Source organism: Bradyrhizobium zhengyangense (assembly GCF_022012555.1).
Classification (GTDB): Bacteria; Pseudomonadota; Alphaproteobacteria; order Rhizobiales; family Xanthobacteraceae; genus Bradyrhizobium; species Bradyrhizobium zhengyangense.
Genome location: NZ_JAKLTZ010000013.1, coordinates 1 through 57,671 on the forward strand (window position 1 = coordinate 1; position 57,671 = coordinate 57,671).

A 57,671-nucleotide genomic window follows, 5' to 3' on the forward strand; every position below is an offset into this window, starting at 1 on the left:
ATGACCAAGACCTCCTGCGAGCGTTGCTGTTGTCCTGGTCCGATGCGCTGGCTAAATGCTGGCGGCGATCTCGCTCAACCCAGCGGCATCCATCAGTGCGCACATCGCGCATTGGTGCGCTCCGAACGCCCGCCCAAAAGCCTAATGCACTCTCCTGAACTGCCCTACGTCCGGACACGCAGGTCAAATCCTGTCGCCGTCACGTCTATCATCGAGCCCGACGCCGGCATTAAATCCCCATAGCGCTCGCTGCTTGGCCGGTGCTCAACTTCCCGCGACTTCGTGCCTTGGCGCTTTTTGGACGCCGGTCAGTTCGGCGTGCGGAGCCTCTTTGTCGCCGGCGTCCAAAAACCTGCACAGAAGGCGACATTCGAAATCGAACTGCTATCGTCGCTCGCGTCTGGATTGATGTCTGGATGTTAGTAGGTTAGTTAGGCGCTCAACCGAAATCTATTCTAGGTTGAATATGAAGGCAGGAATTCGATATTTTCTTTTCGCGATGCTCACAAGCATACCTTTTGCGGCAAGCGGCGGCGAAAGACCACTCGAGTCAACCACGGCCAGCACCTTGAGCGGACCGGAGGCGCTGCAGTTCCTGATAGGCAAGACGCTTCGGTCGACTGGAAACAGCCAGTCTGGTCCTACCTACCGCTATTTCATGAACGATCATCTGGAATATCGCTGTTTGGGGGTAAGCCCCACTGGTCTAAGCCGACGCGATCTGAGGTTTCGTAACGAAGCGAACGGTTGCGCCCTGCTGGTCATTTCGATGAAGGGGCAGCGGCTTTGCGAAGCGGTCGGGTACGAGAACTGCGGACAGCACGATTTCGCGCTTACCATCAGAAAGGCAGCAAAATCGACACTGAGTTCAGGCAATCATCAGCTACTTGGAAAAGTGAAGCTATCGTATGCCGATCCAACCCCGGTGGGCACCAACTTCAATAATCCAGCCGAGTATGATCTTTTTCAAGGGAACGCCAGCCTATTTCCCGACTTTGATCCGAGTCCGCGACCGAATCTTCTGGAATCGATTGGGCGCGAAGAGATGGATCAGGAAGAGCGACGTTGTGTTGAGTCGGGGGAAACTGCATCGGATACTAGAATTGTAGGGAATACCCTCGTATGGCGGAATCGCGATGGAAAATTCGACGGTCGGAACGCTGAATATTTCGACCCGGATGGACGCATCATATCAATTGCGATTCCAGAGAGCCCGCCTGCCGACGCCAGTCCTTCTCACCCATCGCAGGATAGCGAAGGCGACATAGGCATTAACCACTGGAAAATCGAAAAAGGTTGGCTACTGCGAACCGAAAACGACGAACCAACAAAGTTCTGCTGTGGGTTGTCCGTGCGATTGCAAAAGCCAAAGAATGCGAGCGCTGCCTCGCAGGCGAGGAGCTGTGTTACCGCCTCGCAAACGCCAACAAAATACATTGTTGAAGGCAACCCATACCAGATCGGCGTGAAACTGCCCGCAACAAAATGAACATCTAGGCTCTTCGAGCTTGAGGTCTCCTTCGGGTCAAAGGCTGCCCTTGTAAGCCGGCATGACAGGTCGGCTCACTTTCCGGAAGCTGACGTCGCAACGTTCTGAGCTCAGGTCAGCCACGGGCTATTTTCGGACCCTGCAGGCGACCCGCTGCATGCACGCAGGCAATTGGCGCTGATCAGTCGGAACTGCTATGCTGCGTGAACTCGTGTGGGGAGCACATCATGACTGTGTTGAGTTTTGCGCGCGCGGCATTCCTCGCGTCAGTCTTTGTCACATTTCTGAGCGAGAAGGGTCAGGCAGCCGAGCTGCGCGTTCTGGCGGGCGGCGCGATGACCGCGGTGTGGGCCGAGGTGAAACCAAAGTTCGAACAGGTCTCTGGACACAAGCTCGACATTTTCTTCGGCACCACCCCAAATTTGATCAAGGAGGCGACGTCGGGAAAGGCGTTTGACGTCGGCGTCGTGCCGGTCGAGGTGATGCAGGACGCAGGAGCACGTGCAAAATTCGCCGCCGGCACTACATCCGATGTTGCGCGCGTCGGGCTCGGTGTTGCGGTGCGAGCTGGCGCTCCGAAGCCCAACATCGGCACACCTGACGCGTTTAAGGCTGCGCTGCTCGATGCACGGTCGATTGCGACACTGCCGGCAAGCGCCGCAGGTGCGCAAGTGATGAAAGCATTCGAGCGACTTGGTGTCGCCGTGGCAATCAAGGGCAAGCTTCAGGCAAAAGCGGCACCAGCCGAAATCGTTGCGGCAGTTGAAAAGGGCGAAGCTGAGCTAGGCGTGTTCTTGCTAAATGTGCTCACCGCCCCTGGACTAGACGTCGTCGGCCCATTCCCTGCGGACCTGCAGCAGGAAGTTGTCTTTACGGGTGCTGCTGCCGCGGACACAAAGCAAGGAGATGCCGCAAAAGCGCTGCTCGGGTATCTCAAGTCGCCAGAAGCAAGCGCCATCATTAAAGCGAAGGGAATGACGCCGGGCTGAAAGCATTGAACCCTCCGAGATTGAGGTTGGAAAACGCAAAGCGAAAATGGTGAGGAACCATGGCAGCCGGCCCGAGAAGGTCCGGTGTGGGTCAAAACCGGCAATACTCTGATTGAGCAGAAAAGTTCTGCTTAGACCCCAGAGCCGGCGTCTGCGCCTTTGCGAGTGTGCGCCGCGTCTGCTCATTCTCAGAAGCTTATGCGCGCAGTTTGAAAGCCTCGGCAGATAGCCAGGGCCTAATTTTTATCTCGGATCGCGCGAAGCATAGTCGTAGCTTTTCGCTCCGGTCGTCGATGCAAGATGCGACTGGCCGATGCAAATTTCGCATAACATTTTGCGGATGGCGCCGCGTTCGGCGCTGTCGTTGAAAGTCCTCGTCAAGCTTTCGATTGCAAGCTTCGGCATTCATTGCAACGACAAGGGATTTCGCATGAAGAAGGTCAAGATCGCGTGGCGGTTGGGCATGCTCACGCTCGGCAGCGTACTCGCGATGATGGTTCTCGTTGGCGTGTCCCTGGTCCAGCTGCGCGATCAGATGGAGGCCGAGAGGACGCGGGCGCTGCGCGGCGCCGTGGACGTGGTCGCATCGCAGATCGCGGCCTATCAGCAGGACGTCCTGTCCGGCCGGATGAGCCGCGACGATGTGATTGGCAGGGTCCGGGAGATCGTCGCGAAGTCGCGATATGACGGCAACAACTACTTCTTCGTCTATGACTGGGACGGGCTCAATCTCGCCGATGGCGGCACGCCTGAAAACGTCGGCAAGAACCTGATCGACAAGGGCGACGTCAATGGACATCTATTCCGGCGCGAGATCGTCGATCTCGCGCACGCCGCCGGCGCCGGGACCGTGACTTATCATTTCCCCCGCAACGGCCAGCCGCAGCCCCTGCGTAAACAGGCCTTCGTCAGGGCGCTCCCGGACCTGAAGATGATGGTCATAAGCGGCATGTATGTCGACGATCTCGACGATTCGTTCAGGGGCGCGGCGCTGCGGCTCGGGGGGCTCGCGCTGCTGGTCGTGCTCATCAGCGTGGCGTTTGCGGTGTTGATCGCAGGAACGATCTCCCGGCCATTGCGGCGTCTGGAGGAGCGGCTGCGCAAGATCGTGTCGGGCGAGATCGAGGGCGACATTCCGGGGCTGGACCGGGGGGACGAGATCGGCGCCATGGCCGCGGCGGTCGCCGTCTTGCGTGACCATTCGGCCGATCGATTGGAGCTCCAGGCGTCCCAGGCGAAGCTCAAGATGCAGGCTGAGAGCGAGCTGAAAGGCGTTCTGGCGCGCGCCGCCTCGTCCTTCGAGGAGTCGGTCGTTGGATCCGTGGATGAGGTCGTGGAGGCCGCCGGCCACATCGCCGATGCGATTCAGGAGTTGGAACGGTTCAACGCCGACAACATGCTGTGCAGCCGCACGGCTTCTGAATCCGCAGGCGGCATTGCCGGCAGCGTGCAGGCCATGGCTGCCGGGGTCGAGCAGCTCGATGCCTCCACCCGCAACATCAATGGACGGGCCCAGGAAGCAAGCCAGGTGGCTGACGTTGCCAGCGGCCGCGCGACCCAGGCCGGATTGATGGTGGAGAGCATGGTGCAGGCCGCGACAAAGATCGGAAGCGTCGTGGAATTGATCAGCGATATCGCCGGCCAGACCAATTTGCTGGCGCTCAACGCGACCATCGAGGCGGCGCGCGCGGGCGAAGCGGGCCGCGGCTTTGCCGTCGTGGCGGCGGAGGTCAAGACCCTCGCGACGCAAACGGCGCGCGCGACGGAAGACATCTCTTCCCAGGTGCTCGGCATCCAGTCGGCGACGCAGGCAGCGGCCAGCGAAATCGCTGCGATCGTCGCCGTGATCAGCGATATCAGGGAGCAGAGCGCGACGATCGCCAGAGCGGTCCAGGAACAGAGCGGCGCCACCAGCGACATCAACCGCGCGGCCCGCAGCGCCGCGGAAGGCGCCGAGCATCTCCAGAGGTCGGTCGAGGATGTCTGCTCGAAGGCCGCCACGGGGCAGTCGATCGCGCAGGGCGCGGGCTCGCGCGCGGAGGCGCTGCGAAGCCGGTTCGGCGATTTGAACGAAGCGGCGCTGGGATTCGTCCGGCGGCTCCAGGCTCTGCAGTCGGCGGCGTAGGACTCTCGCCAGCCGCTCATGAGCCAATGATGACATTATGGCGGTGTTGCACGCGTATGCGGGCCCGTGCCTGCTGGCGATTGCAGCCGCCATCATCCTGCCGCGCGGGATCCGGACGCCGGCGGGTCAGAACGCCTGACCGGAAGACGATAGCTGTCGAAATTCTCGCGCGATCTCGTTCGCAGCGGGAATCTGACGCGTGAGCGGCGATGAGACGTCTGTCGTTGGGTGCTTCACGATGGCCCGCCTGTCTTTCACATAGGCGATGGGAACGCCCATCCTTTCCACGCGGCCGATGATCGCGCCATCCAGGTCGCGATCGCAGTTCATGTGCGTCGGGGCGATGAAGAATTCCGATTCGTCCCATTCGGACCGGAAGTCCCAACGCAATTGCGGAAGCGTGACGGTGTGATCGAACGCTGGACGTTCTCCACACACAGCGACCGAATAGATCGTCGGCGATTTGATGTCGCCGGGCGGTGTCGTTTCGCGGACGAAGGTCTCGAGCATACGGATCGCTTCCGGCATGCTGTTGAACCAGTAGTCAAGGTCATAGCGACGGAATGCGCCCGGAAGGCCTCCGACCATCGCGTTGTAGGATAGATTCTCGTAGGGATGAAGCCTTGCCAGCAGGACCCCTTCCGAGAGGAAAGACGCGCACATCGCTGCAAGGGCCGCCCAGGCCAGTCGTCGGCTTCGCACGGCAATTGCATCGAGGAAATCGCTCAGGCCCACGCCGGCCAGCACGGCCAAGGGAGGAAGCACAAAGAGAAAATGACGCATGCCGCTGAACGCAGGGCCATGAACGAGGGCTTGGCATCCCAGGGGAAGCAGAATCATAGTCGATAGCAATGCAAGTTCGCGCCAGCGGTGCGAGCCTTTCTTGAGGGGAAGCCAAAGAAGCGAAGTCATCCCCAGCGCGGCACCCGCCTGGGTGATCAGCGGCACGCGGATGAAGAGATAGAAGGGAACATAGGCGCGCGGCACCTTGGCCATCTCGTACACGTGCCCGGCAAAGAGCGTGCGGATCGCATACTGAAATTCCGAGAAGGCAAACAGGCCGCGAATGGGATTGAGCGGCGACAGCGCAGCCCATGGCCAGGCCAGGATCATCAGCAGGTAGGCGCCTGCCATGGCGGGGCATGTCTTCAACACGGAGTTAGCCACGAAGGTCAGGCGCGCCCCGCAGCTTTCCGTCCAGGGCAGATAGATCAGGATTGCAATTCCGAGGTAGACGAACACCAGCAATCCGTAGCTACGCAGCCCGAGAGCTGCTCCGGCAAGACAGCCGAAGACCACAAGGTCAACGGCGCGCGGCGCCGGCAGTTGGCGCGCCAGGCGGAGAAGGACGAGCGTCGCTCCGGACATGGCCGCTGCAAATGGAATGTCCTTGGTATGGTTGAACATGGCGCCGTACCAGGCGCCGCAGAGCGCAAGCGCAATCGTCGCAATAAAGCCCGCGCGCGGTCCGGCGATCAATCGCGCGGCGGCGCCACTGAGGGCGATGCCGGCGATGCCCGTAGCGGCGCAGAGGATGTGCCGCAATTCGTAGATATCGATGGGGATAACCTGGCCGAGCGCGATTGCCGTGACGTCGAACAGACCTCCATAGAGATACAGGTTATCGAAGCTGAAGAGATCGCGTACCCGCAATCCACTCCGATAGTAAGCAATGATCAATTCACCGTAGTGATGCTGGACGCCCTCGTCATTGGAGATCGCGTAATCCTTCGCCGTGAAGCACACGAGGACAGCCAGAGCCGTGAGAAACGCCAGGGCCAAGAAATCGAAGGTGTTCGAAGGGATGCTGCTGCGCGCAGGGCGCTCGCCAAGCCCCTTCAGTGCGTCATCGACGAAAGCACGGTCGTCCGCTGCTTTTGATCCAACTCTCGACAACACATGATCGGATCTCATGTGCGCCCCGCTCGCCTGCAAGGCGAGCCGCAAGGCCGTTTCCCGGCGGCGGCCTCTTGTTCGCTGCGTGCTGAGTTATCCGTCACGACCGATTCCTAGAGTTTGTGGCCTTTGTCCCGCAGCAACCGGGTCATCTGCGCCTTGATCTCGTCGGTCGCTTCGCGCGAGATTTCATCGCCGATCTGTCGGCCGATCTCCGAGAGCTCGTGCGATTTCCCGGTGTACTTCTGGCCGACCGCGCTGCCATAGAACGCCTCGATCGCGTGCAGTTCATCCGCGGAGAAATTCGCCGCATAGGCCGCCGCAGCACGCTCGATCATCGAATTGCTGTATTTCGACTGGTCGGCTTCCAGGATCGCCGGCACTGCGGCGTCGAAGTCGCGCTCGATCTCGGGACGGTCCTGAGACAAAACCGGTCGAATGCTGAACAGAATACCCGGAAGCAAAAGCTTGTATTGATCGGTCACCCGCAGCGTCGTGACGAGGCGCCGAGCCGCGTCCATTGCGGCGGGTGATGGGTCGTCTGCCCGCGCTAAACCCATTGTGAACAGGATGGCGCAAACAATGATCGTCAGTACCTTGTACATGCCTGTCTCCTCCTCGAATCTACTCACGCGGCACTCGGCTGAGTGCGAGCCACGGGCGCGACCTCCTGTTGGAGTTTAGTGGCCAAGCGCTCATCGCCGCCGGCGTCCACAAAGAGATTCCGGACCCGCTGCGCACGATCCAGAAGCCAGGCGACAGCGGTCATGATGACCATTCCGCCGATGCTGAGCAGAATTTGCTCGACCACCTGGTGCTTCCACTGAACCAGCATCCAATGCACCCCGAACGACAGGAAGACGCCGAGGCAGAACAGCGGCAGCGAATGCTGCCCGCACAACACCAGCGGTCGCAGCCATTTCGACTTCAGTCCTTCCCAATCCGGGTTGAGATAGCGCGAGACGATGACTGCCAGCGCAAGGAAGTGCGTGAACCGGAGCATGTCGAGGTCGGTCTTGTCGATCGGATAGATCAGCTTGATCATCCATTTCGGGATCAACGACTCCAGAAATGCGCTGTGCCAGGTCATCACGATCACCAGCGCAAAAGCGATCCAGCCGATCGCGACTGCGAAGACGATGCGCGACTGAATGAATTTGCTGATTTGAGCGACCGCGCCGCACCCGCACCAGGCGCCGAAAAAAAACATCAATTGCCAGGCGAACGGATTGAAATACCAGGTCGCCCCTTTCGGATAGGACGGCAGGTTCCAGTCGAAATAGCGAGCGAGCAGGTACAGCACGATCGAACCTGCCAAGGTCAGATTCGGGCGTCGCACGAGGCACCACACCACGAACGGCGAAACGAGCACCAGGGAGATGTAAAGCGGCAGGACGTCCAGATCGACAGGCTTGTATTGCAACGTGAGCGCCTTGCCTATCAGCTCGTCGGGATGCGCGAGGAAGTTGGCGACGTTGAACTCATCCTTGTACATGGGATTGTCCCACTTCCTTGCCGCACGGGCGATCTGTGCCGTGAAGGCGAGGAACAGCAGGATGTGAGCAACGTACATTTGCCAGGCGCGCAGCCACAGCCGCTTCAACGCCGGAAGAAACTGGCCCGCGGCCACGATCGGGACGTAAATGAACCCGAGGAGATAACCGGAGATGAATACGAAGAACTCGGCTGCGTCGCTGAAGCCGTAATTGCGCAGCGTGAGCCAGGCCACCACGTCGTCCGGAATGTGGTCGAGAAAGATCATCCAGAGGCCGAGACCGCGCAGAAGATCGAGCCTCAAGTCCCGTTCTACGACGAAAAGATCCGTGCTCTCTTTTGCCATGTCAGCCTGTCCGATTCGTTGAGTGGGCCATCATTAAGAACTTTGCGCGATCAGCTTGGGAATATCCGCCTTGGCGCGTTCGTGCGCCGACATCGCCCATTTGTACCAGGTGAATACCCTTGCTACGCCGTACAGGATCAAGATGCCGCCGGCGCCGACCGCCGCGTGCAGCACAAAACCCGCATCAAGCTCGATGAGCAGGGCGTAGCCCGCGAATGACAGCGCAACGCCGAGCGCAAAAATTTGAAGAGAATACTGTCCGCAAAGGATGAGAGGGCGCGCCCAGGCCGATCGTAGCCCCGTCCAATCGCCCGGCACGAAGCGTAGTGCGACGACGGCCAGCGCCAGGAAATGGGCAAACCTCAGAACGTCGAAATCGGTCTTGTTTATCGGATAGATTAGTCGCGCGACCCAGCCGGGGATCAGGCGCTCCAGGGGCGGAAAATACCACGTCATAGTCACAAAGAAAGCAGCGCAAAGATAGGCGACGGCCAGCCACAACACCGATCGGGAATTGAGGATCGGCGATAGTCGCTTGCCTCCTCCAAGCGCGCACCAGGCGCCGAACACGAACAGCAGCTGCCATCCATACGGATTGAACGACCAGAAGCCGTCTGGATAGGTCGACAAATGCAAGTCGTATCGAAGCATGAGCACATACAGTCCGGCCGACAGGGCGAGCGGCAGATCCCTGTGCAATCTAGCGAGCAGCAGCACCAAGGGTAGAACAGCCATCAGAACGACATAGAGCGGCAGGACATCCATGTTCAGCGGGCGGAATCGCAACAGCAGCGCCTGGATCATTTCGGAGCCAGGTTGCTTGAAGAATTCTCCGACCTCCATCTCCTGGATGTAGAACGCCGGCTTCTCGGAAACCGCAGTAGCGAAAGCGATTTCAGCCATCAGAACCAGGAAGAGCAGAAGATGCGCGGTGTAGATTTGCCAGACCCGCCGCAGCACACGTGCTGTCCCGATCACGAAGCCAGCCTCGAAGGTCGCGCGACCGTAGACCAAAGCTGCGGTGAAGCCGGAGATGAAGATGAACACTTCGGCCGCATCGCTGAACCCGTAGTTGCGTATCGTGACCCAGGCCAGGAGGTCGGGTGAAACGTGATCGACATAAATGAGCCAGAGGGCCAGGCCGCGGAAGAAGTCGAGTCGTAATTCTCGCTCGCCTTTGGCGACGGCAAAGCTCGGTGTTGGGAGGGACTGCGACGAAGCCGGCGCAACGCCATGCCGCTTTGATTTGGGGTAACCTCTGGCGAACCAGGCGGCGAGCCAGATCAATCGGCGGTACTGGGGGCGACTCGTCACCCCAATTTCGGCCCGCGCGCCAAGGATACCAAGAATCGGCAAGCGCCTCATTGGTCCCCCTCCCTTTTCCGACGGAAGTCTAACCTCCGCTCCGGAACAAGAACATCGAAGATGCGATGCCTCCATTGAGAAGTCGACACTACCGAATACCTCTCACAACGAACGCTGCGCGTGGGGGCTGGATAATCGGTACCGAGAGACCTCTCCAATACCTTGGTTCTATGGGTTCGTTAGCCGATCGGCATTGGAGCTGACCGAGAAGGGCTGCCAAGCTAACGATCGAGGGATGCACGCGTTTGGCCGTTCATGGCACCCTGCTTCGCTGGGCTCCAAGGTCGGGGAATGTGCCGGCATCCCGCGCCATGCCATTCCTGCATTCCGCCGGTGTTTTGCCCGACGAAGCAAAGTCATTCTCGGCAAAGCAAAATTTTATCCGGATTCTTCCAAGCCAATCGTTGTAGTGGATGGGTTGTTTTCGCTCTTTTGTCTCCGCCACTCACCCCGCCGCGGAACCCGCCTCGCTCTCCGAGGGTTTTAACCTTGTCGCCCCGGCACTTCGCCGGCGCAGCAAACGGGGGAAGACGCCTGCATGCAGTGGAGCCTGCTCCGACCGGTCGGCCTTGTCCCCGCGACGCTTGTCCTCACCAGCATGGCCGCCAGCGCCGAGGGCGGCAAATCGGCAAGTCCCTCCGAATTCCTGCTGGTGACGCAGATCGTGCTGCTGATCGCGGTGGGGCGAGGCCTCGGCGAGATCATGCAGCGGATCGGCCAGCCCTCGGTGATCGGCGAGTTGCTCGCGGGCATTCTGCTCGGGCCATCGCTGTTCGGCTGGATCTGGCCGGACGCGCAAACCGCGATCTTCCCGAAAATGCCCGAGCAGAAGGCGATGCTCGACGGCATCGCGCAGTTCGGCATTTTGCTGCTGCTCCTGCTCACGGGCATGGAGACCGATCTCAAGCTGGTGAAGAAGGTGGGCAAGGCAGCGATCGCGATCTCGATCGCCGGCATCCTCGTGCCCTTCGCCTGCGGCTTCGCGCTCGGCGAATTCCTGCCCGATGCGCTGCTGCCGAAGCCCGAGCAGCGCCTTGTGGCCTCGCTGTTTATGGGCACGGCGCTGTCGATCTCCTCCGTGAAGATCGTCGCGGTGGTGGTGCGCGAGATGAACTTCATGCGCCGCAATGTCGGACAGATCATTGTCGCGACCGCCGTGATCGACGACACCATCGGCTGGATCATCATTGCCGTCATCTTCAGCCTGGCCTCGCAAGGCACGCTGGATCTCGCCTCGGTGGCGAAAGCGGTGCTGGGCACGCTCGTCTTCCTCGCGGTCAGCTTCACGATCGGCCGTCGCCTGGTGTTCCAGCTCATTCGTTGGGCCAATGACAACCTCGTCAGCGTCGCTGCCGTCATCACCGTGATCCTGCTGCTGATGGGCGTGATGGCACTGATCACGCATGCGATCGGCGTCCACACCGTGCTCGGGGCCTTCGTCGCTGGCATCCTGGTCGGGGAGTCGCCAATCCTGACCCGACAGATCGACGAGCGCCTGCGCGGGTTGATCTCGAGCTTCTTCATGCCGGTGTTTTTTGGTCTCGCCGGCCTCAGCGCCGATCTCTCGGTGCTGCGCGATCCCAATCTCTTGCTGCTCACCGGCCTCCTCGTCGTGATCGCCAGCGTCGGCAAGTTCGGCGGTGCCTTTGTCGGCGGCACTCTGGGCGGGCTGAGCACGCGGGAATCGCTGGCGCTCGCGAGCGGAATGAATGCGCGCGGCTCGACCGAGGTCATCATCGCCACCATCGGCCTGTCCATCGGCGTGCTCAGCCAGAACCTATTCACGATGATCGTCACCATGGCGATCGTGACCACGATGGCGATGCCGCCGATGCTGCGCGCGGCGCTGGCCAAGCTTCCGATGAACAAGGAGGAAAAGGAGCGGTTGGAGCGGGAAGAGTTCGAGAAGCGCGGCTTCGTCGCCAATCTCGAACGTCCGCTGCTTGCCGTGGACGAAAGCGTCAATGCCACCTTTGCCTCGCACATCGTCGGATTGATCGCCGGCATGCGCGGCCTGCCGATCACCGTGCTGCATATCGGCAAGCGGGCCGGGGAGCAGGAGAGGGGCCGCGACGAGGAAGCGAGCCATGAAGCCGTGGTGAAGAAAGCCGCCGAGACCGTCTCCGCCAATGGTGACGGTGAGGTGGGCAGCATCGATGTCGTCACCCGCGCCAGGCGCGCCGAACTCGGCGAGACCATCACCGAGGAGGCGCGCAAGGGTTTTGATCTTCTCGTCGTCGGCGTCGACAAGGTCACTGCTGCCAAAGACCGCTTTGATCGCAAGATCGAGGACATCGCAGCTAAATTCGAAGGCCCGCTCGCGATCGTCGCGGCCAGGGGCAAGCACCTGAAGCAGCCGATGCCTGATAGCCTCAACATCCTCGTCCCGGTCTCCGGCAGCGGCGTCTCCAAGCGTGGCGCGGAGGTCGCGGTCGCGCTGACGCAGGCCGGATCAGGCTCGCTCCGGGTGATCTATGTCGCGACGACCCGCGACAAGGGCGCGCAGCGCGGTGCTTCGCGTGGTCTCGGCCAGGAGGCGGGTATCCTCAAGGATGCCAGCGATCTCGCCGCCCGCTATGAGGTCGACATCACTACGACGCTGCGCGTCAACCGGGCGCCGGAGGCGGCGATCCTGCGCGAGATCGACACCACCGATGTCGACCTCGTCGTCATGGGCGTCGATCGCATCCAGGCCGATCACCTCTCCTTCGGCGGCGTTGCGGACGCCGTGCTTAGGCAATCGAAGGTCTCGGTGCTGCTGGTTTCCAGCGGCGATGCGCGGCAGGCGCCGAGCGAGAAGGGGTAGCTCTGTCGTCATTGCGAGGAGCTCGCGACAAAATTGCGTAGCAATTTTGCGCTGATGCGACGAAGCAATCCAGACTGCTTCCACGGAGAGACTCTGGATTGCTTCGCTGCGCTCGCAATGACGGGGTGAGTGGGTAGGGACACCTCACGCACGCCCCCATGATGCCATTATGCCGGTGTTTTGCCCGACGGCGCAAGCAATTTTTCGGCAAAATCGAATATCTCGCGCTTTTTCAACCCCATGTCTACTGTGCATGGGGTTGTTCTTAGGACTTCACCTCCGTCGCGGCCACCGCCTTCGGTGCCTTCTTCGAGGCGCGCCAGTTCTCGAACCGCTGCACCACCACGAAGAAGGCCGGCACGAACAGCACGGCCAGGCAGGTCGAGGCCAGCATGCCCGAGAACACGGTGATGCCGATCGACTTGCGCGCGCTGGCGCCGGCGCCGGTCGCGATCACCAGCGGCACCACGCCGAGGATGAAGGCGAACGATGTCATCAGGATCGGGCGGAAGCGGGCGCGCGCCGCCTCGATCGCGGATTCGATGACCGGCTTGCCGTCGCGGCCGTGCAGCTCGAGCCCGACCTCGACGATCAGGATCGCGTTCTTGGCCGACAGCGCGATCAAGAGGATCAGGCCGATCTGGCAATAGAGGTTGTTGTCGATCTTGAGGCCCGAGAGGATCAGCATCGGCCCGAGCAGCGACAGCGGCACGGCGAGGATCACCGAGATCGGCGCGTACCAGCTCTCATACTGGCCGGCGAGCACGAGATAGACCAGCAGCATGGCAAGGCCGAACACCCAGTAGATCTGGTTGGAGACCGCCTTCTCCTGGTAGGACATCGCGGTCCATTCGAAACCGGTGCCCGGCGGCAGCGTCTTGTCGCCAATCTCCTCCATCAGCTCCAGCGCCTGGCCAGACGAATAGCCCTGCGCCGGCAGGCCGACGATGGTCGAGGACGGATAGAGATTGTAGAGGCTGATCAGCGAGGGCCCCGTCACAGGCGTGATGGTGGCGACGGTGCCGATCGGGATCATGTCGCCGTTCTGGTTGCGCACCTGCATGTTGGCGATGTCGCGCTCGGTGACGCGGAAGGCCGGATCGGCCTGGGTGTAGACCTGGAACACGCGGCCGAACTTGTTGAACTGGTTGACGAAGGACGAGCCGAGATAGGTCGACAGCGCCGAGAACACGGCATCCGTCGTGACGTGCAGCGTCTGGGTCTTGACGCGGTCGATCTCGACATTGAATTGCGGCACCGCCGAGCGGAACGAGGACGAGACGCGCTGCAGCGCGCTCTGGCTCTGGGCGTTGGAGACCATCGCGCCGGTGATGGCCTGCAGCTTGGCGAAATCGCTGTTGCCGTCACGGAGTTCGACCTGCATCGAGAAGCCGGCCGCATTGCCGATGCCCTGGATCGGCGGCGGCGGCAGCACCAGCGTGCGCGCTTCCATGATGTTGGCGACCTTGTCATTGAGGCCATAGACCAGCGAGCGCAGATCCTCGCCTTTGCCGCGTGCCGACCAGTCCTTCAGGATGATGTAGGCGACGCCCGCATTGGCAAGGCTCGCGCTGTTGTCGAGGGCGGAGATGCCGGCGATGGTGATGACCTGCTGGACGCCGGGCGTGTCCTTGATGAGGTCGGCTGCCTTGTCGAGCACCTTCTGGGTTCGCTCCAGCGAGGCGCCATCGGGCAGCTGCACGGCTGCGATCAAATAGCCCTGGTCCTCGATCGGCAGGAAGCCGGTCGGCACCCGCGACAGGCCGTAGCCGCTGAGCCCGATCACAAGGAGTGCGAACGCGACAGAGATCGTTGCGTGCTTCACCAAAAACGTGATCAGCCGCGTGTAGCCCCGCTCGACCCTGTCATAGACGGCGTTGAAGCCGCGGTAGAAGAAGTTGCGTTGCTCCGGCGGCACCGTCGGTCGCAGCCACAGCGCGCATTGCGTCGGCTTCAAGGTGGCCGCGTTGATGGCGGACAACAGCGCGGTTGCCGCAATCACCAGCGCGAACTGCGAATAGATCCGCCCGGTGAGGCCGGCGAGGAACGAAGCGGGCAGGAACACCGAGATCAGCACCAGGGTGATGCCGACGATCGGCGCGAACAGCTGGTCCATCGCCCTGATCGCGGCGTCGTGCCCGTTCATGCCCTGCTCGATATTGTGGGCGGCGCCTTCCACCACGACGATAGCATCGTCGACGACGATGCCGATCGCGAGCACGATCGCAAACAGCGTCGACATGTTGATGGTGAAGCCGAGAGCCGCCATCGCGGCAAAGGCGCCGATGATGGTGACAGGCACCGTGGTCGCCGGCACCAGCATCGCGCGCCAGTCCTGCAGGAACACGAGGATCACGACCAGCACGAGGAGGCCGGCCTCGATCAGGGTCATGTAGACCTCATGCACCGAGGCATTGACGAATTTGGTGGTGTCGAATGGCGTGTCGTACTTGATGCCTTCCGGAAAGCGCTTGGCGAGCTCGACCATCTTCTTCTCGACGGCCTGTTCGACTTGAAGCGCGTTGGCGCCGGGCGACTGGAACACGCCGATGCCGGTGGCGGGCTGCCTGTTGAGGGAGAAGATCTGGCTGTAGGTCTGCGCGCCGAGCTCGACCCAGCCGACGTCGCGCACGCGCGTGACGTCGCCGCTTGTGCCCGTCTTGACGATGATGTTCTCGAACTGGCCGGTGTCGTCGAGCCGGCCGTTGACGTTGAGCGTGTACTGGAACGCCTGTCCCGGCGGCGTCGGCGGCGCGCCGACCTGTCCGGCCGAGACCTGCTGGCTCTGCTGCTGGATCGCCTGGATGACATCCTGCGGCACGAGCCCGCGCGCCTGCAGCTTGTTCGGATCGAGCCAGATCCGCATCGAATACTGGCCGGCGCCGAACACCGTGACGTTGCCGACGCCGGGCAGGCGGGACAGCTCGTCGCGGATGTTGATGGTGGCGTAGTTGCTGAGGTAAAGGCTGTCGAACCGAGAATCCGGCGAGGTCAGCGTCACGAACAGCAGGATCGACGTCGATTTTTTCTGGACGGTAACGCCCTGGTTCTGCACCGACTGCGGCAGCTGCGACAGCGCGCTGGAGACGCGGTTCTGCACCAGCACCTGCGCGAAGTTCAGATCCGTTCCGATCTTGAAGGTCACGGTCAGCGTGTAGGTGCCGTCGGAGCCGCTGTAGGACTGCATGTAGAGCATGTCCTCGACGCCGTTGACCTGCTGCTCGATCGGCAGCGCGACGGTGTCGATCACGGTCTTGGCGCTGGCGCCGGGATAGCGGGTCGTCACCTGCACTGTCGGCGGAACCACATCAGGATATTGCGCGATCGCGAGGTTGAACAGCGCCACGCCGCCGATCAGGATCATCAGGAGCGCGATGACGTTCGAGAGGACCGGCCGCTCGATGAAGAATTTGGAGATCATGGGCCGGCGCTCCTACTTGGCAGACGCCTGCGGCTGCTCGATCTTGGTCTGTTGCGGGTCGATCTTCTGGCCCGGGATCACGCGCAGCAGCCCCGAAATGACCACGCGGTCCTCGGGCTGCAGGCCGCTCTCGATGACGCGCAGGCCATTGTCGGTCGGGCCGATCTGCACCTTGCGCTGTTCGACGACGTTGTCCTTGTTGGCCACCAGCAGATAGCGGCCGCCCTGGTCGCTGCCGAGCGCGGTGTCGGGGACGAGCAGGGCGTTCTTGTCCTGGTCGAAGGGGACGCGGACCCGGACGAAATAGCCGGGGAGCAGCACCCGCTTGTCGTTGGGGACGACGCCGCGCACGGCGAGCGTGCCGGTCGATGTGTTGAGGGTCGGCGCGACATAGTCGAGCTTGCCCTCATGCGGATAGCCGGTCTCGGTCTGGAGGCCGACCTCGATCGGAAATTGCTTGAGGTCGGCGGGGGTCAGTCCGCGGCGTTGCGCCTCGGCGCGAATGCGCAGCACGTCTTGCTCGTTGACGGTGAAGTTGACCCAGATCGGGTCCATGGCAACAATGGTCGCAAGCTGCGTCGGGGAGGAGGCGCCGACGAGCTCCCCGATCGAGACCAGATGCGCGCTGACGATGCCGTCGAAAGGCGCGCTCACTTTAGTGTAGCTGTAGTTGAGCTCCGCGATCCTGGTGTTGGCCTGGGCCTGCTGGAGGTTGGCCTGGGCGTTGTCGCGAGTCGATGTCGAGGTGTCGAGCGTCGCCTGCGAGACTGCCTGGCGCTGCACGAGGTCGACCTGCCGCTTGTAGTCGGCCTCAGCCTGCTTGAGCGAGGCCTGCGCGCCGGCCTCGGCTGCCTGTGCCTGCTCCAGCTTCAGCTTGTAGGTCTCGGGCTCGATCGTGAACAGCTGGGTGCCTTGCTTGACGAAGGTGCCATCGGTGTAGTCGATCGTTTGCAGAAAACCCTGCACGCGCGCGACGAGATCGACGCTCTTGATCGGCGCGGTGTTGCCGGTGGCCTCGACATAGCGCGTGACGGGGCGCTGTATGGGCGTGGCGACGTCCACCTTCGGCGGCGGCGGCGCCACGTAGGCGTTCTTGTCCTCGCAGCCGGCCAACGCAATCACGGCCGCCGAGGCGGCCAGGGCCCGCCCGATATGTCTCCACGCGCGATGAAATCTTGCGGGAAGAGCGGGATTCGCTGAGGTCATTCGGTGGTCCCCGATGATTGTCTGTCGGTGCGGCAGGCTACCAACAAATGCCCAGCCGTGGAACACCATAGCCATGGTAGTCACAGCCCTTGCACTGCAAACAGCGGCGAGGCCTTTGACAGTTCTGCCATGACAAATCGCTTTTCACCGAGCGCATGATCGACCAGAATTATGTCAAAGGCCGCACGCTTAGGCGCGAGGACCGACTTCAGGCAATCGGGCGACACAAGAGGAAACGCAAGGAGACAATGACATGCCAACGCCATTCTGGTCGGCCTGCGCGGTCCTTGCTCTTGCCGCTGTGGTCGCTGTGCCCGCGCTAGCCGATGGCCTGAAAGACGAGATCGCGCCGACCGGCAAGCTGCGGGTCGCGATCGCGATCAGCCCGGCGGGTGGAGCGTTCTGGTCGACCAAGACCGAAGCCGGCTATGCCGGCGTGCCCGTCGATCTCGGCAAGGAGATGGCCGCGCAGCTCGGTGTGCCCGTCGACTACGTCGCATACCAGAATTCCGGACAGATCACCGATGCGGCTGGCAAGGGTGCCTGGGACGTCACCTGGTTGCCGAAAGATCCCGAGCGCGAGATCCGGATGATGTTCGGTCCGATCTACGAGGTCGCGGACGCCACATACATCGTCAAGGCGGGTTCGGCGGTCACCAATTTCGCCACGCTCGACCAACCCGGCATCAAGGTAGCAGCGGTCAACGCGACGACGACGATGCGCGGCGCTGTTGCGCATCTGAAGAATGCGAAGGTCACGGGTTATCAGACCTACGACGAAATCTTCGGCCTTCTGAAGAGCGGCGTGATCGATGCCTTCGCGCTATCGCGCGACCAGCTCAACAAGATGGCGCAAAAGCTCCCGGGGACAAAGGTGCTGGACGAGACGTTCAAGAAGACGGTCACCGCCGTTGCCGTCCCGCTCGGCCATAGCCAGGCTCTGGCGTTCGCCACCAAATTCATGAACGAGGCGGTGACGAACGGCACCCTGCGCAAGGCCTACGATAATAACGGGCTGAAGGACACGCCGATCCGCACCGAATAGGCCCGGCCACATTGGATTTCGACCCGGCGCCTCGTTGTTGGACCTTGGATTACAACTGCCAAATCTTTCCTGGTCCCGTCCGCTTTTTTGTCCCAGTTCCTACCCGACGCGTCTCTTGCGTCAAACTGACACAGCTCTGTCACTCGTGATCGTTAGGGTCGCCCGTCACTCCTTCGGGGCACAAAAATGAAAACCAGATTTTTGACGACGGCTGCGATTTTCGCGGCCGCGACGACACTTGCGTGCAGCATTCCGGTGTTCGCCGACGACTTCGACCGGGATCACGATGGCGATCATCGCCATCCGCATCACATCCATACGGAAACGCCGATCAAGCATCTCGTGATCATCTTCAACGAGAACCGCTCCTTCGACCATTATTTCGCGACTTATCCGAATGCGGCCAATCCGTCGGGCTCGATTCCCTTTGTGCCAAAGCCGCATACGCCGAAGGTCAACAACCTCGTCAACGCCAATCTCCTGGTGAACAATCCGAACACCAATCCGGCCAACGGCACCGGCGCAACCGATCCGTTCCGGCTCGATCGCACCCAGGCCAATACGCGCTCGCAGAATCACGCCTATACGCCCGAGCAGCAGGCCGTCGACAACGGCAAGGAAGACCTGTTCCCGAAATTCACCGGCCGCGGCACCGCCGGCGGCGCCGGCGCATTCGGCACCAACGGGCAGGTGATGGGATATTTCGACGGCAACACCACCACGGCTCTCTGGAACTACGCCCAGCATTTCGCCATGAGCGACAATGCCTGGACTGACACGTTTGGCCCGTCGACCCCGGGTGCGCTCGAAGTGGTCGCGGGTCAGACCAACGGTGCCGTGAACATCGTCGGCACGTCGACGCAGACCGTTCCCGATGGTCAGGGCGGCTTGACTCTGATCGGCGACACCGATCCCGGCAACGACGTCTGCTCGAGCACGACCAGCACGGTCCTGATGAATGGCAAGAACATCGGCGATCTGCTCAATGACGAGCACATCAGCTGGGGCAGCTTCATGGGCGGCTTCGATCTGACGCTCAAGAACGCCAACGGTACGACTGGTTGTGCCCGCAGCACCTTGACCACCGTCGTGGGCGCCGCCACTGCGGATTACATCCCGCACCACGCCTGGTTTCAGTACTACAAGTCGACCGCCAACTGGACTCATGCGCGGCCGAGCTCGGTGCACGCGATCGGTCATACCTATGCGGATGTCCACAAGACCCTCGATCCGGCCAACCACGCCTACGATCTCGAGGACTTCTTTGCTGCGGTGAAGGCGGGTCATCTCCCGGCCGTCTCCTACATCAAGATGCCGGCCTATCAGGACGGTCATGCCGGATATTCCGACCCGCTCGACGAGCAGGCCGGCAATGTCGAGTTGATCAACTTCCTGCAGAAGCAGCCGGAATGGCGCGAGACTGCCGTCATCATCACCTATGACGACTCCGACGGCTGGTACGACCACCAATACCTCACGCCGAAGAGCGCCTCCTATGATCCGACTGCCGATCAGGTCAACGGTCCGGGCCTGTGCGGCCTCGGCTCGGCCAAGCAGCCGGCACCGAACGGCCTCAACGGCAAGCCGGTGAACGGTCGCTGCGGTCCGGGCACCCGCATTCCCTTCATCGTGGTCTCGCCCTACGCCAAGACCAACCACGTGAGCCGCACTTACATCTCGCAGGCTTCCGTCGTGCGGTTCATCGAGGATAACTGGCTGCATGGCAAGCGTCTGGGTGGCGGCTCGTTCGATGCGACCTCGGGATCGATCATGGACCTGTTCGACTTCGATCAGGATCATAGCCACGACTTCCGCAACGACGCGCTGTTCCTCGATCCGACCGCCGGCACGGTCATCGTCAGCCCGCCGGACGAACACCACCACCACTAGTCTGACGGGACGTCAGAATGAACCGCCGCACTTTGTGGCTCCTCGGCGCCGGCCTGCTCTCGCTGGCCGGCGCCGTCATTGCGGCCGAGCCGCATGGACCGGCCGAGGCGACACCATCGGGCCTCAACCCGAATCCGGTTCATCTCTACCGCCCTCCTGTCGAGCCGCTCTCAGCGATGGCGCAGCTCGGCAAGGCGATTTTCTTCGACGCATCGTTGTCCTCGTCCGGCGCGCTGTCCTGTGCATCCTGCCACAGCCCGGACCACGCTTACGGCCCGCCCAATGACGGTCCGGTGATGCTCGGCGGCGCCAACCTGTCGCGGCAAGGCGCACGCGCCGTTCCGTCGCTGACCTATCTGGAGCGCCACCCGAATTTCAGCATCGGCCCCGAAAAAGCCGACGACGACAACGTGGTTGATCTCGCGCAGATGGCGGCGCTCGGCCAGAGTGCCGTGCGCACGACCAAGACCGCGGGCGGTACCGGCGCGTCGGCGAACATTGTGCCGCAAGGGGGGCTGTTCTGGGACGGTCGCGCCGACACGTTGCAGGAGCAGGCGCTCTTCCCGCTGCTCGATCCCAACGAGATGGACGGCGGTAGTGTCGAGATCGTGGCCGACAAGCTGCGCAACGCGCCTTACGCCCAGCGCTTCGTCGAGTTGTTCGGCGCCGGCGTGATGAGAAATCAGCGGCTGCTGATTGCGGAGGCGATGTTCGCCGTCGCGCGTTATCAGGTGGAAGAGCAGAGCTTCCATCCGTACAGCAGCAAGTATGATGACTGGCTCGAGGGCAAGACGCGGCTCTCTGAGAGTGAGTTGCGTGGCCTGCAATTGTTCAACGATCCCGACAAGGCGAATTGTGCCGGTTGCCACTCCTCGGCGCCGTCCCGCGATGGCCTGCCGCCGCTCTTCACCGATCACCAATACGAGGTGCTCGGCGCGCCGCGCAATGCCGCGCTGGCCGGCAACGGGGATCCCGGCTATTTCGACCTCGGTGTCTGCGGCCCGCATCGCACAGATATGGCCGAGCAGACGCAATATTGCGGCATGTTCCTGACGCCGACGTTGCGCAACACCGCGACACGTCGCGCCTTCTTCCATAATGGCGTCTTCAAGACACTCGAGCAGGTGCTCGATTTCTACAATTTCCGCGACACAAATCCGGAGAAGGTATTTCCGCGCGCTGTCGACGGCACAGTGCGGAAATATGATGACCTGCCTGAAAGATATCACGCCAATGTCGATGTCACCGATCCGCCCTTCGATCGCCATCTCGGCGACAAGCCGGCGATGACAGAGCAGGACGAGGCCGACATCATCGCGTTCCTGAAAACGCTGACGGACGGCTACAAGGTGGAGAACTAGCGCTCTTCCCGATGGCGCGACTATAATCCCGGTGATCTCGCCGCCCAAGCCTTGGTGGCCTGGCAGCTTTCCATTGCTCGGGCGTAGGCAGGGCGTGCCGTCGTGCGGGCGAGATAGTCCCGCTCGACCGGACCGGGGACGTAGTTGCCCGTTCGCAGGCCGAGCAGGAGGGCGTAGCTCACCGAGATATCGGCCGCAGTGAATCGGTCGCCGGCCAGATAGGGGCAATCTGCGAGGCGGCGGATGACCAACCCCAGCCGGGTCTCGAAGGTTTCGGCTGCCCAGCGGGTCACCCGGGCATTTCGCTCGGCTTCGGGCGCCAGGTTGCGACCGACAAGGACTGTATTCATCGGCCCTGCGAGCCCGGCCTCGCCCATATGGAGAAATTGCAGATAGGCCGCGAAGGCGGGATCATCAGGGGCGACGGCAAGCGAAGCCGAGCCGTGGCGGGCGAGCAGATATTCAAGAATCGCAATCGATTCGACCATGATCGTCTCGCCGTCCTGCAGTGCGGGAATGAAGCCGGCGGGGTTGATGGCGAGGAAATCGCGATCGTTCTCGACTGCGAGCAGATCGACCGGGCGCAGCCGATAAGCCAATCCTAGTTCCTCAAGCAGCCAAACAACACGGAAGCCACGACCTTCGCCATAGACGGTGAGCATGGTTGAACGTTCCTGGATTGGGCTGGATATACTAGCTCGCAGACGACCTAGCGGGGTCTGATCTCCGCATATTTCACCATAGCCTTGTCGAACTTCCGCTTGAACAGCCACATCGCGCCCAAGATCTCGCGGAAGCTGGCCGAGCTTCGCGCCCGGTCGACTTTGCCGAAGGCGAAGATACTGTTGTTACGTAGGTGTTTCATGATGGTGGGATTGGACACCCTATAGTTCAACAGGTCGCCCGACTTCAATGCGGACCGCGTCGGTGTCGGGATGATCTGGATCAGCTCGAACAGCTTCATCTGCTCGATCGGATCGGGCAGCGTCTTCACGATCGCTGGGATTTCGGCAAATAGCTCCGCATGCGCGTTCATCAGGCCGTTGCGGACGTTGGTCCAATGATTGAAGCGGCGGTCGGTGCCGCGGGATCGCGCCTCTTCCTTGTCGTCGCGCGCGTTCAATGCGGGATCGGCGGCCGCGATCGTGCCCTTGATCGCCTCCCATTTGCGCTGGCCGTTGCGGTCCTCGGACGGGCCGGTCTGCAGGCTGCCCATATATGTGTTCGAGCGTGCGTTGCGGACGTTTTGCTTGCCGTTGGTCTCGGCATAGAAGAGCCCCAGGCTGATGCGGCCCGCGGCCTCGGCGTCAGCGGGTGCGAGCCCTTTGGCGCGTGCAATCGCGGCGCCGAGATCAACGACGTCCTTGAACGGTGTCGGCGAATTCTGAGCGCTCGCGGGTGGCGCCTCCATGATCTCGAAGACGTCGGCATATTCGTCGACCAGCGGCTCGATCGCGGCGTCGAAATAGGCCGGGGGGATCCCGAACTTGTTCGGCTTGCCGATCCGCGACGGCATGGCGTCGGTCAGATCCTTATAGGTGCTGATGACCGCGACGCGCGCAAGATAGAGCGCCTGGCCCGGCAGGTTCGGCAGTGGCTGCTTCGTCTCGATCTGGTGGCGCCGCTCGGCCAGGATCGACTTGAAATCGCCGAGCGCGTGCTCGTAGGCGGCGAGCGCCTCCGACTGCGCCGGCGTCGGTGCTTGCGCCTGGCTCGCGATGGGTGTCGCGAGGATCAGCCCAAGCACCGCCACGGCTGTCGCGGCGTGACATCGTCGTCCCATGGCGGGTTCCCATGCGCAGGAGATTCGTCGGCCATGGGATCGTAAACGTCAAACCCGCGTTCTGGCGAGCCCGCAAATCGGGCCCTCCGATCTCATCCCGCCGCCTGGTACGCCGGCGCAGACGTCAGGAATTTGGCATAGGCATCAGCGTCGGGCGGCAGGAAATGTCCCTTGAGCCCGCCGCGCCTCTGCGTCTTTGCCCCGATGTCGGCCATCAGCTCGTCGAAATGGCGGTAGTGATAGGGCGCAACGCACAGGCCGCCATAGACGCCGGCGGCCGGCCGCTCCACGCGCTTGAAGTGCAGCATCATCTCGATGTTGTCGCGCATCTCTCGCTCCGTCGGCTGCCGCGCCAGTTGCCCGTCGGCATAGCGCACCAGCCAGTTGGCGGCGAGATCGGCGCAGAGCACGGTGCAGAAGGACGAATTGAAGCCGACGAAGCCGAGGTCGGGCAAATCGGGGTTGGCGATCAGGCGATAGAGCCGATACTGCCCATCCGCGTCGACCAGCTTCTGCTGATAGGCCTCGGGGAGGAAGGGCACGCCGAGCTTGTAGCCGATCGCGAGCACGGCGACATCGGCACCGATGCGCTCGCCGCCGCTCATCACGATGCTGTCGCCGTCATAATGATCGAACGTGCCGAACACCGCCTTGATCCGGCCATCGGCGATCATTGGGTAGAAGCCCGGCGTTGCGATCGGCACCGAGCAGTTGACGCCATCCTCGATCCGTTCTTTCGGCACCATCCTGCACTTGTTCAGCTTGAGCTGCGCCTTCAACAGGCTCTCGAGCCCGCGCCAGTTCGCCCAGATCAGCGGGGCGGCGAGACGGTACCCGAGCCGTGACATCGCACCGATGCCCCAGCCCGGAAACATCTCCTCCTGCGCGCGGATGTAGAGGATGCGCTTGAAGTTCACGAGCCCGCCGATGAAATAGGGGATGCGCCAGACCGGCTCGCGCATCACGATGGTGACCTCGCGCGCGCCTGATTTCACCGCGTTCACGGCAATGTCGGTCGCCGATTTCGAGCCGCCGAGCACGACGACGCGGCGGCCTTTCGCCAGCGCGGGATCGCCGTATTTCGACGAGTGCAGGATTTTCCCGCCCCGTGCCAGAAAGCCGTCCTCGCCCGGGCAATGCAGTTCGCGCGGCTCGTTGAACTGCCCGGTGCAAACAGCGACGAAATCGAAGTCCTCGCTGGTGGTAGCAGCATCCTTGCCCGATAGCGCGAGCGTCCAACCCGGTCGGCCTTCGGCGCGCCGCACCATGCCGGAAACCGACGTATTGAGGCGCAGCATGCGGTCGAGACCGAAACTTTTCGCATAGTCGGCGAGATAAGCATGGACCTGCGGCCCGGTCGGCCATTCCGGATAGGCTTCCGGCATGGCGCGATCGGTGTAGCGGTAGAGATCCTTGGGGCTTTGCGTCTGCACCTCCGGATAGGAGCGCGCCGGCTCCCAGACGCCGCCGAGATCGGCACTGCGTTCGACGATGATGACGCGGTGGCCGCGGGCTGAGAAGGCTTTCGCTGTGGCGAGGCCGGAGACGCCGGCGCCGATCACGCAGACATGCTTGGGGCTGACCATGGGATGGCTCGCAATCGATGTGTTTTGCGCGCGAGCAACTTCGTTCGGCCGCAAGGTGTGGCCGGCGGAGCTGCAAGCAGATGAAAGCGGACGTGAAGGCGGGCGCCTAGTCGTTGGCCTCGGGCGGCAGGAAGTCGACCTCGTGTAGCGCCGAGATGCGCACGACCTCGGCCGGGTCAGTCAGATTGTGGAGCTGGTTGAACAGCGCCTCCAGCTTCTGCATCGGCGAGACCCAGAACAGCGCGCGACACGGCTTGTCGGACTTGTTGAAATAGCCGTGCGGGATGCCGCGGGGCATGCGCACGAGGTCGCCGGCATGGGCCTTGACCCAGACGCCGTCGAGCTTGAGGTCGAGCGTGCCTTCCTGCACCAGGATGAATTCGTCCTGGGTCGGGTGGATGTGCACCGGCACGAACTGGCCGGGATCGCTGTTGGTTTCGAAGGCGAAGGTGGAGTCGGTGACGGCCTTGGGGAAGTAGACCTGGCCAAGGATGTTCCAGGTTTTCCCGCCATAGCCCGTGCCGTTCGCGGTAATGCCCTTTTCGAGTGCAGTCATGGCTCGCCTCCTGTTGGATACCGGCAAGGGTGGAGCTTCAGCCACGCGCAGGCACCTGTCTATCCGCTAAACGAATCCGGCACGGCTGTTGCCATGCAGCACGATGATTTTGCGACACGGCCCTTTTCGCACCCCGGGAACTATTATAGGCTTAAAGCAATTCCGCGACGCGAAGCGTGGTCGATGATGTCCGCAGCCGTGCTGGAAATGAGCGCCAGGCCACCCGCAACCGAACGGCTTGCGGCCTTCGCCCGCGTCACCACTGATGATGTCGATGAAGCGGCCGAGCAGATCGGTCGCATCTTCTGCCCGCATGATCTGAAGCCGGCGCAAGCCCGCGCTTCCGGATTTTCGGCCCGGCACAATTGCGCCGCGTTCGACGGCTTTTCCATCAACTACGTGGCCTATGGTGGGACCGTCAGCATCGATCCCGGCTGTCTCGATCGCTTCTTCCTTGTCCAGATCCCGCTCACGGGAAGCGCCCATATTCATGCTGGTGCCAGCGGATTCGACGCCGCGCCTGGCAAGACTGCCTCGCTGCTGTCGCCGACCATCGCGACGCAGATGACGTGGCGTGACTGTGCGCAAGCGATCTTGCTGCTCGATCGCCGCATGGTGGAGCAGCGTGCCGCGGCGCTGTCGGGCAGGGCGGCCGCTGCGGTCGAGTTCGATCCCGTGATCGACCTGGGCGGGCCCTCGGGCCGCCATCTGCAAGCCAGCCTGGCCGAGCTGATGATGCTTGCCGAACGGCTGGGGCCGTCCGGCAGGCTTTCACCGCTGGCGATGGCTGATTGGCGCGAGTTGCTGCTCGATCATCTGCTCAATGGCCAGCGGCATGGCCTGTCGGATTCGATCACAACGTTCTCGGGTCAAGCCGAGCGTCTGCCGCGCGCGCTTCGCGCTGCGCGGGACTATCTTGCGGACAATGCCGGCGAGCCGCTCGATCTTGCGCAGCTGGCCTGTGTGTCCGGCATCGGCATCCGTGCGCTTCAACTCGGCTTCCGCCGTCACTTCGGGATGTCGATCTCGGAGATGCTGCTCGATATCAGGCTCGCCGGTCTTCACACCCGGCTCGCGCAGGCGTCGCCGGATGCATCCATCACCGACATCGCCTTCGATCTCGGCTTCACCCATCTCGGCCGCATGGCCGGAGCCTATCGCGAAAAATTCGGCGAGACTCCGTCGGCAAGGCTGCGGCGGCGGATGAGCTAGCGAGAGGTGCCGGGTGATCTATTTTCGTGATCGCGTGGCGCTGTCTTCGGCGGCCTGCCTGCGCAAGAACCCCTCGACGTCAGCCTGCACCGAATAAGGTCTCGGGATCGCATCGCCCACGGCATCGACGGCGGTGTCGAGCGAGCGGCGCAGCATGCGTGCGAGCTCGGCCTTGCGGTAGGGCTTTGTCAGGAGTGGCGCGCCCGTGGTGGCGCTTCCCGGCGCGTGCTGGGCCTCCTGGGCATAGCCTGAGGTGAACAGCACCCGCAGCGAGGGCCGTGCAGCCACCATCTGGTCCGCAAGCTCGCGACCGTTGATGCCGCCGGCCATCACGATGTCGGTGAACAGCAGGTCGAACGGCGTGCCGCTGGCCGCAATTGCAAGGGCTTCGGTCGCGCTGGCGGCGGGAATGACCTTGTAGCCCAGGCTTTCGAGCTGGACAGTGACGTATTGGCGGACGTCGCGGTCGTCCTCGACGCAGAGAATGGTCTCCGTTCCGCCCACGACCTTGCGCGCGTCATAGCTTGCGGGACGCAATGCGCTGGTCTCTGCCTTCGGCAGATAGATCGTGAAGGTCGTGCCGCGGCCTTCCTCGGATTTGACCTTGATGCCGCCACCGGACTGCTTGACGAAGCCGAACACCATGCTGAGCCCGAGACCGGTGCCTTTGCCGACCTCCTTGGTCGAGAAGAACGGATCGAAGATCCGCTCGACGTGCGCCTGCGAAATCCCCGTGCCGGTATCGGTGATCTCGATCTCGACATAGTCGCCGGCGTAGCCGGCGCCGACCGCAACGGCCTCGCGCACGCCGAACACCACATTGCGCGTCGTCAGCGTCAGGCGGCCACCCTCCGGCATCGCATCGCGGGCGTTGATCGCGAGATTGAGCAGCGCCGCGCTGAGCTGCCCGCGGTCGGCGTAGGCGAGCCAAATATTGCCGTCGAGCTTCCTGATGATCTCGATCTTCTTGTCGAACGTCGCCAGCAGCAGCTTGGAGAGCTCTTCGAGCAAATCGTTGACGTCGATCTCGGCCGGCTGCAGCGCCTGCTTGCGCGCAAACGACAGCAGGCTCGAGGTCAGCGCGGCGCCGCGGTCGGCGGCCTCGCTGATCAGCTTGGTGATGGTGGCGAGCGGCGGATTGTCCTTCACGGCCTCGGCCAGGATCTCGATCGTGCCCGTGATGACAGTGAGCATGTTGTTGAACTCGTGCGCGATGCCGCCGGTGAGCTGGCCGACCGCCTCCATCTTCTGGGACTGGATCAGCTGCTCCTCGGCTGCGCGCCTCTGCGTCACGTCCTTGACGAAAACGTTGATGACGGTGCGGTCGCCAATGCGGAGCGCGGTGCTCGACGCCTCGATCAGGATCTCGTCGCCGGTCCGGTGCAGGATGGTCGCCTCGAAACGAATGCCGATCGGCGTATCGGACAGTTCCGGCAGGATGCGCATCATGCGCTGCCGGAACCCGGCGCGGAGCGGCTCGGCGACGAGCAACTCGACGACGTCGGCGCCGAGGGCTTCCGTCCGCGACCAGCCGGTCAGGGCCTCGGCCTGCAGGCTCCACTCCAGGACAATGCCGGTTTCGTCGGTCTGCACGAAGGCGTCGAGCGCGGTCCTGATGACGGCTTGCGTCATCTGCGCGCTGTCCGCGCGCGCCTGTGCCTGCTCGGCCAGTTGGTCGGTGTCGCTTTTCTGCTGTGACTTCGCGATGCTGCGCGCGCAGATGTGCGCGAGCAGCACCGCAACGGCGCCGCTCGCAAGCAGGGCAATAATCTGAGCAGCGCCGAAGCCGTTGCCGGCCATCGCATGCGCCACGAAGAGAGCCACGGCGGTCACGACGGCCTGCGCGGCCATCGCAAGAGTCAGAAGCCCCCTGAGTTTCATGCTCTCACACCACCGACGTCTGCCGCGGACCCCCAAGGGGCCGCCACCGGGCCTGCCAAGGGGTCTCCAAGTCCGCCCTGTCAAAGGAGTCCGGCTCCCTGTGAGCTACAGACTCCCTGCGGCGGCGTCGAGGGCATTTTCCGGCGGTATGGGGCGCGGGCCTGCTTCAGCCGGCCGGCGGATCGGTCTGGCGTAGCGTCGTGACCCAGATCACGCGCGCCGCCTGCTGGGTCGGGTTGTCGAACATGTGCGGCACGACGCTCGGAAAGCGAAAGCTGTCGCCGGCTTCCAGCACATGGGCCTGGTTGTCGAGCCAGAGCCGCAGGCTGCCGGAGAGGACGTAGCCCGCCTTCTCGCCGATATGCTGGAGGAAGTCGGTCCCTGAGGAGGCGCCGGGATTGAGCGTGAGCTCGTAGAGCTCCATCTGACCCTTGCCTTCCGGCGTCAGCGCCTCCTTGACGACGCCGCTCGCGGTGAGGCGCAGCAGGCGGCGGTTGTTCTTGCGCACGATGTAGCGCTGCACATCAGCGGGATCGCTGGTCTCGAAGAAATAGGAGATCGGCACGTCGAGCGCGATCGAGAGCAGGCGCAGCGTGCGGATCGAGGGCATCGCGCGTGCGCGTTCGAGCTGGCTGATCATGCCATTGGAGAGACCGGTCTTGTTGGCGACGTCCTGGATCGAGAGACCGGCGCGCTGGCGCAGCAGCCGCACGGTCTCGCCGAGACGCGCATCGATCGCATCATCGGTCCCAACCGCCGGGGCGTCCTTCGGGCGATCAGTTTCGCCGCGACCATCCATGTCGCTCTCTCCAAGCATTCCCGCGCTGCCGGCATGGCCGGCTGCGATGTGAAAAGGTCGCGCATCCTAGCAATGCGATTGACAGCTGTATTTAGTCATGATGAAATTTTGGCTGAAAAATTTAGAAGCACTAAAGCCCACTCCTGTCCCTTGCCGGGGTCTGGGGCGCGGGAGAGGTGCCGCGTGCGGGAACGGAGACTGGTCATGGCAGACAGCACCGGCAAGTTCGGCGTTGGCGGATTGCATCATCTCGGCCTTGCAAATCGCCGGCAATTCTTCCAGCTCAGCGTAGGCGCCGCGGCGGGATGGACGCTGTCAGGCAGCGCCTTTGCGCAGACCGAACGCCCGGGCACTCCGCCGGACAAGCCGCGCGGGCAGGTGATCGCCGCGCTGTCGCAGGAACCGACCGTCTTTCATCCCCTGATGCCCGGCATCGAAGTCGACCAGGGCGTCTGGTGGCAGGTTTTCTCGCCGCTCTGGTTCATCGATTCCGACGGCAAGTTCGTGCCCGACCTCGCGCGCGAAGTCCCGACGGTCGAGAATGGCGGCCTTTCGGCCGATGGCCTGACCTGGAAGATCAAGCTGCGCAAGGACGTGAAATGGCACGACGGCACGGTCTTCACGGCCGACGACGTCAAGTTCTCGCTCGACCTGATCAACAATCCCGACTTCCGTGTTCGCAACCGTGTCGGCCACAGCCTCGTCAAGGACATCACGATCATCGCGCCTGACGAGATCCACTGGCGAATGGAAGCTCCCTATTCGCCCTACATGTCGATCCTGTCGCTCACCTTCATCGTGCCCAAGCACATCCTGGAGAAGGTGCCCGATCCGAATTCGTCGCCGTTCCACAACGCGCCCGTCGGCACCGGGCCGTTCCGCTGGGGCGAGCGCGTGCCCGGCGACCACATTCAGGTCAACGCCTATGCCGGCTATCACGGCAAAGGGCCTTACGTCGAACGCGTGGTCTTCAAGTACATTCCTAGCCTGACTGTCCTCTATACCCAGTTCCGCACCGGCCAGGTCGATTACACCGGCCTGCAGGGCATCCTGCCGAACTTCGTGCAGGAGGCGAAAGCGCTGAAAGCGAGCAAGATCTTCGTCTCGTCGACGTCGTCAGTGGAGCACATCGCGCCCAATCTGGAGTTCGGTCCCTTCGCCGACCACGCGGTGCGCGAGGCGCTCTATCTCGCCATCAACAAGCAGGCGATCATCGATGCGCTGAACTACGGCCTGCCGATGCCGACCGAGAGTTTCGTGCCGCAGGAGGCCTGGTCGTTCCAGCAGGGCCTGCCGCAGCATAAATACGATCCGGCCAAGGCCAATGCGTTGCTCGATGCGGCAGGCTGGGTGCGCGGCTCCGGCGGCGTCCGCGAGAAGGGCGGCGTGAAGCTCGAATTCACCAATTCGACCACATCAGGCAATGCCGTGCGCGAGCAGACCCAGCAGCTCCTGATCCAGGACTGGCGCGCGATCGGCGCCAGCATGCGCGTCAACAACATGCCGGCCGCCGTGATCTGGGGCGATTTCTGGCAGCAGTCGAAGTTCAACTCGGTGATCGTCGGCGTGAACTTCATGCTGGGCAGCGATCCCGATGTGACGCCGCGGTTCGGCTCCGGTGCGATTCCGGCCAAGGGCGGCCGTGGTTACAACACCTACCAATACCAGAGCGCTGAGGCTGATCGTCTTCTTGCCGAAGGCGCCAGGCAGTTCGATCTCGAACAGCGCAAGAAGACCTATGGCGACCTGCAGAAGCTGATCCGTAACGACCTTGCGATCCTGCCGCTGTTCCAGGGCTTCATCGCCGAGGGCGTGAAGGAGGGGCTGCAAGGCTTCCGTCCCAACATCAACACGTCGACCAATTGCTGGAACATCCGCGAATGGTACTGGGCCTGACGCCTCAGGCTGGCTGGATCGCCTGAGATGGCCCGTTACGTCCTCAACCGGCTGGCGCAGGCAGTGATGCTGCTGGTGATCGTCTCCGCGATCGGCTTCGCTCTGCTGCATCTGGCGCCGGGCGGTCCGCTGTCGCAATTCGCAGCCTCCGCGCAGATGACGCAGGAGGATCTCGACCGCGTCTCCAAGCAGCTCGGGCTCGATCGCCCGCTGCCGATCCAGTATCTCGACTGGTTCCTCCGCATGCTCAGGGGCGATTGGGGCAAGTCCTATCGCGACGGCGAGGCGGTGCTGTCGGTGATCTCCTCCCATCTCGGCGCGACGCTGGAGCTGATGGTCACGGCGACGATTGTCGCCGTGCTACTCGGCTGCTGGATCGGGATATTGGGCGCGCTCCGGCGCTACTCGCTGTTCGATTCGCTCGCGACTGTCGGCGCCATGATCGCGCTGTCGATCCCGACTTTCTGGTTCGGTCTCGTCACCATCTACGTCTTCTCGGTGACTCTTGGCTGGCTGCCGGCGGGCAATCGCGAGACCGTCGGCGATGGCTCTTTCCTCGACCTGCTGCATCATCTGATCGCGCCGGCGTTGGTGCTGGGACTGGTCGAGACCGCGATGTGGGGCCGCTTCATGCGCTCCTCCATGCTCGAGGTGATCAACCAGGATTACATCCGCACCGCGCGCGCCAAGGGCATGCCGGAATGGCGCATCCTCACCGTCCACGCCTTGCGCAACGCGCTGCTGCCGATGATCACGGTCGCGGGCCTGCAATTCCCGACGCTGCTCGGCGGCGCGCTGGTGGCCGAGACCGTGTTCACCTGGCCTGGCATGGGCCGGCTGTTCCTGGATTCCATCGGCTATCGCGATTATCCCGTGGTGATGGGCATCCTGTTGTTCTCGGCGATCATGGTGCTGATCGGCTCGCTGATTGCCGACATCCTCTATGCCGTGGTCGATCCGCGCATCCGGGTGGGCTGAAGCGATGGCGACTGCAGTCTTGTCCACCGCTCATCCCACACCCGGCCAGGGCGCGTGGCGACGCTTCTGCCGGCACCGGCTCGCGCTGGCAGGCGCGGTGACCATTCTGGTGCTCGTCCTCGGCTCGGCGTTCGGCCCCTATCTGCTGCCGTTCGATGACACCTATATCGACATCTTGAAGCGGTTTGCGCCGCCGCTCTCGGGCGCGCACATCCTCGGTACTGACGAACTCGGCCGCGACGTGCTGGCGCGGTTGATGATGGGCGCACGTGTCTCGCTGTCGATCGGCTTGGTCGCGATGGTGATCGCGATGGTGGTCGGCATCGTCGTCGGCGCCTTTGCCGGCTTCTATGGTGGCGTGGTCGGCGCGGTCTTGATGCGGCTGGTCGACGCCGTGCTGTGTTTTCCGACCATCTTCCTGCTGCTGGCGCTGGCGGCGCTTACCGAGCCCGGTTTCGTCACCACCACCGTGCTGATCGCGGCAACCGCCTGGATGTGGGTGGCACGGGTCGTCGAGGCCCAGGTGCGCTCGCTGCGGGAGCGCGAGTTCGCGGTGGCCGCGCTCGCCTTCGGCTCGTCGAACCTGCGGATCATGTTCCGCGAGCTCGTGCCCAATGCGATGGCGCCAATCCTGGTGGCTGCGACGCTCAACGTCGCCAAGGCGATCCTGCTGGAATCCTATCTCAGCTATCTCGGCTACGGCATTCAGCCGCCGGCCGCGAGCCTCGGCAACATGCTCAACAATGCGCAGATCTATCTCACCAGCGCGCCTTGGCTTGCGATCGCGCCCGGTGTCGTCATCACGCTGGCGGTGACGAGCTTCAACTTCCTCGGTGACGGCCTGCGCGATGCGCTCGATCCGCGGATGAATATCTCATGACGAAAAGACACGAACCGACGCCCAGGAGTGCATCATGTCCCCGCCGCTCAACCGTATAAACAGCGACGAACGCCTGCCGCCGCAGGCTGATGTCGTCGTCATCGGCGGCGGCGTTATCGGCGTTTCTGCGGCTTATCATTTGGCCAAGAAGGGCCTGTCGGTCGCATTGGTCGAGAAGGGGCATGTCGGCGGCGAGCAGTCGAGCCGCAATTGGGGCTGGTGCCGCCAGCAGGGCCGCGCGCGCGAGGAAATTCCGCTCGCACGCGAAGCGCTGCGGCTGTGGGAAGACATGCAGAACGACGCCGGCGTCGACGCCGGCTTCCGCCGCACAGGTGTGCTGTTCCTGACCAAGAACAAGGACGAACTTGCAAGCTGGGAGCGCTGGGCCGCGGTCGCACGCGAGATGCAGGTGCACTCCACCGTGCTGACGCCGGCAGAAGTGGCCGCGCGCATGCCCGGGAATACCGACACATGGGTCGGCGGTTTGCACACACCGAGCGACGGCCGCGCCGAGCCGTCGATGGCGGTGCCTGCGCTGGCCACCGCCGCGCGCAAGCATGGCGTCACAATTCACCAGGGCTGCGCCGCGCGCGGGCTGGAGACGACAGGCGGAAAGGTCAGCGCCGTCGTCACCGAGAAGGGCACGATCAAAGCGCGTGCCGTGCTGCTGTCGGGCGGCGCGTGGTCGTCGCTGTTCTGCCGCCGCCACGGCATCGAGCTGCCGATCGGTCTCGTTAACGCCACGGCATGCCGGACCACGCCGGCGCCGGAGATCACGTCCGGCGCGCTGGGCACCGATCTCTATTGCATCCGCCGCCGCCTCGACGGCGGGTTCACGCTGGCCCTGCGCAACCGTGGCACGGTTGAGCTGTCGCCCGATCTGTTCCGCTACGCGCGCACTTTCTGGCCGACCTATCAGCATCGCAAAGGCGGGCTGAAGCTGTCGTTCGGCAAGTCGTTCCTCGACCAGATCATGCGCGGCACCAGCTGGAGCTTTGACAAGCCGTCGCCGTTCGAGACCGAACGCGTGCGCGATCCCGCGCCCGACATCTCGCTGGTCAATGCGGCCCTGGCCTCGCTGATCAAGGCCAATCCGGAATTGAAGGACATCGAGATTGCGGAGGCCTGGGGCGGCACCATTGACTGCACGCCGGATACGATCCCGGTGATCTCGCCGGTGGACGCGTTGCCCGGCTTCTTCCTCGCCACCGGCTTCTCCGGCCATGGTTTTGGCATCGGGCCCGCGGCCGGCAAGCTCGCCGCCGACATTGTCACCAATGCGACGCCGCTGGTCGATCCCGCCGCCTACAGCCACAAGCGCATGATCGACGGCCGGCGGCTCGCGCCAGTCAGCCCGTTCTGAGGCCCGCATGACGGTTCTCTACAAGGCCAATCTGGTGCGCGGCGCGGAGTGGGCGCGCCTCTTCGTGCAGCGCGCGCCCGATGTGCCGTTCCGGCTCTGGCCCGATATCGGCGATCCCAACGATATCCGCTATCTCGTGGCATGGGTGCCGCCCGATAATATCGCGACGACGTTTCCCAATCTCGAGCTGGTGTTCTCGGTCGGCGCGGGCGTCGACCAGTTCGACATCAAAAAGGTTCCGGCACACATTCCGCTGGTTCGCATGCTGGAGCCCGGCATCGCCGAGACCATGGTGGAGTACGTCACCATGGCCGTGCTCGGCTTGCATCGCGATCTCCTGCACTTCATCAACCAGCAGAAGGAGCAGGTCTGGCGCGAGATCCGGATTACGCCGGCCAAGCGCCGGCGCGTCGGTGTGATGGGGCTCGGCCAGCTGGGGCAGGCCGTGCTCGAGCGCCTTAGGGCGTTCGGCTTTCCGCTGCTCGGCTGGAATCGTTCGCCGCGCCAGATCGACGGCGTCACCTGCTATTCGGGTGTGGATTCGCTGCCGGAGTTTCTCGCGCAGGCCGACATTCTCGTCTGCCTGCTGCCACTAACTGACGAGACCCGCGGCATCCTCAACGCCGATTTGTTCGCGCGCCTGCCGCGGGGCGCCTGCCTCGTCAATGTCGGGCGCGGCCCGCATCTTGTCGAGGCTGACTTCCTCGCCGCACTCGACAGCGGCGTGCTGTCCGGCGCCGTCCTCGACGTCACCGATCCCGAACCCCTGCCGACGGGGCATCCGTTCTGGAGCCATCCGCGTATCCTGCTGACGCCGCACAATGCCAGCATGACGAGCCCGGATTCCGCTGTCGATTTCGTGCTCGACGTCATAGCGCGCCACCGCCGCGGCGAAGCGCTGCCGGGGCTGGTCGACCGTAGCCGCGGTTACTAGGGATTCGCATGAGCATCGGTGCAACGAGATCTGATCGAGTCGTCGCGGACGCACAGACGCCGGTGCTGTCGGTCGCGGGCCTGACCACGTCGTTCCTGCGCGAGCGGGAATGGATCCCGGTCGTCCGCAGCGTCTCCTTCGACATCGCGCCGCGCGAGACCGTGGCAATCGTCGGCGAGTCAGGCTCCGGCAAGAGCGTCACCGCGCTCTCGATCATGCGGCTCATTCCCAAAGAGAGCGGCCGCATCGAGGGCCGCATCGCGCTTGCCGGCCGCGATCTGCTGACACTCCCTGAAACGAGCATGAAGGACATCCGCGGCAATGACGTCGCGATGATCTTCCAGGAGCCGATGATGAGTCTCAATCCGGTGCTCACCATCGGTTTCCAGATCGCGGAGGCGTTGATCCAGCATCGCGGCTTGTCGCGTGCTGCGGCCGAGGCCGAGACCATCCGCTTGCTCGATCGCGTCCGCATTCCTGCGGCAAAGTCGCGTTTCCACGAGCATCCGCACCGCTTCTCCGGCGGCATGCGCCAGCGCGTCATGATCGCGATGGCGCTTGCCTGCAAGCCCAGGCTTCTGATCGCGGACGAGCCGACCACCGCGCTCGACGTCACCATCCAGGCCCAGATCCTGGAATTGTTGAAGGAGCTTCAGCAGGAGGAGGGGATGTCGATCCTCTTCATTACCCACGACATGGGCGTGGTCGCTGAGATCGCCGACCGCACAGTCGTGATGTATGGCGGGCAGGCCGTGGAGACGGATGCGACCGCGCGCATCTTTGCCGCGCCCTCGCATCCCTACACCCGCGCGCTGCTCGCGGCCGTGCCGCGGCTCGGTTCGATGGACGGGCGTCCGCGGCCGATGCGCTTCCCCATCGTCGACAAGGTCACGGGCACCTCGGACGAGCCGGCTGAAACACCCGATACCGTCTCGACCGCGGAACGTCCGTTGCTGGAGGTGTCAAACCTCACCACGCGCTTTCCGATCCGCTCAGGCCTGTTCGGCAAGGTCTCGGGCCGGGTCCATGCGGTCGAGAATATCTCCTTCACTTTACGTGCCGGCGAAACGCTGGCGCTGGTTGGCGAGTCCGGTTGCGGCAAGTCGACCACCGGCCGCTCCATTCTCAAGCTCACCGAGCCCGACAGCGGCACCGTTCTGATCGACGGCCAGGACGTGCTCGCCATGAGTGGCCGCACATTGCGCGATTTCCGCAAGCACATGCAGATCGTGTTTCAGGATCCTTTCGCCAGCCTCAATCCGCGCATGTCGGTGGGCACGGCGATTGCCGCGCCGCTGCTGGCCAACGGCCTCGCCACGGCCCCGCAAGCGCGCGACAAGGTTGCGGACCTGCTCGTGCGTGTTGGCCTCTCCGCCGATATGGCCGCGCGCTTTCCGCACGAATTCTCCGGCGGCCAGCGCCAGCGCATCTGCATCGCACGCGCGCTCGCGCTCGGACCGAAACTGATCGTCGCGGACGAGGCGGTCTCCGCGCTCGACGTCTCGGTCAAGGCGCAGGTCGTGAACTTGATGCTCGATCTCCAGGCCAGCATGGGCCTCGCCTATCTCTTCATTTCCCACGACATCGCCGTGGTCGAGCGCATGAGCCACCGCGTTGCCGTGATGTATCTCGGCGAGATCGTCGAGATCGGTCCGCGCGCGTCCGTGTTCGGCGATCCGCAGCATCCCTATACGAAGAAGCTGATGGCCGCCGTCCCTGTCCCTGATCCGTCCCGCCGCGGAAGCAAGCGCGAGGTCGCCAACGACGAGATCAGGAGCCCGGTGCGCGCGCCGGACTACCAGCCGCCGGCCCGGCAATATCGCGAGGTCTCACCCGGCCATGTCGTGCAGGTCTGGGGCGAGGAATGGTCGGCGTAGCTTCGAAGGCTTTTCGAGAACGCACGACGATGACGTGCCTACAAGTTCCTGCCGCTGCTGTTCGTGATACCTTCTGGGCAGATCGCGCTGAATTCACAATGAATTCACCGCAAAGCGATTGAGCGTGACCGCCTGCTAGCTGGACCGCGGGCGGTCGATCTTGATAATGCATCGACGCGCAGAGGCTGGCGAAGACACGCCTTCCGCGGGTGGATTTTCTGAGATGACACAAGCTGGCGTCTACGGGCAGAGGCTCGGGCGTGGCCTTCATGTGAGGGACGCGCCGGTGCTTGTCACGCGTTCGCTGCGCAGCGCAGCACTCGCGGTCACGGAGGTGCGCAACGACGCCCCGGTGCCGAAATTTTCGGGCTCGCTGCCTGCGGAAGATGCCTATCTCGTCAGCCTGAAGATCCGCGATTACCCGGATTGCGAATGCTGGGAGAATGGTCGCTTCGTCACCAAGGCGAATGTCCGTGCAGGTGCCACCTATCTCTATGACCTCAAACGCGATCCGCGCTATGTGATCGACAAGCCATTTCACTCGCTGTTCTTCTATCTGCCGCGCTCCGCGCTCAATGACATAGCAACGCAGCCCGGCGCATCGCGCGTTGAAGAGCTCAACTACAGCCCCGGTGTCGGCCATGATGATGAGGTTGTCCGCCATATCGGCGCAACCTTGCTGGCGGGTTTCCGCCGGCCTGACGAGCCCAATCAGCTTTTCGTCGATCACATGTTGCTCGCGTTTACCGCGCATGTCGGTCTGACTTATGGTGGGCTGAAGCCTGTCGTCGAGCCCGGCCGGGGCGGCCTCGCGCCATGGCAGGTGAAGCGCGCATGCGAGCGGCTCGACTCCGATCTCTCAGGCGGCCTCATGCTGCAGCAGATTGCGGCGGAGCTCGGTCTTTCAGTCAGTCACTTCTCGCGCGCCTTCCGGATCTCCACCGGCCTGCCGCCGCACCAATGGCTGCTGCGCCAGCGCGTGGAGGCCGCCAAGCAGATGATGGCGGTTCGCGGCCTTCCGTTGTCCGAGATCGCGATCTCGGCGGGCTTTGCCAATCAAAGCCATTTCACGCGGGTTTTCTCGCAAATGGTCGGCGTCAGCCCGGGCGCGTGGCGCCGCGAGACGTCTGGCGGGCCGGCGACGGAGGCCTGATCAGCGCATTTGTCGGCGAGCCGATAGCGCGGCCAGGCGCCTCACGCATTCACGTGCACGAAATCCCGCAGCAGCGGATAGATCTCGTTGTTCCAGCGCTTGCCGGAGAATACGCCGTAATGGCCGACGCCGGCCTGCATGTGGTGGACGCGGCGATAGGCGCGCACGCCGGTGCAGAGGTCTTGCGCGGCAAGCGTCTGGCCGATCGAGCAGATGTCGTCCCTCTCGCCCTCGACCGTCATCAGACCCATGCGGCTGACGGCCCTGGTGTCGACGGGGCGGCCGCGATGCATCAGCTTGCCCAGTGGCAGCAGGTGCTCCTGGAATACGTCGCGCACGGTCTCGATGTAGAATTCGGCCGGCAGATCCATCACCGCGAAATATTCGTCGTAGAAGGTCTTGATGGTCGCAGCCTTCTCCTTCTCGCCCTTGGCAATGTGGTTGGCGAGATCCATGTGCTGCTTGATGTGTCGCTCGAGATTCATCGAGACGAAGGCCGTGAGCTGCACGAAGCCGGGATAGACTTTGCGGAACGCACCGCGGCACTGCACCGGCACGTAGTTGATCAAGTTGCGCTCGAACCATTCGATCGGCTTGCTCTTGGCGAACTCGTTGACCTTGGTCGGCTGGATCCGCGTGTCGATCGGCCCCGCCATCAGCGTCAGCGTCGCGGGGCGCGAGGGATGGTTGCCCTCGCACATGATCGCCGCGGCCGCGAGCGCCGAGACCGACGGCTGACAGATCGCCACCATGTGCGGCCGCGGGCCGAGCTGCCCCAGGAAGTCGATCAGATGCTCGGTGTAGTCGTCGAGCCCGAAACGACCCTCGCTGCGCGGGATGTCGCGCGGATTGTGCCAATCGGTGATATAGACATCGTGGTCCTGCAGCAGCGTCTTCACCGTGCCGCGCAAGAGCGTGGCGAAATGGCCGGACATCGGCGCCACCAGCAGCATGCGCGGCTGCTCGCTCACGCCGTCCTTCTTGAAATGCAGCAGCGAGCCGAACGGCGTGGCGTAGGCGATCTCCTCGGTCACGCCGACCTCGCGATTGCCCATCGTGACACTGTTGATGCCGTAAGCCGGGCGGTCATAGGTGAGGGTGGAGCGCGAGATCAGCTCCAGCGCCGCGGAGAGCCGGCCGACCACCTGGTCCGACATGCCCTGCGGTACCAGATGGAGGAATTTGAGCGCGGAGGAGGCGCCCGCCCGCAACGGTGCCGTCAAATCCATCTGGTTCTGAAAAGCCTGATAATACATCGACATCATACTGAAGCGCCCGCCTATCCGCTGCCGCCATGCAATATCGGAGCCAGACGAGAGCGGCCCGTCCTTGGAATTGGCACGTCGCTTGCTGCGCACTTGGTCGGAAACGTGAGGGAAGGGCCCTATGGCGAAGGCGACACTGACCATCAGCAGCAAGAACTACTCGTCCTGGTCGCTGCGTGGCTGGCTGCTGGCGAAGTTCTCCGGGCTCGATTTCGAGGAGATCATCACCGCGCCTGATGACGCGTCGGCGCGCGCCGAAATCCTGTTGCTGTCGTCCTCGATCCTAGTGCCCTGCCTGCGGCACGAGGGCGCGACGGTCTGGGATACGCTCGCCATCGCCGAATATCTCAACGAGGTGATGCCGTCAGCCGGGCTGCTGCCTGATGATCGCGTCCAGCGTGCGCATTGCCGCTCGATCTCAGGCGAAATCCATTCCGGCTTCACCACGCTGCGCGCCTCGCTGCCGGTGAACCTGAAGGGGCACTTCCCCGGTTTCAAGATCTGGTCGCGCGCACAGGCCGACATCGACCGGGTCTGGTTCATCTGGCGCGATTGCCTGGAGAAGTCGGGCGGCCCGTTCCTGTTCGGCGACAAGCGCACCATGGCCGATGCGATGTACGCTCCCGTGGTGACGCGCTTCGTCACCTACGACGTCAAGCTCGACCCGCTTCTGAAGACCTATGCCGACACCATCATGGGCATGCCCGAGATGAAGGAATGGATCGCGGCCGCCAAGGACGAGCCGGCCGAGATCGAGGAGCTCGAGGTCGAATATTAGGCAGGCGCCGTCAGGCCTTGCCTGTTTCCGGAGCGGACGCGGCCAGCGCCCGCACCTGCCTCTATGTCTTTGCGAATATTAACTTTTGAAGCCGGTCATCGGCAGCGCGATCTTGCGCGCTGCGCAGATATTGTGCGTGCCGGCGCAACCATGTCGACATCTAGCCGTGAACAGCAGCGTACGAAGCTATCGGGCTGATTCGGACGTGATTCGTTCGGGCCGCGTTCCGTTCGTTAAGGCAGAGCGCGGCCCCGTTGCATTTTGAGACACGCGCGGCGTCAGGCCGCGCCGGAATGCTTCACGCGCGGCACGCGCCAGCCGATGACGGTGGCCTCTACCGGAACGCCGGCCGCGTGGTTCTGCCAGCGTCCCTCGACGTAGCGGCAGGCAAAGGGCAACTGATACGTTCCGCTGTGGTCCTCACACAGCACTTCGACGGGCACGCCAGGTGGCGGTTCTCCGGTGCCATCGAATTCCGCCAGACGTCTATCGCGCGTTGCCATTCCAAAAATCTCCCCTAATCAAAGCCGCGGAAAGAGCGCCCACTTCTTCCGCGCGCGGTTTAGTGCTCCCCTGTCCAAAGGGAACACGCCAAGCTCAACGCGAGAATGCGGTGCGAGTGTGGTAGCCTCACGCGGCTCTGCGCAATCGGCGCACATTGCCGTGATCGATTTTAATGAGGAACCTTGATGTTGCGCCGGATCGCTGCCGTCTCTTTCGTCGTGTTACCGCTCGTCGCGCACACGCAGGTCGCGGCGCAGGACGTTCCCGGCATCGAGATCTGCACCGTCGAGAAGACCATGGAGCGGCGAACCAGCTGTCTGCAGAGCAATGTCGATTTCCTGCAGAAGACCATCACCAAGCTCAATCTCGATCATCAGCAGAAGCTGGATGCCGCCATCAGGCAGATCGATGCGCTGAAGGTGACGCTCGCCGGCTTGCAGAAAACCATCGGCGATCTCCAGGCCGCGCAGGCAAAGCAGGCGGAGGATCTGAAGAAGAAGCAGGATGCGCCGCCGCCGAAGGATGCGAAGTAGGTGCCGTAGGGTGGGTTAGCTGAGCAGATGCACAAAGCGCATCTGCTCACCGTAACCCACCTCTATCGTTTCCGAGGAGACAGAAGTGGTGGATTACGCCTTCGGCTAATCCACCCTACGAGTTCAGCGCCTGCGGCTCGACCGCAATCCTGATCAAGCAAGGCGCGGGGCAAAGGCGCATCATCCCCCCGCTTCGAACGAGAGCCTTAACCCGTGAATCCAGCCCAGCGCGCGCTCTGGTACATCGAAAGCCATCTGGCCGAGCCGATGACGCTCGACGAGATCGCCGCGATCGGCGGCGTGTCGCGGTTCCACATGGTGCGCGCGTTTGCCGCAGCCACCGGCTTCCCGGTGATGCGCTACGTGCGCGCGCGGCGGCTGAGTGAGGCGGCACGCAGTCTCGCCAAGGGCGCGCCGGACATTCTCAGCGTCGCGCTGGAGGCAGACTACGGCTCGCACGAAGCATTCACCCGCGCGTTCCGCGACCAGTTCGGCACCACGCCCGAAACGGTGCGAGCGGCGACGTGCACCCACCAGCTCAGGCTTCAGGAGCCGATCCTCATGGACTCCACGATCTCAAGCAATCTCAAAGCTCCGCGTTTCGAAACCGCCAAGGCCTTCCTCGTGGCCGGCATTGCCGAGCGCATCTCCTGCGACAATGGCGCCATCATCCCCGGCATGTGGGCGCGCTTCCACCAGCAGGTCACCGACATTCCCGAGCGCGTCGGCCAAGGGAAAAATGAAGGGAAAAATCAAGTCGCCTACGGCGTCTGCTGCAACGGCGACGATTCCGGCAACTTCGATTACATCGCCGGCGTCGAGGTTCGCGATTTTTCCGATCTGCCACGCGGCTTCGGCCGCATCCGCATACCCGAGCAGCGCTATGCGGTGTTCACCCACAGCGACCACGTCGCCTCGATCCGCCGCACCGTCAACGCGATCTGGAATCAATGGCTGCCGGCATCTAGCTACAAGGCCGCGGACGCCCCGAATTTCGAGCGCTATGACGAGAAGTTCGATCCCGTCACCGGCAATGGCGGCTTCGAGATTTGGGTGCCGGTGAAGGAGTAACGCTGCAACGCTGGCATACCATCCCGCTTGCTTGGCAAGGGGGACCTACTTTGTCATAACCGCTGGCAAAACTTGCCAGCGGGGCCCGTGCCGGACATCCCGAGCAAGCCATAACAAGCTGCCGGGAGGTCCCACCATGTCCAACATCCGCGTTCTCGCCACCGACCTCGAATTTCCCGAAGGCCCCGTGGTGATGCAGGATGGTTCGGTCGTGTTGGTGGAAATCCGTGGCCAGCGTCTGACCCGCGTCTATCCCGATGGCCGCAAGGAGATCGTCGCGAAGGTCCCCGGCGGCCCGAACGGCGCCGCGCTCGGCCCCGACGGCAAGATCTACATCTGCAACAATGGCGGCTTCTCCTGGATTCCGACCGGCAAGATGATCATGCCGGGGCCGCAGCCCGAGGATTATCTCGGTGGCTCGATCCAGCGCGTCGATCTGCAAACGGGCAAGATCGAGACCGTCGTCACCAAATGCGGCGAGCACGATCTGCGCGGGCCGAACGATCTGGTATTCGACAAGCACGGCGGCCTCTGGTTCTCCGATCTCGGCAAGCGCCGTCCCCGCGAGATGGATGTCGGCGGCATGTACTATCTCAAGCCCGGAATGAAGGAGATCGTCGAAGTCGTGCACGGCGTGCTGCCGGCCAACGGCATCGGCCTGTCGCCGGACGAGAACACCGTCTACATCGCGGAGACGCCGACGGCACGGCTCTGGGCCTATGAGCTCTCGGCGCCCGGCACGCTGAAGCCGCGCGAGGTGATCTATCGCGGCGAGCGCGGCAAGCCGATCTGCGGCCTTGGCGGCTACCAGATGTTCGACTCGCTCGCGGTGGAGGCGAATGGCAATGTCTGCGTCGCCACCCTGGTTTCGGGGTGCATCTCGGTGATCGCGCCCGATGGGACCCTGGTCGAGCAGGTCCCGACCGGCGACCGCGTCACCACCAACATCGCCTTCGGCGGCCCCGAGCTGAAGACCGCCTATGTCACGCTGTCCGGCAAGGGCGAGCTGATCGCCATGGACTGGCCGCGCGGCGGTTTGCCCCTCAATTTCCTAAACAAGTAAACGGTGCTAGTGACCGTCATTGCGAGCGCAGCGAAGCAATCCAGGAATGCGTCCGCGGTGACAATCTGGATTGCTTCGCTGCGCTCGCAATGACAACGGAGAGTCTCTCAAATGCCCTGGCCTGATCCCATCACCCTGCGTGGACAGCACGCCCGTCTCGAGCCGCTGTCGAAAGAACATCTCCCGGGGCTGACGGAGGCCGTGAAGGACGGCGAGCTGTCAAAGCTCTGGTACACCGCGATCCCGTTGCCTGAGAACATGGGCAAGGAGATCGACCGCCGCCTCGGCCTTCAGGCGGCGGGCTCGATGCTGCCGTTCACGGTGTTCGATGCCGGCGGCAACATCGTCGGCATGACGACCTATATGAACATCGATGCCAACAACCGTCGCGTCGAGATCGGCTCGACCTGGTATGGCAAGAGCGCGCAGCGCGGCCCACTCAACACCCAGTGCAAGCTGCTCCTGCTCCAGCACGCCTTCGAGACGCTGAACTGCATTGCGGTCGAATTCCGCACGCATTTCTTCAACCACCAGAGCCGCCGCGCCATCGAGCGTCTCGGCGCCAAGCAGGACGGCATCTTGCGCAGCCATCAAGTCGCGCCGAACGGCACGCTGCGCGACACCGTCGTGTACAGCATCACGGCGGCAGAATGGCCGACGGTGAAGGCGCATCTCAACTACCAACTCAACGAAAAGCCGCGCTAGGGGCGGCCGGGGCACCATGGATAGATTTGACTACGTGATCATCGGCGCGGGCTCGGCCGGTTGCATCCTTACCTCCAGGCTCAGCGAAGATCCTGATATCAGCGTCTGCGTGCTCGAGGCGGGCCCGAACGACTGGCACCCCTACATCCATCTGCCGGCGGGTTTCATCAAGACCTTCCACATGAAGAGCATCAACTGGGCCTACCAGCAGGAGGTCGGGCCCTACACCGGCGGGCGCAGCATCTACGCGCCGCGCGGCAAGACGCTGGGCGGCTCGTCCTCGATCAACGGCCACATCTACAACCGCGGCCAGCGCATGGATTTCGACACCTGGGCGCAGATGGGCAATCGCGGCTGGGGCTATGCCGACGTGCTGCCCTACTTCAAGCGCCTGGAGAAGCGGGTCGGCGAGGGCGACAACAATTTTCGCGGGCGCGACGGCAATCTCACCGTCACCACCATGGACTGGCGCGATCCGCTCTGCGAAGCCTTCATGGAAGGCGCGGTCTCGCTCGGCATTCCCCGCAACCCCGACTATAACGGCGCCAAGCAGGAAGGCGTCTCCTACTGCCAGCGCACCATCGACAAGGGCCTGCGCGTGTCAGGCTCGACCGCGTTCCTCAAGCCCGCGATGAAGCGGCCCAACGTGCATGTGCACACCCATGCGCATGCGACCGAGATCATCTTCGAAGGCAAGCGCGCCGTCGGCGTGCGCTACACCAGGGGCGGCCGCGGCGGCACGCCGGTGGAGGTGCGTGCCAACAAGGAAGTGATCCTCTCCGGCGGCACCTATAATTCGCCGCAGCTCCTGCAGCTCTCCGGCATCGGCTCGCCCGATCTGCTGAACGCCCATGGCATCCAGGTGCGCCACGCGCTGCCGGTCGGCGAAGGCCTGCAGGATCATTACGCCCCACGCACGGTCGCGCGCGTCAAGGACATCAAGACCATCAACGAGCTTCGTCGTGGCTTCTCGCTCTGGATCGAAGCGCTGAAATGGGCGACGGCGCGCAAGGGCCTGCTCTCGCTGTCGCCGACCATGGTCTATTGCTTCTGGCACTCCGGCGAGAGCGCTGACTCATCCGACCTCCAGCTCACCTTCACGCCGGCAAGCTACAAGGAAGGTGTGCAGGGCCAGCTCGAAGACGAGCCCGGCATGACGGTGGCCTCCTGGCAGCAGCGCCCGGAGAGCCGCGGCTATGTCCGCATCCGCTCCAATGATCCGTTCGCGCCGCCGATCATCCAGACCAACTATCTCGACGACGAGCTCGACCGCCGCGTCATCGTCGGCGGCATGAAGCTCGCCCGGCGCCTTTTGAAGAGCGCGCCACTCTCGCCTTACTACGCCTACGAGGATTTCCCCGGCCCGAACGTTAACACCGACGACGAATTTTTGCATGCGGCGACCGAGCGTGGCACCACCACCTTCCACCCCGGCTGCACCTGCCGCATGGGCCCGGCCGACAGCACGTGGGCAGTGGTCGACGACCAGCTCCGCGTTCACGGGCTGGAGGGCCTCCGCGTCATCGACGCCTCGGTGATGCCGCGCATGATTTCGGCGAATTTGAACGCAGCCACGATGATGATCGCGGATCGTGCCTCGGACCTCATCCGCGGCAAGGCGCCGATGGAAGCCGCGCGGATTCCGGACGCGGCGGTGGCGTGAGGGTGTCTTCGCCTCTCCCCACTTGCCGGGAAAGGCCGGATCGCATCGGAGATGCGATCCGGGTGAGGGCGAGTCTCCGCGAGTCGGGAGACAGCCGATGGACATCGGTGCGATCGTCGAACAGCTGGAAACCGAATGGGATACGAATGGCTTCTTCGATCGTGTCCGCAACGGTGATTATGACGCCGTCCGGCGGCAAGCCGTCCTCGCAACCCTGCGTATGATCAGTATAGGCGATGAAGAGACGGTACCAAAGCGCTTGGTATCCTTGCTTTGGTATCTGCCGTCCTTTCTGGTTTGGCAGACCAAACGGATCTCTGAGAGAGGTGGTGATCGTATCGCCTACGAGCGTTTTGTGACCGAGGTTCTCAATACTCTGCAAGAGGTTCTTGGTGTTCCCTAGGGCGATCCGCGTAGGGTGGGTTAGCGTAGCGTAACCCACCACTGCTGCCGATGCGGAAACGAAAGAGTGAGTTACGCTACGCTGACCCACCCTCCGAGCATTAGCGGCCCTCGAAGGGCGATAGCCCCTCTACATCTTGGCCCTCCATCCTTCGAGGCCTGCGGTGCGGTGCTGTGCCCCACACTGCTCGCACCTCAGGATGACGGGAGAGGCAGTGGCTTACACTTCCCGCCGGCTCAAGAACGCCAACCGCTCGAACAGATGCACGTCCTGCTCGTTCTTGAGCAGCGCGCCGTGCAGCGGCGGGATCAGCTTGCGCGGGTCGCGTTCGCGCAGCTGCTCGACGCTCATGTCCTCGTTGAGCAGCAGCTTGAGCCAGTCCAGAAGCTCCGACGTCGACGGCTTCTTCTTCAAGCCGGGCACCTCGCGCACCTCGAAGAAGATGCGCAGCGCTTCCTCGACCAGGCGCTTCTTGATGCCGGGGAAGTGGACGTCGACGATGCGGCCCATCGTGTCGGCGTCGGGAAACTTGATGTAATGGAAGAAGCAGCGGCGCAGGAAGGCGTCCGGCAGCTCCTTCTCGTTGTTGGAGGTGATCATCATGATCGGGCGCTGCTTGGCCTTGATCGTCTCGCCGGTCTCGTAGACATGGAATTCCATGCGGTCGAGCTCGAGCAGGAGATCGTTCGGGAATTCGATGTCGGCCTTGTCGATCTCGTCGATCAAGAGCACCGGGCGCTGCTCGGCGGTGAAGGCCTCCCACAACTTGCCGCGCTTGATGTAGTTCTTGATGTCGGAGACGCGCGCGTCGCCGAGCTGGCTGTCGCGCAGGCGCGACACCGCATCGTACTCGTAGAGGCCCTGCTGCGCCTTGGTAGTGGACTTGATGTGCCAGGTCAGCAGCGGTGCGTTCAACGCCTTCGCCACTTCCTCCGCCAGCACCGTCTTGCCGGTGCCGGGCTCGCCCTTGATGAGGAGCGGGCGCTCCAGCACGATCGAGGCATTGACGGCGACCTTGAGATCGTCGGTCGCAACATAGTCCTTGGTGCCGGTAAATTTCATTGCGCGTCCTTGTTGGTCGTCATCCCAGGAATTGCCAATTTCTTGGCCCTGGTCGCGACATGGGAACGGCCGCGCATGGCGGCCGTTCCTGGTTCGGTCAGGCTTTCAGGCCCGTCTTATCAGTGAAAGGATGACCAGCACAATCACCGCGCCGATCGTGGCATCTACGATGGCGCCGATCGTGCCGGTGGCGAGCTCGATGTGCAGCTGGGGCAGCACCCAGCTCGCCACCAGCGCGCCGATGATGCCGACGACGATGTTGCCGATCAGCCCAAATCCCGCCCCGTGGACAATCTTGCCGGCAAGCCAGCCGGCGATGGCGCCAATGATGAGCGCCGCGAGAATACCCATGACAAAACGTCCCCGAAACAACCCGTTGAGGCGGTCAATTCTAGAGCAAAAAGCCTCCCGGTCCAGCGTCCCACGCCGGTCTCCGCCCCTTGACGTCCGTCCCCCGAAGGGCAATCTGTCACCCATGTTCCTGCAATTCTTTACGTCTCTGCGCGATGCGCAGGTCCCTGTGACGCTGCGCGAATACCTCACGCTGATGGAGGCGCTCGACGCTGACCTGTCGGACTATTCGGTCGAGAATTTCTACTATCTGTCGCGCACCTCGTTGGTGAAGGACGAGCGAAATCTCGACAAGTTCGACCGCGTCTTCGGCACGGTGTTCAAGGGGCTGGAAAGCCTGCTCGACGCCATGGAGAAGGCGGAGATTCCCGAGGAGTGGCTGAAGAAGCTCGCCGAAAAATATCTCAGCGAGGAAGAGAAGAAGCAGATCGAGGCCATGGGCTGGGACAAGCTCATGGAGACCTTGAAGAAGCGCCTCGAGGAACAGAAGGGCCGACATCAGGGCGGCTCGAAATGGATCGGCACTGCCGGCACCTCGCCGTTCGGCGCGCACGGCTACAATCCTGAAGGCGTCCGCATCGGCCAGGAGAAGAACCGCAACAACCGTGCCGTGAAGGTGTGGGACAAGCGCGAGTTCAAGGACCTCGACGGCAATGTCGAGCTCGGTATCCGCAACATCAAGGTGGCGCTGCGGCGCCTGCGCAAATTCGCGCGCACCGGCGCGCCCGATGAGCTCGATCTCGACACCACCATTCGCGAGACCGCCAATCACGGCTATCTCGACGTCCACATGCGGCCCGAGCGGCGCAATGCGGTGAAGCTCCTGGTGTTCTTCGACATCGGCGGCTCCATGGACTCGCATATCGAGCAGGTCGAGGAGCTGTTCTCGGCGGCGAAGAGCGAGTTCAAGCACATGGAGTATTTCTACTTCCACAACTGCCTCTATGAAGGCGTGTGGAAGCAGAACAAGCGCCGCTTCACCGATCGCACGCCGACTTGGGACGTGCTGCACAAATATCCGCACGACTACAAGGTCGTGTTCGTCGGCGACGCCTCGATGTCGCCTTACGAGATCATGGTGCCCGGCGGCTCGGTCGAGCACGTCAACGAGGAGCCTGGCTCGGTCTGGCTCGACCGCATCATCCGCACCTATCCGCATACGGTGTGGCTCAATCCGGTCGCGCAGAAGCACTGGGACTATTCGGAATCGACCACCATCATCAAACGCATTTTTGCAAACCGCATGTATCCGATCACGATCGAGGGTCTGGAACATGCGATGAAGGAACTGACGCACTAGCTTCTTGTCAATCCGGGGCGATGCGAAGCATCGAGCCCGGGAATCCATCGGGCCGCAGTGCGTGTAGAGAAATGGATTCCGGGCTCGCGCTACGCGCGCCCCGGAATGACAACAAGAGGGAGACCCATATGCCCCAGACCATCACCCGCGGAATCAAGGCGCTGATCGACGAGGCCAATGCCGAGATCGAGACACTCTCGGCCAAGGACGCCATCGAGATCTCCAAGAACGGCGACGTCGTCATCGTCGACATCAGAGATCCCCGCGAGATCGAGCGCGAGGGCCGCATCCCCGGCGCGTTCTCCTGCACCCGCGGCATGCTCGAATTCTGGATCGATCCGCAGAGCCCGTACGCAAAGCCGATCTTCCAGGAGGACAAGAAGTTCGTCTTCCATTGCGCCGGCGGACTGCGCTCTGCGCTCGCGGCCAAGACCGCGCAGGATATGGGCCTGAAGCCCGTCGCCCACATCGCCGGCGGCTACGCCGCCTGGCGCGATGCCGGCGGCCCGACGGAAGCGTGGGAGCCGAAGAAGAAGGGGTAACCCTTCTCGTCATTCCGGGGCGCGACGAAGTCGCGAACCCGGAATCCATTCATCCACCGCCCCCGCTGCACGATGAAATCTGGATTCGTGCTGCGCACGCCCCGGAATGACAAGGAATACTCCGTATGGCCACCGATCCCCTCGTCTCCACCGAATGGCTCGCCGCCCATATCAACGACGCCAACGTCAAGGTGCTCGACGCCAGCTTTAAGCTGCCGGGCGTGCTGCCCCTGCCGAAGGATGATTATCTCGCCGCGCATCTGCCGGGCGCGGTGTTCTTCGACGTCGACGCGGTGTCCGACCATTCCAATCCGTTGCCGCATATGTATCCCAGCGCCGAGCAGTTCGGCCGCGACGTCGGTAATCTCGGCATCGGAAACAGCGACACGGTGGTGCTCTACGACGCCGGCGGTTGGGTCGCGGCGCCCCGCGCTTGGTGGATGTTCCTGGCCTTCGGCCACAGCAATGTCCGCATCCTCAATGGCGGCCTGAAGAAGTGGCGCGCCGAGGGACGCTCTGTGGAGAGCGGCGAGGTCAAGCCGAAGGCCGCGACCTTCAAGGCGAGCTACGATCCGAAGCGCGTGCGCAGCATGCAGCAGCTGGTCGCGAACGTTGAAAGCCGCGCCGAGCAGGTGATCGACGCCCGCGCTGCCGACCGCTTCGAAGGCCGCGCCCCCGAGCCGCGCGAGGGTATCCGCTCGGGCCACATCCCCGGCGCGCGCAACGTGCCATACGTCAAACTGTTCGATGCCGCGACCGGCGTGATGAAGCCGCTCGAAGACCTGCGCGCTGCCTTCACTGGTGCCGGTGTGAAGCTCGACGCCCCGATCGTGACCAGCTGCGGCTCCGGCGTCTCCGCCGGCGTGCTGACGCTCGCGCTCTATCGCCTCGGGATCACCGACACCGCGCTCTATGACGGCTCGTGGTCGGAATGGGGCCAGGAGGGCGGCCCGGCGATCGCGAGCGGGCCGGCGTAAAGAGAGTTGGAGTAAGTCTCAGCGCGTTCGCGCAGCCGTCGTGGCGAGCGTCTGCTGTTGCTGGCCGAACGGATCGAGCGCCTGGTTGACCTGCTGAGGCGGCGGCGCGCGCCGCACGATGCGGTGACGCTTCCTCGGCTTGTGCGCGCGCGGCTTGCTGTCTTGCGTCGCGCGGCCCGCCTTGGGCTTCGCCGGCGCAAGCTCGTTCAGCGCCGCCACCCGGGCGGCTGCGATGTCGCTCACGCGCGAGGCCAGTGCCGGCGTTGCAGTTCGCGGCACATCGGTGGCGGACGTCGCCGGAGCCGACGGCGGGGTGGTAATTGAAACGGTCGTGTCGGCCGGCGTGAGCGTGTCGGTTGGCGCGGGTGCCGCGGCCTCGCTCCTGGCCGGCTCAACAGCCGGCGCTTCGGTGGCGGACGGAGCCGTCTCGACAGCCGGCGCGACGGCGACGAGCTGAGGCTCAGGCTGGGCTTGTAGCGTCACCGCGGCCATCTGCTCGGGCCCGGTCTCGACCGCGGGCTGCCCAATGCTCGGTACCTGATTGGTCAGGACCTGATTGCTCGAGACCTGGTCCGGCATCGCCGGCGCCGCCTCGTTGGCGACGGGCTCGACGCGCAGGGCCGCGAGCACTGGCTGGGCCGGCTCGGGGCTTTGTGCGAACACTTGCTCCTGCGGGCCGTTCCGCCAGGAGGGGTTGCTGACATACTGCTCGTGGCTCGCCCGCACGAGTGCGGCGGCGCCTAGGCCGAACACCAGGATGGAGGTAGACAGCAGGATCGCGGCAAGCAGGAAGCGAAAGCCGGGAAGCATTGACGGGTTGCGAATTTCCGCCCCGGCAGCGTGTGGCCAGGGCCCATGAGCCATCTGAACGCGGTGACGGTACTGAACGCCGCCTTCGCCACGCGGGGATTCGAGCTCAAATCGTGGCGAATCAGGCTGATTCGACCATATCGCAACGTCTTCGCGCCGTTCCGTAAAAATCGGGGTGTTGACTCCGGCAATCTACGGCGCAATGCGATTTTCACCCCGTGATGCAACGGAGCAACTGTGTGCGATTGCATCACAAATCGCACAATCGGCACATATCAGCCTGTTATGTCTTGAATGTGCCGCTATCTTCGGTCATCTGGCCGTCGACGGCTCGGACGGGGCCCGGGACACCACAAGAGCGATGATGATCAAACATTTTCTGACGATATGCGCTGCCGCAACAGTCGCTGCGGCGGGAACCTCGCTCGCACAGGCCCAGAGCTATCCGGTTCAGCAGGCGCCGAGCTATGGCGCTCCGGCCGAATACCGGCCCGGCGACCGCACCCCGAATTTCGACTCTCTGGAAGATGACGACGCGATGCCGCAGGCCTCGCTGCCGCCGCCCGGTCCGGCTGAGGATCCGCGCTACGCTCGCCCTGCCGGCCCGCCGGTCTACTCTGCAGCCCCGCCGCAGGGCCCGGTGATGTCGCCGGATGATCCGCGTTACGGCCGTCCGGCCGGTGCTCCGCCGGTTTATTCCGCCGCTCCGCCGCAGGGGCCGGTGATGTCGCCCGACGACCCCCGCTACGGCCGTCCCGCCGCTCCGCCGGCAGTGATCTACGCTGATCGCCCGGGCCAGGCGCCCGCCAGCGATGGCATGCGTCCGCCGGAAGCCGTCAGTGGCCCCGCCGCGACTGGCGCGGTCCCGCAGCAGGGCGCCGATGGCCGGCCGATGTCGGTCGCCGCGCTGCCGCCCGAGGAGCAGCCTGACGCGGCCCCGGCGCAGCTGGCGCCGAACCTGCGCCGCCAGGAGGTCGCGTTCCAGACCAAGGAGCCGGCCGGCACTATCGTGGTCGATACGCCGAACACCTATCTCTATTACGTCCTCGGCAATGGCCGGGCGATCCGCTACGGCGTTCGCGTCGGCCGCGACGGCTTCACCTGGACCGGCGTGCAGAAGATCACCCGCAAGGCCGAGTGGCCGGATTGGCATCCGCCGGCGGAAATGATCGAGCGCCAGCCCTATCTGCCGCGCTTCATGGCCGGCGGCGAAGGCAATCCGCTCGGTGCCCGCGCGATGTATCTCGGCTCGACCGTGTACCGCATCCACGGCACCAACCAGCCCTCGACGATCGGCAAGTTCGTCTCCTCCGGCTGCATCGGCATGCTGAACGAGGACGTGTCTGACCTCTTCGACCGCGCCAAGGTCGGCACCCGCGTGGTGGTGATGCCGGGCAATCCGCCGCAGGCAACCGCGTCGGCCGCGCCCGGTCCGGCTCCGATGGCTGCCCAGGCTGGCCCGGTCCCCGGCACGCAGCCGACGGTCGTGCCGCCGCTGCCCGCGCCTGTCACCGTGCGCTAAGCGCTTCAAGACAACTGGAATTGAGAAGGGCGTGCCATCGGCACGCCCTTCGTCGTTTGAGATCTGCGTCGATCAGGCCAGCTTCCGCGGCATCTCGTTGCCCTTGGTGAAAGCGTCGATCGCCTCGACCATCTGGCCATAATGGATGCGCAATCCGTCCTCGGTGGCGTAGCCGAGATGCGGCGTCAGCACGAGATTGTCGAGCTTGCGGAAGGGATGATCGAGCGGCAATGGCTCGACCGAGAACACGTCAAGGCCGGCACCGGCTATCCTGCGCTGCTGCAACGCCTCCAACAGCGCAGCTTCATCAACAATGGGTCCGCGCGCGGTGTTGACGAGGAACGCGGTTGGCTTCATCCGTGCAAGATCTGCGCGGCTGACGAGGCCGCGCGAGCGATCGCTCAGCACCACATGGATGGTGATGATGTCGGCCTTGGCAAACAGCTCCTCCTTGGTGGCGTAGCCGACGCCGGCGGCCGCGCACTTCTCCGGGGTGAGGTTCGGGCTCCAGGCGATCACGTTCATGCCGAACGCCTTGGCAATGCCGGCCATCTTGGTGCCGAGCTTGCCCAGCCCAACGACGCCGAGCGTCAGGCCTTCGATCTCGACGCCGGCAAAGGTCTGCCAGGGCTCGCCCGCATGCATGCGCGCATTCTCGCGGCCGATGCCGCGAGTCAGTTCGAGGATCAGGCCCATGGTGAGCGGCGCGGTCGGGTCGCGCGAATATTGCGTGCCTGCGAGCGCTATGCCCTTCGCCTTCACGGCCTCCATGTCGATCGCGGCATTGCGCATGCCCGACGTGAGCAGCAGCTTCAGCTTGGGCAGCTTGTCGAACAGGCTTCTGGGGAACGCCGTGCGCTCGCGCATCGCGCAGATGATCTCGAAGTCAGCGAGCGCGCTGGCCGCGGCCTGCTCCGAGGCGAAGGGATGGCTGAACACAGTGGTGTCGATCCGGTCGGATAGTTTCGACCAGTCGGCGACGTCGAGGGCGAGGTTGAAATAGTCGTCGAGAATTGCACAGCGCAGCCGCGTCATCAGCGTCAATCCATGGCGAGAGGTGACAGCGCCGGGCGGGGCGCCATTGTCGGAACCGGGCCATGGTTGCGCGCAATCAGCCTCGCGCGCAAGCAGTCTGGGTCTTCAAAAATCCGACAGGGACGGGGCGATTCAGCGCGGCTTCAACCGGATCGGCGCATCCATGCCGTGCTTGGCCCGCCAGGCGGGACCGGGGCCGCGCATGTAATGCAATTCGGGCCGGTAGGGGTTGAAGGCGGTGGCGAAGAAGCGCTTCCAGAAACCCTTGATCTCCAGGACGAGCGCGTTGGCGCGACCGGCTTCTGCCGGAACGGGAAGGGAATGAGTCTCGATCAGAGCCATGATGTGGGCCTCGCTGTACTCCCCGTTCATTCTGAGCAGGGGGCGCTGTTACCGCGCGAAACCGAGCTTTGGCCTGATTGATTAAAAGATGGTTTCAATTGTCCGGATATGGGTCCGGATGGTGTCCGACCAGTATTCATCCGTGGTGAACGGAGGGAAAACATTGCCCTTTGGAGGCGGGATCGCTACATCGCTGGCTAAGCAAATCTCCTCAAATTGAAGGTTTCACGGGACCGATGGCGCGCCAGTTCATCTATTTCATGCAGGGCCTGACGAAGAGCTACCCGACCCGGAAGGTGCTCGATAACATCCACCTCAGCTTTTACCCGGACGCCAAGATCGGCGTTCTCGGCGTCAACGGCTCGGGTAAGTCGACCCTGCTCAAGATCATGGCGGGCCTCGACAAGGAATATACCGGCGAGGCCTGGGTCGCCGAGGGCGCCCGCGTCGGCTATCTCGAGCAGGAGCCGCACCTGGATCCTGCGCTCTCCGTCCGCGAGAACGTCATGCTAGGCGTCGCCAAGCAGAAGGCGATTCTCGACCGCTACAACGAGCTCGCCGTCAACTATTCGGACGAGACCGCCGATGAGATGACCAAGCTGCAGGACGAGATCGAGGCCCAGGGCCTCTGGGATCTCGACAGCAAGGTCGACCAGGCCATGGACGCGCTGCGCTGCCCGCCCGACGACGCCGATGTGACGAAACTCTCCGGCGGTGAGCGCCGCCGCGTCGCGTTGTGCCGTCTTTTGCTCGACCAGCCTGACCTCCTGCTGCTGGACGAACCGACCAACCATCTCGACGCCGAATCCGTGTCGTGGCTGGAAGGCCATTTGCGCAATTATCCTGGCGCGATCCTGATCGTCACCCACGATCGCTACTTCCTCGACAACGTCACCGGCTGGATCCTCGAGCTCGATCGCGGCCGCGGCATTCCCTACGAGGGCAATTACTCGTCCTGGCTGGTGCAGAAGCAGAAGCGCCTCGAGCAGGAAGGCCGCGAAGACGCCGCGCATCAGAAGACGCTCGCCCGCGAGCAGGAATGGGTCGCGTCTTCGCCCAAGGCACGCCAGGCCAAGTCCAAGGCGCGCTACCAGCGCTATGAGGAACTGCTCAAGCAGGCGAGCGAGAAGCAGAGCCAGACCGCGCAGATCATCATTCCCGTGGCCGAGCGGCTCGGCGCCAACGTGGTCGATTTCGAAGGCCTCAGCAAAGGCTTTGGCGATCGGCTCCTCATCGACAATCTCACCTTCAAGCTGCCGCCCGGCGGCATCGTCGGTGTCATCGGTCCCAACGGCGCTGGCAAGACCACGCTGTTCAGGATGATCACGGGGCAGGATAAGCCCGACAAGGGCACGATCACGATCGGCGAGACCGTGCATCTCGGCTATGTCGACCAGTCGCGCGACGCGCTCGACGGCAAGAAGACCGTCTGGGAGGAGATCTCCGGCGGCAACGAACTGATCCTGCTCGGCAAGAAGGAAGTGAACTCGCGCGGCTATTGCTCGTCGTTCAACTTCAAGGGCGCCGACCAGCAGAAGAAGGTCGGCGCGCTCTCCGGCGGTGAACGCAACCGCGTCCATCTCGCCAAGATGCTGAAGTCCGGCGCCAACGTTCTGCTGCTCGACGAACCGACCAACGACCTCGACGTCGACACGCTCCGCGCGCTTGAAGAGGCGCTAGAGGATTTCGCCGGCTGCGCCGTCATCATCAGCCACGATCGCTGGTTCCTCGACCGCATCGCGACCCACATCCTGGCCTTCGAGGGCGACAGCCACGTCGAATGGTTCGAAGGTAACTTCCAGGACTACGAGAAGGACAAGATGCGCCGGCTCGGCCAGGACAGCATCATTCCGCACCGCGTGAAGTACAAGAAGCTGACGCGGTGATCTCGGCATGATGTGGCGGGCGCTCATCGCTGCTGTGACTGTGCTCACCTGCGGATGGTCGTCCGCCCACGCCGCCGACGCTGCGTTCACGCAGTTCATCGCTTCGCTCTGGCCGGAAGCGCAAGAGGCCGGCGTGTCGCGCGCAACGTTCGATCAACAGACGCGCGGGCTCGAACCGGACTACAAGCTGCCTGACTTGATCCTGCCGGGACGCCCCGCGACCGGCGCGCCGTCGCAGGCCGAATTCGTGCAGGTGCCGGCGGATTATGTCAGGGAGTCCTCGATTGCGAATCTCGCGGGCGAGGGACAGCGGCTGCTGCAAAAATACAGTGCTGCGCTGACGAAGATCGAGAAGAGCTCCGGCGTGCCTGCGACCGTCATGCTCGCGATCTGGGGCCGCGAGACCGATTACGGCCGCTATAAATTGCCTTACGATCTCGTCCGCGTGCTGGCGACGCAGGCCTATGTCGGCCGGCGCAAGGACACCTATCGCAACGAGTTCATCCTCGCGTTGAAGATTCTGGGCGAGGGCGTGGTAACGCGCAAGGACATGACCTCGTCCTGGGCCGGCGCGACCGGACTGACGCAGTTCCTGCCGTCCGAATACTACAAGCACGGCGTCGATTTCGACGGCGATGGCCGCATCGACATCTGGCACTCGGTGCCGGATGCGCTGGCCTCGGCTGCGCAGCAGCTCGTCAACAAGGGTTGGCAGAGCGGCGTGCGCTGGGCCTACGAGGTGCAGGCACCGGCGAAGGTGGATTGTACCGTCGGCGTGCCCGAGGTGACCAAGCCGATCGGCCAGTGGTTGCGTGAAGGCTTTGTGCCGGTGCGCGGACAGAAACTGAGTGCCGCAGAGCAGGCCCAGCCGGCCTCGCTGCTTCAGCCGGAGGGCATCTATGGTCCGGCATTCCTGACCACGAAGAATTACTTCGTCATCAAGGAATACAATTTCTCCGACCTCTACGTGCTGTTCGTCGGCTATCTCAGCGACCGCATGACGAGCCCATTGCCGTTCGCGACGCCTTGGTCGGCGTCGAAGCAATTGCGCACGAGGGATGTGGAGGCGATGCAGCGCGGGCTCACCCGCGTTGGTTTGTACAAGGACAAGATCGACGGCAAGGCCGGCATGCAGACGCGCGCCGCGCTCGGCGCTTATCAGAAATCGGCGGGGCTCAAGGTCGATTGTTGGCCGAGCGAAGAGGTGCTGCGCTCGATCCAGGCAGCACGCTAGCAACCAAAGAAAAAGCCCGGCCGATGGTCTCGGCCGGGCTTCGATCGCAGCGCTTGGTCAGCGCCGAGCGATCAGATCAGTAGCAAACGCGAACCGGGCGAATGACCCAGCCGTAGCCGTCCCAATAGCGTTGACGCTGCCAGTAGCAGGGCGGCGGGGGCGGGCCCGGCTCGGCGACGTAAACCGGACCACCATAGGCGGGACGGCTCGACGCGATGGCGCCGCCGATGATCGCGCCGCCGAGCAGGCCGGCAGCAATGCCGACGCCGACACCGTCATGGGCCTGGGCGGACG

Annotated in this window: 49 protein-coding genes (1 of these 49 running past the window's edge); 29 read left to right on the forward strand and 20 right to left on the reverse strand. The window is 63.4% G+C overall.

All coding sequences use genetic code 11. The features are described from left to right. The first annotated feature begins 466 nt into the window (after positions 1-466). From L6639_RS33050 to L6639_RS33060, 3 genes are all read left to right on the forward strand, one after another. On the forward strand, positions 467-1,489 hold the full coding sequence (locus L6639_RS33050) for a hypothetical protein (RefSeq protein ID WP_237865798.1): 1,023 nt from the start codon (positions 467-469) through the stop codon (positions 1,487-1,489). A 227-nt stretch (positions 1,490-1,716) separates the two neighbouring features. Further along, the gene (locus L6639_RS33055; protein WP_237865799.1) at positions 1,717-2,478 is read left to right on the forward strand and encodes a molybdate ABC transporter substrate-binding protein; all 762 of its coding nucleotides are present in this window, start codon (positions 1,717-1,719) and stop codon (positions 2,476-2,478) included. Positions 2,479-2,791: 313 nt separating this feature from the next. Continuing rightward, positions 2,792-4,603: a methyl-accepting chemotaxis protein gene (locus tag L6639_RS33060; RefSeq protein WP_237865800.1), complete on the forward strand. Its 1,812-nt coding sequence runs from the start codon at positions 2,792-2,794 to the stop codon at positions 4,601-4,603. 126 nt (positions 4,604-4,729) lie between these two features. On the opposite strand, the gene L6639_RS33065 is transcribed toward L6639_RS33060, so the two are convergent. The 4 genes from L6639_RS33065 to L6639_RS33080 all read right to left on the reverse strand — a co-directional run bounded on the left by L6639_RS33065 (position 4,730) and on the right by L6639_RS33080 (position 9,704). After that, positions 4,730-6,550, reverse strand: a complete 1,821-nt coding sequence (locus tag L6639_RS33065) for an ArnT family glycosyltransferase (protein ID WP_237865801.1) — start codon at positions 6,548-6,550, stop codon at positions 4,730-4,732. A gap of 62 nt (positions 6,551-6,612) precedes the next feature. Then, positions 6,613-7,104 carry a DUF2059 domain-containing protein gene (locus L6639_RS33070; protein ID WP_237865802.1) on the reverse strand — a complete coding sequence of 164 codons (492 nt, stop codon included), beginning with the start codon at positions 7,102-7,104 and terminating at the stop codon, positions 6,613-6,615. Positions 7,105-7,127: 23 nt separating this feature from the next. Beyond that, positions 7,128-8,339: an OpgC domain-containing protein gene (locus L6639_RS33075; protein ID WP_237865803.1), complete on the reverse strand. Its 1,212-nt coding sequence runs from the start codon at positions 8,337-8,339 to the stop codon at positions 7,128-7,130. Between the two features lie 33 nt (positions 8,340-8,372). Continuing rightward, the gene (locus L6639_RS33080; protein ID WP_237865804.1) at positions 8,373-9,704 is read right to left on the reverse strand and encodes an OpgC domain-containing protein; all 1,332 of its coding nucleotides are present in this window, start codon (positions 9,702-9,704) and stop codon (positions 8,373-8,375) included. A 538-nt stretch (positions 9,705-10,242) separates the two neighbouring features. Here L6639_RS33080 and L6639_RS33085 point away from each other — a divergent pair. Further along, positions 10,243-12,510: a cation:proton antiporter domain-containing protein gene (locus tag L6639_RS33085; RefSeq protein ID WP_237865805.1), complete on the forward strand. Its 2,268-nt coding sequence runs from the start codon at positions 10,243-10,245 to the stop codon at positions 12,508-12,510. A gap of 265 nt (positions 12,511-12,775) precedes the next feature. Here the strand turns inward: L6639_RS33085 and L6639_RS33090 are convergent, their stop codons facing one another. Both L6639_RS33090 and L6639_RS33095 read right to left on the reverse strand, forming a co-directional pair. After that, positions 12,776-15,931: an efflux RND transporter permease subunit gene (locus tag L6639_RS33090; RefSeq protein ID WP_237865806.1), complete on the reverse strand. Its 3,156-nt coding sequence runs from the start codon at positions 15,929-15,931 to the stop codon at positions 12,776-12,778. 12 nt (positions 15,932-15,943) lie between these two features. Beyond that, on the reverse strand, positions 15,944-17,137 hold the full coding sequence (locus L6639_RS33095; protein WP_237865807.1) for an efflux RND transporter periplasmic adaptor subunit: 1,194 nt from the start codon (positions 17,135-17,137) through the stop codon (positions 15,944-15,946). 253 nt (positions 17,138-17,390) lie between these two features. Here L6639_RS33095 and L6639_RS33100 point away from each other — a divergent pair, with 253 nt between their 5' ends. The 3 genes from L6639_RS33100 (at position 17,391) to L6639_RS33110 (ending at position 21,433) form a co-directional block, all read left to right on the forward strand. Continuing rightward, complete coding sequence (locus tag L6639_RS33100; protein ID WP_237865808.1) at positions 17,391-18,182, forward strand: transporter substrate-binding domain-containing protein; 792 nt, start codon at positions 17,391-17,393, stop codon at positions 18,180-18,182. 186 nt (positions 18,183-18,368) lie between these two features. After that, entirely contained in the window at positions 18,369-20,072 is a 1,704-nt protein-coding gene (locus L6639_RS33105) for a phospholipase C (RefSeq protein WP_237865809.1), read from the forward strand. A 17-nt stretch (positions 20,073-20,089) separates the two neighbouring features. After that, positions 20,090-21,433, forward strand: coding sequence for a cytochrome-c peroxidase (locus tag L6639_RS33110; RefSeq protein ID WP_237865810.1), 1,344 nt, complete (start codon positions 20,090-20,092; stop codon positions 21,431-21,433). Between the two features lie 20 nt (positions 21,434-21,453). On the opposite strand, the gene L6639_RS33115 is transcribed toward L6639_RS33110, so the two are convergent. From L6639_RS33115 to L6639_RS33130, 4 genes are all read right to left on the reverse strand, one after another. Beyond that, positions 21,454-22,095: a glutathione S-transferase family protein gene (locus L6639_RS33115; protein WP_237865811.1), complete on the reverse strand. Its 642-nt coding sequence runs from the start codon at positions 22,093-22,095 to the stop codon at positions 21,454-21,456. 47 nt (positions 22,096-22,142) lie between these two features. Next, a complete protein-coding gene (locus tag L6639_RS33120; protein WP_237865812.1) occupies positions 22,143-23,216 on the reverse strand; it encodes a hypothetical protein in 1,074 nt (357 codons plus the stop codon). Between the two features lie 92 nt (positions 23,217-23,308). Next, positions 23,309-24,802, reverse strand: coding sequence for a flavin-containing monooxygenase (locus tag L6639_RS33125; RefSeq protein ID WP_237865813.1), 1,494 nt, complete (start codon positions 24,800-24,802; stop codon positions 23,309-23,311). 106 nt (positions 24,803-24,908) lie between these two features. Further along, complete coding sequence (locus tag L6639_RS33130) at positions 24,909-25,358, reverse strand: cupin domain-containing protein (RefSeq protein ID WP_194479904.1); 450 nt, start codon at positions 25,356-25,358, stop codon at positions 24,909-24,911. Between the two features lie 186 nt (positions 25,359-25,544). On the opposite strand from L6639_RS33130, the gene L6639_RS33135 reads away from it, so the two are divergent. Then, the gene (locus L6639_RS33135) at positions 25,545-26,570 is read left to right on the forward strand and encodes an AraC family transcriptional regulator (protein WP_237865938.1); all 1,026 of its coding nucleotides are present in this window, start codon (positions 25,545-25,547) and stop codon (positions 26,568-26,570) included. 18 nt (positions 26,571-26,588) lie between these two features. Here the strand turns inward: L6639_RS33135 and L6639_RS33140 are convergent, their stop codons facing one another. Together L6639_RS33140 and L6639_RS33145 are read right to left on the reverse strand one after the other, a co-directional pair. Then, positions 26,589-28,451 (reverse strand): ATP-binding protein, encoded by a 1,863-nt coding sequence (locus L6639_RS33140; RefSeq protein ID WP_237865814.1) that lies wholly within the window; start codon positions 28,449-28,451, stop codon positions 26,589-26,591. A gap of 166 nt (positions 28,452-28,617) precedes the next feature. Further along, positions 28,618-29,250, reverse strand: a complete 633-nt coding sequence (locus L6639_RS33145; RefSeq protein WP_237865815.1) for a helix-turn-helix domain-containing protein — start codon at positions 29,248-29,250, stop codon at positions 28,618-28,620. Positions 29,251-29,454: 204 nt separating this feature from the next. Here L6639_RS33145 and L6639_RS33150 point away from each other — a divergent pair, with 204 nt between their 5' ends. The 7 genes from L6639_RS33150 to L6639_RS33180 all read left to right on the forward strand — a co-directional run bounded on the left by L6639_RS33150 (position 29,455) and on the right by L6639_RS33180 (position 38,331). Further along, positions 29,455-31,146 (forward strand): peptide ABC transporter substrate-binding protein, encoded by a 1,692-nt coding sequence (locus tag L6639_RS33150; RefSeq protein ID WP_237865816.1) that lies wholly within the window; start codon positions 29,455-29,457, stop codon positions 31,144-31,146. Positions 31,147-31,173: 27 nt separating this feature from the next. After that, complete coding sequence (locus L6639_RS33155) at positions 31,174-32,124, forward strand: ABC transporter permease (protein ID WP_237865817.1); 951 nt, start codon at positions 31,174-31,176, stop codon at positions 32,122-32,124. Between the two features lie 4 nt (positions 32,125-32,128). Further along, entirely contained in the window at positions 32,129-33,004 is an 876-nt protein-coding gene (locus tag L6639_RS33160; RefSeq protein WP_237865818.1) for an ABC transporter permease, read from the forward strand. A gap of 34 nt (positions 33,005-33,038) precedes the next feature. After that, positions 33,039-34,367 carry an NAD(P)/FAD-dependent oxidoreductase gene (locus L6639_RS33165; protein WP_237865819.1) on the forward strand — a complete coding sequence of 443 codons (1,329 nt, stop codon included), beginning with the start codon at positions 33,039-33,041 and terminating at the stop codon, positions 34,365-34,367. A 7-nt stretch (positions 34,368-34,374) separates the two neighbouring features. Next, the gene (locus L6639_RS33170; protein WP_237865820.1) at positions 34,375-35,301 is read left to right on the forward strand and encodes a 2-hydroxyacid dehydrogenase; all 927 of its coding nucleotides are present in this window, start codon (positions 34,375-34,377) and stop codon (positions 35,299-35,301) included. 8 nt (positions 35,302-35,309) lie between these two features. After that, a complete protein-coding gene (locus L6639_RS33175; protein WP_237865821.1) occupies positions 35,310-37,178 on the forward strand; it encodes an ABC transporter ATP-binding protein in 1,869 nt (622 codons plus the stop codon). 223 nt (positions 37,179-37,401) lie between these two features. After that, on the forward strand, positions 37,402-38,331 hold the full coding sequence (locus tag L6639_RS33180; RefSeq protein WP_237865822.1) for a helix-turn-helix domain-containing protein: 930 nt from the start codon (positions 37,402-37,404) through the stop codon (positions 38,329-38,331). Between the two features lie 41 nt (positions 38,332-38,372). On the opposite strand, the gene L6639_RS33185 is transcribed toward L6639_RS33180, so the two are convergent. Continuing rightward, positions 38,373-39,596, reverse strand: coding sequence for a polyhydroxyalkanoate depolymerase (locus L6639_RS33185; protein ID WP_237865823.1), 1,224 nt, complete (start codon positions 39,594-39,596; stop codon positions 38,373-38,375). 121 nt (positions 39,597-39,717) lie between these two features. Between L6639_RS33185 and L6639_RS33190 the strand changes: the two genes are divergently transcribed. Next, positions 39,718-40,374: a glutathione S-transferase family protein gene (locus L6639_RS33190; RefSeq protein WP_237865824.1), complete on the forward strand. Its 657-nt coding sequence runs from the start codon at positions 39,718-39,720 to the stop codon at positions 40,372-40,374. Between the two features lie 278 nt (positions 40,375-40,652). Here L6639_RS33190 and L6639_RS33195 read toward each other — a convergent pair whose 3' ends face one another. Beyond that, entirely contained in the window at positions 40,653-40,877 is a 225-nt protein-coding gene (locus L6639_RS33195) for a hypothetical protein (RefSeq protein WP_237865825.1), read from the reverse strand. Positions 40,878-41,063: 186 nt separating this feature from the next. Here L6639_RS33195 and L6639_RS33200 point away from each other — a divergent pair, with 186 nt between their 5' ends. The 6 genes from L6639_RS33200 (at position 41,064) to L6639_RS33225 (ending at position 46,316) form a co-directional block, all read left to right on the forward strand. Continuing rightward, positions 41,064-41,411, forward strand: a complete 348-nt coding sequence (locus tag L6639_RS33200; protein ID WP_237865826.1) for a hypothetical protein — start codon at positions 41,064-41,066, stop codon at positions 41,409-41,411. Positions 41,412-41,624: 213 nt separating this feature from the next. Next, positions 41,625-42,482 carry a GyrI-like domain-containing protein gene (locus L6639_RS33205; RefSeq protein ID WP_237865827.1) on the forward strand — a complete coding sequence of 286 codons (858 nt, stop codon included), beginning with the start codon at positions 41,625-41,627 and terminating at the stop codon, positions 42,480-42,482. Between the two features lie 136 nt (positions 42,483-42,618). Next, on the forward strand, positions 42,619-43,545 hold the full coding sequence (locus L6639_RS33210) for an SMP-30/gluconolactonase/LRE family protein (RefSeq protein ID WP_237865828.1): 927 nt from the start codon (positions 42,619-42,621) through the stop codon (positions 43,543-43,545). A 111-nt stretch (positions 43,546-43,656) separates the two neighbouring features. Next, complete coding sequence (locus tag L6639_RS33215) at positions 43,657-44,250, forward strand: GNAT family N-acetyltransferase (RefSeq protein WP_237865829.1); 594 nt, start codon at positions 43,657-43,659, stop codon at positions 44,248-44,250. A gap of 16 nt (positions 44,251-44,266) precedes the next feature. After that, positions 44,267-45,913: a GMC family oxidoreductase gene (locus L6639_RS33220; RefSeq protein WP_237865830.1), complete on the forward strand. Its 1,647-nt coding sequence runs from the start codon at positions 44,267-44,269 to the stop codon at positions 45,911-45,913. A gap of 97 nt (positions 45,914-46,010) precedes the next feature. After that, positions 46,011-46,316, forward strand: coding sequence for a hypothetical protein (locus L6639_RS33225; protein ID WP_237865831.1), 306 nt, complete (start codon positions 46,011-46,013; stop codon positions 46,314-46,316). Positions 46,317-46,535: 219 nt separating this feature from the next. Here L6639_RS33225 and L6639_RS33230 read toward each other — a convergent pair whose 3' ends face one another. Together L6639_RS33230 and L6639_RS33235 are read right to left on the reverse strand one after the other, a co-directional pair. Beyond that, positions 46,536-47,378 (reverse strand): AAA family ATPase, encoded by an 843-nt coding sequence (locus L6639_RS33230; protein ID WP_008140272.1) that lies wholly within the window; start codon positions 47,376-47,378, stop codon positions 46,536-46,538. 105 nt (positions 47,379-47,483) lie between these two features. Next, positions 47,484-47,729 carry a GlsB/YeaQ/YmgE family stress response membrane protein gene (locus L6639_RS33235; RefSeq protein ID WP_237865832.1) on the reverse strand — a complete coding sequence of 82 codons (246 nt, stop codon included), beginning with the start codon at positions 47,727-47,729 and terminating at the stop codon, positions 47,484-47,486. Positions 47,730-47,853: 124 nt separating this feature from the next. Between L6639_RS33235 and L6639_RS33240 the strand changes: the two genes are divergently transcribed. The 3 genes from L6639_RS33240 (at position 47,854) to sseA (ending at position 50,548) form a co-directional block, all read left to right on the forward strand. Then, positions 47,854-49,029, forward strand: a complete 1,176-nt coding sequence (locus L6639_RS33240) for a vWA domain-containing protein (RefSeq protein WP_212234810.1) — start codon at positions 47,854-47,856, stop codon at positions 49,027-49,029. 128 nt (positions 49,030-49,157) lie between these two features. Then, the gene (locus tag L6639_RS33245; RefSeq protein ID WP_061027208.1) at positions 49,158-49,571 is read left to right on the forward strand and encodes a rhodanese-like domain-containing protein; all 414 of its coding nucleotides are present in this window, start codon (positions 49,158-49,160) and stop codon (positions 49,569-49,571) included. 125 nt (positions 49,572-49,696) lie between these two features. Next, positions 49,697-50,548: a 3-mercaptopyruvate sulfurtransferase gene (sseA, locus tag L6639_RS33250; protein ID WP_237865833.1), complete on the forward strand. Its 852-nt coding sequence runs from the start codon at positions 49,697-49,699 to the stop codon at positions 50,546-50,548. A gap of 18 nt (positions 50,549-50,566) precedes the next feature. Here the strand turns inward: sseA and L6639_RS33255 are convergent, their stop codons facing one another. Further along, positions 50,567-51,358 (reverse strand): hypothetical protein, encoded by a 792-nt coding sequence (locus L6639_RS33255; RefSeq protein ID WP_237865834.1) that lies wholly within the window; start codon positions 51,356-51,358, stop codon positions 50,567-50,569. A gap of 45 nt (positions 51,359-51,403) precedes the next feature. Here L6639_RS33255 and L6639_RS33260 point away from each other — a divergent pair, with 45 nt between their 5' ends. Both L6639_RS33260 and L6639_RS33265 read left to right on the forward strand, forming a co-directional pair. Then, complete coding sequence (locus tag L6639_RS33260; protein WP_237865835.1) at positions 51,404-51,580, forward strand: hypothetical protein; 177 nt, start codon at positions 51,404-51,406, stop codon at positions 51,578-51,580. Between the two features lie 142 nt (positions 51,581-51,722). Then, entirely contained in the window at positions 51,723-52,880 is a 1,158-nt protein-coding gene (locus tag L6639_RS33265; protein ID WP_237865836.1) for a L,D-transpeptidase, read from the forward strand. 72 nt (positions 52,881-52,952) lie between these two features. Here L6639_RS33265 and L6639_RS33270 read toward each other — a convergent pair whose 3' ends face one another. Next, positions 52,953-53,915 carry a D-2-hydroxyacid dehydrogenase family protein gene (locus tag L6639_RS33270; protein WP_237865837.1) on the reverse strand — a complete coding sequence of 321 codons (963 nt, stop codon included), beginning with the start codon at positions 53,913-53,915 and terminating at the stop codon, positions 52,953-52,955. Between the two features lie 132 nt (positions 53,916-54,047). After that, positions 54,048-54,257, reverse strand: coding sequence for a hypothetical protein (locus L6639_RS33275; protein WP_194466555.1), 210 nt, complete (start codon positions 54,255-54,257; stop codon positions 54,048-54,050). A 236-nt stretch (positions 54,258-54,493) separates the two neighbouring features. On the opposite strand from L6639_RS33275, the gene ettA reads away from it, so the two are divergent. Then, the gene (ettA, locus tag L6639_RS33280) at positions 54,494-56,143 is read left to right on the forward strand and encodes an energy-dependent translational throttle protein EttA (protein WP_237865838.1); all 1,650 of its coding nucleotides are present in this window, start codon (positions 54,494-54,496) and stop codon (positions 56,141-56,143) included. Between the two features lie 7 nt (positions 56,144-56,150). Beyond that, on the forward strand, positions 56,151-57,377 hold the full coding sequence (locus tag L6639_RS33285) for a lytic murein transglycosylase (RefSeq protein WP_237865839.1): 1,227 nt from the start codon (positions 56,151-56,153) through the stop codon (positions 57,375-57,377). 76 nt (positions 57,378-57,453) lie between these two features. On the opposite strand, the gene L6639_RS33290 is transcribed toward L6639_RS33285, so the two are convergent. After that, positions 57,454-57,671, reverse strand: partial view of a hypothetical protein gene (locus tag L6639_RS33290; RefSeq protein ID WP_188108359.1) — the 3' portion only. It continues 67 nt past the right edge of the window; the window shows 218 of its 285 coding nt (coding positions 68-285); its start codon lies off the right edge, out of view — the gene reads right to left on this strand; its stop codon occupies positions 57,454-57,456.

Bases quoted from the DNA above. Each gene is read 5' to 3' on its own strand.
- L6639_RS33050 (WP_237865798.1), top strand. From the start codon at position 467: ATGAAGGCAGGAATTCGATATTTTCTTTTCGCGATGCTCACAAGCATA.
- L6639_RS33055 (WP_237865799.1), top strand. From the start codon at position 1,717: ATGACTGTGTTGAGTTTTGCGCGCGCGGCATTCCTCGCGTCAGTCTTT.
- L6639_RS33060 (WP_237865800.1), top strand. From the start codon at position 2,792: ATGCAAATTTCGCATAACATTTTGCGGATGGCGCCGCGTTCGGCGCTG.
- L6639_RS33070 (WP_237865802.1), bottom strand. From the start codon at position 7,104: ATGTACAAGGTACTGACGATCATTGTTTGCGCCATCCTGTTCACAATG.
- L6639_RS33075 (WP_237865803.1), bottom strand. From the start codon at position 8,339: ATGGCAAAAGAGAGCACGGATCTTTTCGTCGTAGAACGGGACTTGAGG.
- L6639_RS33080 (WP_237865804.1), bottom strand. From the start codon at position 9,704: ATGAGGCGCTTGCCGATTCTTGGTATCCTTGGCGCGCGGGCCGAAATT.
- L6639_RS33085 (WP_237865805.1), top strand. From the start codon at position 10,243: ATGCAGTGGAGCCTGCTCCGACCGGTCGGCCTTGTCCCCGCGACGCTT.
- L6639_RS33090 (WP_237865806.1), bottom strand. From the start codon at position 15,931: ATGATCTCCAAATTCTTCATCGAGCGGCCGGTCCTCTCGAACGTCATC.
- L6639_RS33095 (WP_237865807.1), bottom strand. From the start codon at position 17,137: ATGACCTCAGCGAATCCCGCTCTTCCCGCAAGATTTCATCGCGCGTGG.
- L6639_RS33100 (WP_237865808.1), top strand. From the start codon at position 17,391: ATGCCAACGCCATTCTGGTCGGCCTGCGCGGTCCTTGCTCTTGCCGCT.
- L6639_RS33105 (WP_237865809.1), top strand. From the start codon at position 18,369: ATGAAAACCAGATTTTTGACGACGGCTGCGATTTTCGCGGCCGCGACG.
- L6639_RS33110 (WP_237865810.1), top strand. From the start codon at position 20,090: ATGAACCGCCGCACTTTGTGGCTCCTCGGCGCCGGCCTGCTCTCGCTG.
- L6639_RS33115 (WP_237865811.1), bottom strand. From the start codon at position 22,095: ATGCTCACCGTCTATGGCGAAGGTCGTGGCTTCCGTGTTGTTTGGCTG.
- L6639_RS33120 (WP_237865812.1), bottom strand. From the start codon at position 23,216: ATGGGACGACGATGTCACGCCGCGACAGCCGTGGCGGTGCTTGGGCTG.
- L6639_RS33125 (WP_237865813.1), bottom strand. From the start codon at position 24,802: ATGGTCAGCCCCAAGCATGTCTGCGTGATCGGCGCCGGCGTCTCCGGC.
- L6639_RS33130 (WP_194479904.1), bottom strand. From the start codon at position 25,358: ATGACTGCACTCGAAAAGGGCATTACCGCGAACGGCACGGGCTATGGC.
- L6639_RS33135 (WP_237865938.1), top strand. From the start codon at position 25,545: ATGTCCGCAGCCGTGCTGGAAATGAGCGCCAGGCCACCCGCAACCGAA.
- L6639_RS33140 (WP_237865814.1), bottom strand. From the start codon at position 28,451: ATGAAACTCAGGGGGCTTCTGACTCTTGCGATGGCCGCGCAGGCCGTC.
- L6639_RS33145 (WP_237865815.1), bottom strand. From the start codon at position 29,250: ATGGATGGTCGCGGCGAAACTGATCGCCCGAAGGACGCCCCGGCGGTT.
- L6639_RS33150 (WP_237865816.1), top strand. From the start codon at position 29,455: ATGGCAGACAGCACCGGCAAGTTCGGCGTTGGCGGATTGCATCATCTC.
- L6639_RS33155 (WP_237865817.1), top strand. From the start codon at position 31,174: ATGGCCCGTTACGTCCTCAACCGGCTGGCGCAGGCAGTGATGCTGCTG.
- L6639_RS33160 (WP_237865818.1), top strand. From the start codon at position 32,129: ATGGCGACTGCAGTCTTGTCCACCGCTCATCCCACACCCGGCCAGGGC.
- L6639_RS33165 (WP_237865819.1), top strand. From the start codon at position 33,039: ATGTCCCCGCCGCTCAACCGTATAAACAGCGACGAACGCCTGCCGCCG.
- L6639_RS33170 (WP_237865820.1), top strand. From the start codon at position 34,375: ATGACGGTTCTCTACAAGGCCAATCTGGTGCGCGGCGCGGAGTGGGCG.
- L6639_RS33175 (WP_237865821.1), top strand. From the start codon at position 35,310: ATGAGCATCGGTGCAACGAGATCTGATCGAGTCGTCGCGGACGCACAG.
- L6639_RS33180 (WP_237865822.1), top strand. From the start codon at position 37,402: ATGACACAAGCTGGCGTCTACGGGCAGAGGCTCGGGCGTGGCCTTCAT.
- L6639_RS33185 (WP_237865823.1), bottom strand. From the start codon at position 39,596: ATGATGTCGATGTATTATCAGGCTTTTCAGAACCAGATGGATTTGACG.
- L6639_RS33190 (WP_237865824.1), top strand. From the start codon at position 39,718: ATGGCGAAGGCGACACTGACCATCAGCAGCAAGAACTACTCGTCCTGG.
- L6639_RS33195 (WP_237865825.1), bottom strand. From the start codon at position 40,877: ATGGCAACGCGCGATAGACGTCTGGCGGAATTCGATGGCACCGGAGAA.
- L6639_RS33200 (WP_237865826.1), top strand. From the start codon at position 41,064: ATGTTGCGCCGGATCGCTGCCGTCTCTTTCGTCGTGTTACCGCTCGTC.
- L6639_RS33210 (WP_237865828.1), top strand. From the start codon at position 42,619: ATGTCCAACATCCGCGTTCTCGCCACCGACCTCGAATTTCCCGAAGGC.
- L6639_RS33215 (WP_237865829.1), top strand. From the start codon at position 43,657: ATGCCCTGGCCTGATCCCATCACCCTGCGTGGACAGCACGCCCGTCTC.
- L6639_RS33220 (WP_237865830.1), top strand. From the start codon at position 44,267: ATGGATAGATTTGACTACGTGATCATCGGCGCGGGCTCGGCCGGTTGC.
- L6639_RS33225 (WP_237865831.1), top strand. From the start codon at position 46,011: ATGGACATCGGTGCGATCGTCGAACAGCTGGAAACCGAATGGGATACG.
- L6639_RS33230 (WP_008140272.1), bottom strand. From the start codon at position 47,378: ATGAAATTTACCGGCACCAAGGACTATGTTGCGACCGACGATCTCAAG.
- L6639_RS33235 (WP_237865832.1), bottom strand. From the start codon at position 47,729: ATGGGTATTCTCGCGGCGCTCATCATTGGCGCCATCGCCGGCTGGCTT.
- L6639_RS33240 (WP_212234810.1), top strand. From the start codon at position 47,854: ATGTTCCTGCAATTCTTTACGTCTCTGCGCGATGCGCAGGTCCCTGTG.
- L6639_RS33245 (WP_061027208.1), top strand. From the start codon at position 49,158: ATGCCCCAGACCATCACCCGCGGAATCAAGGCGCTGATCGACGAGGCC.
- sseA (WP_237865833.1), top strand. From the start codon at position 49,697: ATGGCCACCGATCCCCTCGTCTCCACCGAATGGCTCGCCGCCCATATC.
- L6639_RS33255 (WP_237865834.1), bottom strand. From the start codon at position 51,358: ATGCTTCCCGGCTTTCGCTTCCTGCTTGCCGCGATCCTGCTGTCTACC.
- L6639_RS33260 (WP_237865835.1), top strand. From the start codon at position 51,404: ATGAGCCATCTGAACGCGGTGACGGTACTGAACGCCGCCTTCGCCACG.
- L6639_RS33265 (WP_237865836.1), top strand. From the start codon at position 51,723: ATGATCAAACATTTTCTGACGATATGCGCTGCCGCAACAGTCGCTGCG.
- L6639_RS33270 (WP_237865837.1), bottom strand. From the start codon at position 53,915: ATGACGCGGCTGCGCTGTGCAATTCTCGACGACTATTTCAACCTCGCC.
- L6639_RS33275 (WP_194466555.1), bottom strand. From the start codon at position 54,257: ATGGCTCTGATCGAGACTCATTCCCTTCCCGTTCCGGCAGAAGCCGGT.
- ettA (WP_237865838.1), top strand. From the start codon at position 54,494: ATGGCGCGCCAGTTCATCTATTTCATGCAGGGCCTGACGAAGAGCTAC.
- L6639_RS33285 (WP_237865839.1), top strand. From the start codon at position 56,151: ATGATGTGGCGGGCGCTCATCGCTGCTGTGACTGTGCTCACCTGCGGA.